47 protein-coding genes, 1 riboswitch and 1 other annotated feature (1 of these 49 running past the window's edge) are annotated in these 57,671 nt (G+C 48.8%); of the genes, 15 read left to right on the forward strand and 32 right to left on the reverse strand.

The window, feature by feature from the left end; genetic code table 11:
- Nucleotides 1-277, forward strand: a 277-nt coding sequence (locus IEW26_RS27135; RefSeq protein ID WP_188594661.1) for a L,D-transpeptidase, incomplete at its 5' end; no start/stop codon positions are given.
- Between the two features lie 381 nt (nt 278-658).
- Nucleotides 659-1,135: a L,D-transpeptidase gene (locus IEW26_RS27140; protein WP_188594662.1), complete on the forward strand. Its 477-nt coding sequence runs from the start codon at nt 659-661 to the stop codon at nt 1,133-1,135.
- Between the two features lie 50 nt (nt 1,136-1,185).
- Here the strand turns inward: IEW26_RS27140 and IEW26_RS27145 are convergent, their stop codons facing one another.
- Both IEW26_RS27145 and IEW26_RS27150 read right to left on the reverse strand, forming a co-directional pair.
- Nucleotides 1,186-1,995, reverse strand: coding sequence for a hypothetical protein (locus IEW26_RS27145; RefSeq protein WP_188594663.1), 810 nt, complete (start codon nt 1,993-1,995; stop codon nt 1,186-1,188).
- A 346-nt stretch (nt 1,996-2,341) separates the two neighbouring features.
- A complete protein-coding gene (locus IEW26_RS27150; protein WP_229730070.1) occupies nt 2,342-3,793 on the reverse strand; it encodes an aminotransferase-like domain-containing protein in 1,452 nt (483 codons plus the stop codon).
- 139 nt (nt 3,794-3,932) lie between these two features.
- Here IEW26_RS27150 and IEW26_RS27155 point away from each other — a divergent pair, with 139 nt between their 5' ends.
- The 5 genes from IEW26_RS27155 (at nt 3,933) to IEW26_RS27175 (ending at nt 10,249) form a co-directional block, all read left to right on the forward strand.
- Entirely contained in the window at nt 3,933-4,868 is a 936-nt protein-coding gene (locus IEW26_RS27155; protein WP_188594665.1) for a DMT family transporter, read from the forward strand.
- Nucleotides 4,869-4,895: 27 nt separating this feature from the next.
- Nucleotides 4,896-5,246: a binding site (T-box leader), on the forward strand.
- A gap of 138 nt (nt 5,247-5,384) precedes the next feature.
- The gene (trpS, locus tag IEW26_RS27160; RefSeq protein ID WP_188594666.1) at nt 5,385-6,380 is read left to right on the forward strand and encodes a tryptophan--tRNA ligase; all 996 of its coding nucleotides are present in this window, start codon (nt 5,385-5,387) and stop codon (nt 6,378-6,380) included.
- A gap of 155 nt (nt 6,381-6,535) precedes the next feature.
- Entirely contained in the window at nt 6,536-7,645 is a 1,110-nt protein-coding gene (locus tag IEW26_RS27165; protein ID WP_188594667.1) for a GerAB/ArcD/ProY family transporter, read from the forward strand.
- Nucleotides 7,626-9,095 (forward strand): spore germination protein, encoded by a 1,470-nt coding sequence (locus tag IEW26_RS27170; protein WP_188594668.1) that lies wholly within the window; start codon nt 7,626-7,628, stop codon nt 9,093-9,095. Before IEW26_RS27165 ends, IEW26_RS27170 begins: the two co-directional genes overlap by 20 nt.
- On the forward strand, nt 9,095-10,249 hold the full coding sequence (locus tag IEW26_RS27175; protein ID WP_188594669.1) for a Ger(x)C family spore germination protein: 1,155 nt from the start codon (nt 9,095-9,097) through the stop codon (nt 10,247-10,249). Before IEW26_RS27170 ends, IEW26_RS27175 begins: the two co-directional genes overlap by 1 nt.
- A 150-nt stretch (nt 10,250-10,399) precedes the next feature.
- Here the strand turns inward: IEW26_RS27175 and IEW26_RS27180 are convergent, their stop codons facing one another.
- The 14 genes from IEW26_RS27180 to IEW26_RS27245 all read right to left on the reverse strand — a co-directional run bounded on the left by IEW26_RS27180 (nt 10,400) and on the right by IEW26_RS27245 (nt 28,333).
- On the reverse strand, nt 10,400-10,798 hold the full coding sequence (locus IEW26_RS27180) for a sensory rhodopsin transducer (protein ID WP_188594670.1): 399 nt from the start codon (nt 10,796-10,798) through the stop codon (nt 10,400-10,402).
- 1,119 nt (nt 10,799-11,917) lie between these two features.
- The gene (locus IEW26_RS27185; RefSeq protein ID WP_373288589.1) at nt 11,918-13,111 is read right to left on the reverse strand and encodes a rhamnogalacturonan acetylesterase; all 1,194 of its coding nucleotides are present in this window, start codon (nt 13,109-13,111) and stop codon (nt 11,918-11,920) included.
- Nucleotides 13,112-13,530: 419 nt separating this feature from the next.
- Nucleotides 13,531-14,370, reverse strand: coding sequence for a carbohydrate ABC transporter permease (locus IEW26_RS27190; protein ID WP_145406309.1), 840 nt, complete (start codon nt 14,368-14,370; stop codon nt 13,531-13,533).
- 2 nt (nt 14,371-14,372) lie between these two features.
- Nucleotides 14,373-15,275, reverse strand: coding sequence for a carbohydrate ABC transporter permease (locus IEW26_RS27195; RefSeq protein WP_145406310.1), 903 nt, complete (start codon nt 15,273-15,275; stop codon nt 14,373-14,375).
- A 165-nt stretch (nt 15,276-15,440) separates the two neighbouring features.
- Nucleotides 15,441-16,730 (reverse strand): ABC transporter substrate-binding protein, encoded by a 1,290-nt coding sequence (locus IEW26_RS27200; protein ID WP_188594671.1) that lies wholly within the window; start codon nt 16,728-16,730, stop codon nt 15,441-15,443.
- Nucleotides 16,731-16,963: 233 nt separating this feature from the next.
- Nucleotides 16,964-18,517 carry a response regulator transcription factor gene (locus tag IEW26_RS27205; protein ID WP_188594672.1) on the reverse strand — a complete coding sequence of 518 codons (1,554 nt, stop codon included), beginning with the start codon at nt 18,515-18,517 and terminating at the stop codon, nt 16,964-16,966.
- Nucleotides 18,492-20,279 (reverse strand): cache domain-containing sensor histidine kinase, encoded by a 1,788-nt coding sequence (locus IEW26_RS27210; protein WP_505846342.1) that lies wholly within the window; start codon nt 20,277-20,279, stop codon nt 18,492-18,494. Before IEW26_RS27210 ends, IEW26_RS27205 begins: the two co-directional genes overlap by 26 nt.
- A 1,374-nt stretch (nt 20,280-21,653) precedes the next feature.
- A complete protein-coding gene (locus tag IEW26_RS27215) occupies nt 21,654-22,979 on the reverse strand; it encodes an SGNH/GDSL hydrolase family protein (RefSeq protein WP_188594673.1) in 1,326 nt (441 codons plus the stop codon).
- 206 nt (nt 22,980-23,185) lie between these two features.
- Nucleotides 23,186-23,452 (reverse strand): hypothetical protein, encoded by a 267-nt coding sequence (locus IEW26_RS27220; protein ID WP_111272122.1) that lies wholly within the window; start codon nt 23,450-23,452, stop codon nt 23,186-23,188.
- 23 nt (nt 23,453-23,475) lie between these two features.
- Entirely contained in the window at nt 23,476-24,339 is an 864-nt protein-coding gene (locus IEW26_RS27225; protein WP_221443974.1) for an inositol monophosphatase family protein, read from the reverse strand.
- 108 nt (nt 24,340-24,447) lie between these two features.
- Nucleotides 24,448-25,449, reverse strand: coding sequence for a UV DNA damage repair endonuclease UvsE (gene uvsE / locus IEW26_RS27230; protein ID WP_111272124.1), 1,002 nt, complete (start codon nt 25,447-25,449; stop codon nt 24,448-24,450).
- Between the two features lie 263 nt (nt 25,450-25,712).
- Nucleotides 25,713-26,036: a hypothetical protein gene (locus IEW26_RS27235; RefSeq protein ID WP_110899160.1), complete on the reverse strand. Its 324-nt coding sequence runs from the start codon at nt 26,034-26,036 to the stop codon at nt 25,713-25,715.
- Between the two features lie 59 nt (nt 26,037-26,095).
- Nucleotides 26,096-27,196, reverse strand: a complete 1,101-nt coding sequence (locus tag IEW26_RS27240; protein WP_145406314.1) for a D-alanine--D-alanine ligase — start codon at nt 27,194-27,196, stop codon at nt 26,096-26,098.
- A 138-nt stretch (nt 27,197-27,334) separates the two neighbouring features.
- A complete protein-coding gene (locus tag IEW26_RS27245; RefSeq protein ID WP_373288588.1) occupies nt 27,335-28,333 on the reverse strand; it encodes an amidase domain-containing protein in 999 nt (332 codons plus the stop codon).
- Between the two features lie 436 nt (nt 28,334-28,769).
- On the opposite strand from IEW26_RS27245, the gene acnA reads away from it, so the two are divergent.
- Nucleotides 28,770-31,484, forward strand: a complete 2,715-nt coding sequence (gene acnA / locus IEW26_RS27250) for an aconitate hydratase AcnA (protein ID WP_188594675.1) — start codon at nt 28,770-28,772, stop codon at nt 31,482-31,484.
- Nucleotides 31,485-31,738: 254 nt separating this feature from the next.
- Here acnA and IEW26_RS27255 read toward each other — a convergent pair whose 3' ends face one another.
- The 6 genes from IEW26_RS27255 to IEW26_RS27280 all read right to left on the reverse strand — a co-directional run bounded on the left by IEW26_RS27255 (nt 31,739) and on the right by IEW26_RS27280 (nt 36,979).
- Entirely contained in the window at nt 31,739-32,053 is a 315-nt protein-coding gene (locus tag IEW26_RS27255; protein ID WP_188594676.1) for a hypothetical protein, read from the reverse strand.
- A 92-nt stretch (nt 32,054-32,145) separates the two neighbouring features.
- Nucleotides 32,146-32,553 carry a hypothetical protein gene (locus IEW26_RS27260; protein WP_229730071.1) on the reverse strand — a complete coding sequence of 136 codons (408 nt, stop codon included), beginning with the start codon at nt 32,551-32,553 and terminating at the stop codon, nt 32,146-32,148.
- Nucleotides 32,554-33,154: 601 nt separating this feature from the next.
- Nucleotides 33,155-33,892, reverse strand: coding sequence for a VanZ family protein (locus tag IEW26_RS27265; RefSeq protein ID WP_229730072.1), 738 nt, complete (start codon nt 33,890-33,892; stop codon nt 33,155-33,157).
- A gap of 345 nt (nt 33,893-34,237) precedes the next feature.
- Nucleotides 34,238-35,101 (reverse strand): M15 family metallopeptidase, encoded by an 864-nt coding sequence (locus IEW26_RS27270; protein ID WP_188594678.1) that lies wholly within the window; start codon nt 35,099-35,101, stop codon nt 34,238-34,240.
- A gap of 80 nt (nt 35,102-35,181) precedes the next feature.
- A complete protein-coding gene (locus tag IEW26_RS27275) occupies nt 35,182-36,288 on the reverse strand; it encodes a HAMP domain-containing sensor histidine kinase (RefSeq protein ID WP_188594679.1) in 1,107 nt (368 codons plus the stop codon).
- Nucleotides 36,281-36,979, reverse strand: a complete 699-nt coding sequence (locus IEW26_RS27280; protein ID WP_188594680.1) for a response regulator transcription factor — start codon at nt 36,977-36,979, stop codon at nt 36,281-36,283. Before IEW26_RS27280 ends, IEW26_RS27275 begins: the two co-directional genes overlap by 8 nt.
- A gap of 304 nt (nt 36,980-37,283) precedes the next feature.
- Here IEW26_RS27280 and IEW26_RS27285 point away from each other — a divergent pair, with 304 nt between their 5' ends.
- The 5 genes from IEW26_RS27285 (at nt 37,284) to IEW26_RS27305 (ending at nt 41,632) form a co-directional block, all read left to right on the forward strand.
- Complete coding sequence (locus IEW26_RS27285; RefSeq protein ID WP_188594681.1) at nt 37,284-38,234, forward strand: helix-turn-helix transcriptional regulator; 951 nt, start codon at nt 37,284-37,286, stop codon at nt 38,232-38,234.
- Nucleotides 38,235-38,312: 78 nt separating this feature from the next.
- Nucleotides 38,313-39,137 carry a zinc ribbon domain-containing protein gene (locus tag IEW26_RS27290; protein WP_229730073.1) on the forward strand — a complete coding sequence of 275 codons (825 nt, stop codon included), beginning with the start codon at nt 38,313-38,315 and terminating at the stop codon, nt 39,135-39,137.
- A 563-nt stretch (nt 39,138-39,700) separates the two neighbouring features.
- Entirely contained in the window at nt 39,701-39,868 is a 168-nt protein-coding gene (locus tag IEW26_RS27295) for a hypothetical protein (protein ID WP_161557043.1), read from the forward strand.
- Nucleotides 39,869-40,003: 135 nt separating this feature from the next.
- Nucleotides 40,004-40,678: an aspartate/glutamate racemase family protein gene (locus IEW26_RS27300; protein ID WP_188594683.1), complete on the forward strand. Its 675-nt coding sequence runs from the start codon at nt 40,004-40,006 to the stop codon at nt 40,676-40,678.
- Nucleotides 40,679-41,188: 510 nt separating this feature from the next.
- The gene (locus IEW26_RS27305; protein ID WP_188594684.1) at nt 41,189-41,632 is read left to right on the forward strand and encodes a hypothetical protein; all 444 of its coding nucleotides are present in this window, start codon (nt 41,189-41,191) and stop codon (nt 41,630-41,632) included.
- Nucleotides 41,633-42,363: 731 nt separating this feature from the next.
- Here the strand turns inward: IEW26_RS27305 and thiC are convergent.
- Both thiC and IEW26_RS27320 read right to left on the reverse strand, forming a co-directional pair.
- On the reverse strand, nt 42,364-44,187 hold the full coding sequence (gene thiC / locus IEW26_RS27310; RefSeq protein WP_229730074.1) for a phosphomethylpyrimidine synthase ThiC: 1,824 nt from the start codon (nt 44,185-44,187) through the stop codon (nt 42,364-42,366).
- Nucleotides 44,188-44,636: 449 nt separating this feature from the next.
- Nucleotides 44,637-44,750: riboswitch (TPP riboswitch) on the reverse strand.
- 224 nt (nt 44,751-44,974) lie between these two features.
- Nucleotides 44,975-45,718: an IclR family transcriptional regulator gene (locus IEW26_RS27320; RefSeq protein WP_110899147.1), complete on the reverse strand. Its 744-nt coding sequence runs from the start codon at nt 45,716-45,718 to the stop codon at nt 44,975-44,977.
- Nucleotides 45,719-46,132: 414 nt separating this feature from the next.
- Here IEW26_RS27320 and IEW26_RS27325 point away from each other — a divergent pair, with 414 nt between their 5' ends.
- Together IEW26_RS27325 and IEW26_RS27330 are read left to right on the forward strand one after the other, a co-directional pair.
- The gene (locus IEW26_RS27325) at nt 46,133-47,164 is read left to right on the forward strand and encodes an alpha/beta hydrolase (protein ID WP_111272139.1); all 1,032 of its coding nucleotides are present in this window, start codon (nt 46,133-46,135) and stop codon (nt 47,162-47,164) included.
- A 496-nt stretch (nt 47,165-47,660) separates the two neighbouring features.
- Complete coding sequence (locus IEW26_RS27330; RefSeq protein WP_188594686.1) at nt 47,661-48,950, forward strand: Fe-Mn family superoxide dismutase; 1,290 nt, start codon at nt 47,661-47,663, stop codon at nt 48,948-48,950.
- A gap of 148 nt (nt 48,951-49,098) precedes the next feature.
- On the opposite strand, the gene IEW26_RS27335 is transcribed toward IEW26_RS27330, so the two are convergent.
- From IEW26_RS27335 to lepB, 8 genes are all read right to left on the reverse strand, one after another.
- Nucleotides 49,099-51,501 (reverse strand): S-layer homology domain-containing protein, encoded by a 2,403-nt coding sequence (locus tag IEW26_RS27335; RefSeq protein WP_188594687.1) that lies wholly within the window; start codon nt 51,499-51,501, stop codon nt 49,099-49,101.
- A gap of 203 nt (nt 51,502-51,704) precedes the next feature.
- Nucleotides 51,705-51,929 carry a hypothetical protein gene (locus tag IEW26_RS27340; protein ID WP_090924575.1) on the reverse strand — a complete coding sequence of 75 codons (225 nt, stop codon included), beginning with the start codon at nt 51,927-51,929 and terminating at the stop codon, nt 51,705-51,707.
- Between the two features lie 71 nt (nt 51,930-52,000).
- Complete coding sequence (locus IEW26_RS27345) at nt 52,001-52,873, reverse strand: lipoate--protein ligase family protein (protein ID WP_188594688.1); 873 nt, start codon at nt 52,871-52,873, stop codon at nt 52,001-52,003.
- A 118-nt stretch (nt 52,874-52,991) separates the two neighbouring features.
- On the reverse strand, nt 52,992-53,585 hold the full coding sequence (gene folE, locus IEW26_RS27350; protein WP_111272853.1) for a GTP cyclohydrolase I FolE: 594 nt from the start codon (nt 53,583-53,585) through the stop codon (nt 52,992-52,994).
- Nucleotides 53,586-53,641: 56 nt separating this feature from the next.
- Nucleotides 53,642-53,905 (reverse strand): YneF family protein, encoded by a 264-nt coding sequence (locus IEW26_RS27355; protein ID WP_111272854.1) that lies wholly within the window; start codon nt 53,903-53,905, stop codon nt 53,642-53,644.
- A gap of 171 nt (nt 53,906-54,076) precedes the next feature.
- A complete protein-coding gene (locus IEW26_RS27360) occupies nt 54,077-55,102 on the reverse strand; it encodes an HD-GYP domain-containing protein (RefSeq protein WP_145406326.1) in 1,026 nt (341 codons plus the stop codon).
- Between the two features lie 15 nt (nt 55,103-55,117).
- A complete protein-coding gene (gene queG, locus IEW26_RS27365) occupies nt 55,118-56,962 on the reverse strand; it encodes a tRNA epoxyqueuosine(34) reductase QueG (RefSeq protein WP_188594689.1) in 1,845 nt (614 codons plus the stop codon).
- Nucleotides 56,963-57,139: 177 nt separating this feature from the next.
- On the reverse strand, nt 57,140-57,671 hold the 3' portion of the coding sequence (gene lepB, locus IEW26_RS27370; RefSeq protein ID WP_111272861.1) for a signal peptidase I. 44 nt of this gene lie beyond the right edge of the window; only the last 532 of its 576 coding nucleotides appear in the window; its start codon lies off the right edge, out of view; its stop codon occupies nt 57,140-57,142.

Here is a 57,671-nt window from a genome sequence, read left to right on the forward strand (position 1 = left end):
CGTATATGACAAGGGAAGTTCTGAATCATCCTATGGCCCACATAAGCGAGTTTGGCTACATCAAGCTGTTAGTGGCAACTTCTTGATTGCTGAAAAAAATGGTCGTAGTGAAATCATGATACATGGGGGAGATCCTGCAACAAGTACATCCCTTTCTTGGTATCCACTTCGTCCAACTTATGGCTGCATCAGGCTTTCGAATGATAATCAGAAAAAGCTGATCGATGTTCTGGTTAAAAACGGAAGCTCTGGGAAGATCACTGTGAACGAAATTTAAGAAAACAGGGCGGGATATTCCCGCCCTGTTTTTAAATACGCTGCAGAGTATTATTTATCTAATTTCAATAATTGCTGAAACTCTTTCTGACTGATTTTTTTACATATTATCTTATTTGAGAGAATCATTTGTTCTGATGAGGTCATCATTATATTAGATAAATAGACAATATAAAATTACAGGTACAGACTGTTTATTTAGGGGGACTTTGGAAATGGGTAGTCTCTTTTTTGAACTAATTATGAAATACGGTTGTTATTCGATGTTACAAATTACCTTATAAGCGAGAGAGATGATACATACACCATTCGAATGTGGAGCCATTCAAGTGTTTGTAAACTCCATCATTTCAGCTCAATATACTAATGGAGGCGTTTAACAATGGGTTATCACATTATTGCAAATTTTCCATCCAATCGTGACTACAAAGGTACTTTGAAAGTATATTCTGACAATGGGGATTTGGTTTTCGGCCCTGTTGAGGCTCTAGGCCGTGGTTCAAATGACTCAAAGAACGGGAATGATCACACCAACTGGAAGCTTCAGAATGCTGACATTCCAACAGGTGTAGCTAAGACAGTTGTATATGACAAGGGAAGTTCTGAATCATCCTATGGCCCACATAAGCGAGTTTGGCTATATCAAGCTGTTAGTGGCAACTTCTTGATTGCTGAAAAAAATGGTCGTAGTGAAATCATGATACATGGGGGAGATCCTGCAACAAGTACATCCCTTTCTTGGTATCCACTTCGTCCAACTTATGGCTGCATCAGGCTTTCGAATGATAATCAAAAAAAGCTGATCGATGTTCTGGTTAAAAACGGGAGCTCTGGGAAGATCACTGTGAACGAAATTTAAGAAAACAGGGCGGGATATTCCCGCCCTGTTTTTAAATACGCTGCAGAGTATTATTTATCTAATTTCAATAATTGCTGAAACTCTTTCTGACTGATTTTTTTTACAGGTTTCACTTTTTTATTGGCAGAGTTGTATCTGTAAAGAATCATCTGGTTTGAAGGGTACTCACTAATGTAATCAAGGGTATTTCCGTTTTTGTGCCAAAGAAGAAGTCCCGTACTTATATAGTTCGTTTCGCGTGGCAAATATTCAACGGTATCTTTTACGGGATCATAAATTGCGAGAGAACTCTTTTCTGTGTCACCATAGGAAAAGGCAATTTTGTTTTCTTTAGGAGACCAATTATAAGAAGCAATGGTTTCTATGCCCTTCTTCCCTGCTTTAAGAAGACGGTCATTTATTAACGTAGCTTCGCCCGTTTTAAGGTTCACAAGAATAAGTACATTTCCGGCGCTTTTAGAAGCTTGAATAGCTACCCATTCTCCAGTATATGAGTCAACAACACTCGTCACATCAAGCAACTTTTCATCATAATCCCCTGTGTTTATAGTCCTGCTAATTTTCCCTTTTGATACAACAATAGACTTAATTATTTTGGATTCAAACGTAGCAGCTTTTTCTTGTCCTACGGTGTTTGCAGTAACTTTAATGGTTTTGCCAGTCCAAATAATTTTATTACCGTTCAATGTCTTTTTAAATTTTGGAATGCTTTGATACAGCGAAGAAGCCATGGATGTAGATTTTATAGTTATTGGTGAAACTGATGTGTTGGTGTTAAAAGCTGAGGCTTGAATTGATGATAGAGTGGCCATGCTACTTAACACTAAGACGCTGGATAAAAGAATTTTGGTAACCTTCATTGTGTATCTCTCCTTTTAATATTGGAGGCTGTATCATGATGTGTATCCTCCATAATCGCTGCCTGTATAATATAAACGAAAATAACTGTAAAATGTTCCTTTTTTTATTCCTTTTTTTTATAAAATTATCCTAAACTAACTTGAAATTTGAACTAAAGGTATACCAAGAAACGTTTGAACTTCATTTTGTATATATGATCAGACAAAAACTTAGTAATGTTCATTTTGAAATTCATATGGAGTTCTAAGCAATAAATTAACAGTAATCTAAAACGTTCATACGAGTGATTATTTGTAAGGAAGAAGGTTTCCAAGCCCTTTCTCCATGTACCTCAGCTTCCCCTGTTCACTCCATTCCTTCGCGCTGCGATTTGAGCTGCAGTCTCGAAATTTCCTCGCGAATCTTCTGCATCCCCTCTTCTATACGCTGCTTTGGCACGTTGGAGATATTCAGGCGCAGCATCGTTTCAATTCCCGGCTCTCGCCCACGTTCGACCATACCCGAAGGGTAATATCGTTCCGTTGTATCTGCCAGAATTCCCCGGTTCTCCAACCGGGAAATCAATGTACTAACCGGCATTCCCAATGGCAGGGGAAGAACGGTATGCTCACCACCTGTACGCGGTGCATCCCGGAACGGGGCAAAGTCTGGATGAGTCGCCAATTGCTCGTGTACAACCTGCATGCGCGAAGCATAGCGACTGCGGATTGTTTTACGATGGTGGGCAAACATTCCGCTGTGAATGTACACCTCAAGTGCAGCTTGAGACAGAACGGAGGTGTCGATATCAAGCATTCTTTTGTACAAGCCAAAGCCGGATACCAAGGCAGACGGCAGCACGGTAACCCCTATACGAAGTCCGGGAAACAGAATTTTGGAATAACTTTTCAAATAAATGACCCGCTCATGCGTATCATAGGACCACAACGGATCTTGTCTCGCGCTGTCCTCCAAATCTGCCAAATAATCATCCTCCACCAGATAAACGTCATATCGCTGCGCAAGCCGAAGAAGTCTTTTTTTCTCCACTGCTGTCATGGACGTCCCAATCGGGTTCTGAAACCGTGGCATCACATAAAAAAACTTGATATCCCCTTCCGCAAACTGGCGTTCCAGTGAATCCCAGTCCAGCCCTTCCACCAATGTTCTTCGCACACCTGCAATGGGCACCCTCAGACTCTCCAGCAGCGTCGGCATGTTGTGGTACGTTGGCAATTCCACCATCACTTTGGTTTTACCGCCCGGAAAAGTCATCAAAGCCAGCGCCGCAAGGGCCTGCTGCACACCCGATGTGATGAAAAACTGCTCCGCTCCCGCAAACACCTGATAATCGGCAAACTGCTTCTGTAAAAGTGCAATCAACGAAGGCAATCCTTGCTGGGTGCCATATAAAAACAGCTCGTCCTGCTTCTGTCGCATCGCCAGATCCATACAATGCCGAAAATCCGCATACGGAAACACCCTCGGATCGGGAGCCGCCGAAGCAAAATCCAGTGGTTCCTGCCAGTCCATATCCTGTGCTCCCGTACCATTCTGCACTGCGTAATAGCCGGATTGAGGAATGGCGTACACCAGATGTCTGTGCTCCAGCCATTCGTAAGCCCGAATAACTGTGCTGATACTGCATTGATACTGCTTCGCGACGGTCCGGACTGCGGGCAGCCTGATCCCTTTTTCATCCCAATTACGACGGTCCTGTCTTATCATCTGCTCTTGTATCCATTCTTGCAAAGCGAGAGCGATCTTCTCGTATTTTTTCAGCGTAACCACTCCCTTTCCAAAATTGTACCGGTACAATTGATTATTTTCTCTATTGTAGCATGTGGCTCGCAGAAGTATATTAAAAAAGGCTCATATGTTCCACCACTTGACAGGTATTAGCATAATGGAAGCCCACACATTCCAAGACTATATCGCATCACTGGAGGGAAAATGAATGAATACTGCACGCAACCGAACCTACGCTTACATCGCATCTGTCGCTTATGCTGCGATTATCGGGTTATCCTTTTTATTTGTAAAAATGACCGTTACCATCGCACATCCCATTGATGTGCTTGCCCATCGCTTCGCTCTGTCTCTTATCGTGGTCAGCATTCCTGTGTTATTCGGCTGGATCAAGATCAATCTGCGCATGGCTGATCTGTGGAGAATCATCCCGCTCGGACTGCTCTCGCCTGTACTGTTCTTTGCCTTTCAGGCTTTTGGACTGGTTACCTCCAATTCATCAGAAGCAGGCATTATTCAGGCCATGGTTCCCGTGTTCACACTCGTCCTGGCTTCCGTCTTCCTTAGAGAACGCACATCCATTGTACAGAAGATGTCTCTGCTGCTCTCTGTCGCTGGTGTCATCTTTATCTTCGCGATGAAAGGCGGCGGGATGTCGATGAGCAACATGCAGGGTATTGTGCTGCTGCTGTTCTCGGCCATCAGCTTTGCTGGATACGGGGTTCTGGCAAGACCGCTCACTCGAAAATACAAACCGCTGGAACTGACCTGGGTTACCCTGATGGTAGGCTGTATTGTATTTAATGCGGCTGCGCTGATACGTCATGCTTACATCGGGTCCATGGCAGACTATATCCAGCCGCTTGGAGATCTGTCCTATCTGGGTGCTCTTGCTTATCTGGCGATCCTGTCCACCATGGTATCTACCCTGCTGTCCAGCTATGCGCTCACACATCTGGAGGCTTCACGTGTCAGTGTATTCAGCAATCTGTCCACGCTTATATCCATTGCCGGCGGCGCGCTGATTCTGCACGAGCCTGTGCAGGGTTATCACTACATCGGGGCAGTTCTGATTATCGCCGGAGTGCTTGGTACTAATCTAAGTAACCATAAACAACGGCTGGTCAGTCATTCCAAAGCATGATACAATGTGAAAAATTGTAAACGAACGTTATCAACGATGATGAAGAGAAGTACACACGTCATGATACTTCAGAGAGCCGGCGGCAGGTGCGAGCCGGTGTATCGGACTTGTGGAAATGGGCTTCGGAGTTCCGAGTTGAACAAAGCACACTTGCATGTTACAGGCGAGTTGCTTCCAGTAGGCAAGGCGGCAGGTCCTGCCGTTATCCCATGGACAGGATATCGATCTGGCTCATCGTTGTACGATTTAGCTTAGGCATGCCTGAGCGTATAATGACGTGACCGCAATGATTCAATAATTGTTGATCCGTATCCGTGAAGTGGGCCGCAGACCAGCGGCCAATGAAGGTGGCACCGCGAGCACAGCCTCGTCCTTCTGTTCTGTTTCCTCAGGAAATGGACGGAAGGACGGGGCTTTTTTATTTGAAAGGCTGAAGGGAGGTGATGGTCGTGGAAGATGGCTGGTGGTGGCGACTCAGCAGAAGCAACAACATTTTTTATCAAAGGAGAATGAACAATGAATCCAAACAAGGAACGCATATTAACCGGGGATCGGACAACCGGGCAGCTTCATCTCGGCCATTACGTCGGCAGTCTGCGCAGCCGGGTGGAATTACAGGAAGTGCACGACACTTATATTTTGCTGGCTGATGTTCAGGCACTGACTACTCATTATGAGCAGCCTGAATTGATTGCAAACAGTGTGCATCAAGTGACACTGGACTACCTGGCTGTGGGTATCGATCCCGACAAGTCTACCCTTTTCATTCAATCAATGATTCCTGAAATTGCCGAGCTTACGGTAATTTTCTCCATGTTTGTTACGGTTAATGCACTTAGGCACAATCCAACAATCAAAACCGAAGCACGTGACCGGGGGTACACCGATCTCTATTATGGATTTTTGGGATATCCGGTCAGTCAGGCTGCCGATATCGCTTGCTGTAAAACCACACTGATACCTGCAGGTGAGGACCAGATCCCTCACGTGGAAACTGCCCGCAAGCTGGTTCGGCGCTTCAATGAGCTGTATGCACCTGTTTTTCCTGAACCCCGAATATTGACAGGAGCACGTTTGGGCGGCCTGGACGGTGTTGGCAAAATGAGCAAAAGCATGGGCAACGCCATCTCGTTAAATGCTGATCCGCAAGACGTGCAGGCTAAACTGACCAAAGCCAAAACCGATCCTGCACGCATTCGCCGCTCCGATCCGGGACACCCGGATATCTGTCCTGTGTATGCTTACCATCAGCTGTTCCGGTCTGCAGATACCGAGGAAATTCATACAGCATGTAGTCAGGGGAAGATCGGTTGTACTGATTGCAAACGGCTGGCGGGCGATGCAGTTAATGAATTACTTGCTCCTTTTCGCGAGCGGCGAGGTTATTATGAACAAAGGAAAAGTCAGGTGAAGGAACTACTGATGGAGGGCACAAGAAAAGCCAGACGTACCGCAAAAGAAACGATGCTTGAAGTACGTGAAGCGATGGGCATTCGTTATTTTGACCTCTGACAAAAACATGGTCTGAGATTCTATAGGTTCCGAGGAGTACAGCATAATCGAAGCTAGAAGAATTCTATCCAACTCTCTTTCCTGTATGAAGCTGCGCAAACACGTTAACACTGCTGAGGACACTTTTACTTTTACTCGGAAAGGGAGTCCTCGGCATGAAACGTTCACAACCTTCATTTTTGCAAGCCATGATGTTAATCATGTTATCGGTGGGTTTGATCAGCCACGTGTTAATTATCCCTGCCCTTCTGAGCGCAGCGAAAAGGGATTCGTGGATTTCCGTGCTGCTTTCTGCCGGGCCGTTGATCATCTTTGCAAGCATGCTCGCCTACGTTTCTAGATTTCTACAGCATCAAACGTTGCATGATTGGCTGTCTTCCCATCTTGGCAAGCCTGTAGGCTTGATACTGCGGGTGGGAAACAGTCTCTTTTTTCTATGCGCAATCTACTTCACATTACGTGACACAACCACCTGGGCCAAAACCAACTATCTCACCGAAACGCCTGTCATCGCAACAACGATCGCACTTATGGTGTTATGTGGATATGCAGCCTACAAAGGCATGCGTTCACTTGCCTTCACGGCTGGACTGATTCTGCCACTCGTTGTGCTGCTGGGCTTCTACGTTGCCATTGTCAATTCCCAGTACAAAGATTACAGCCGGATGCTGCCCGTGCTGGAGCAGGGATGGTCACCTGTATTTCATGGGATGGTGTTCAGCCTCGCCGGTATGTTTGAACTACTTTTCCTATGGTACATTCAGCCTCATCTCGCCAAACGTATAAAACTATGGCAGTATCTGATGCTTGCATTTATCATGATTGGTTTAACGGCCGGCCCCCTGATTGGAGCTATTGTAGAATTCAATCCCTATGAAGCCGCCAATATGAGATATCCCGCTTTTGAAGAATGGCGTATCGCTTCCTTGGGCAAATATATTGCTCAGACCGATTTCTTCTCGATCTATCAATGGCTGGCAGGTGCATTTACCCGAATCAGTCTGGCCATGTATATTGTGGTAGAAATTTGGAATATTAAACATGCCTCCAGAAGGATGATTACCTGTGCCTCAATATCTGTAGTCTTTATTCTATCCATGCTCTATCCTCTGGATGATATGACCTTCACAAAGATTCTGGTCCATTACATCTTTCCATTCAATCTCGTGTATCTGAGCGGATTTGCCGTTCTGGCAACCTTGGTTGCCTTCATTCATTCACGGCGTCAGAGGAGGAACTATCACCATGGAGAAACAGCCGATTGACACCACTTCCTATGAAACCCTGCTTGCATCCTTGAGAAAAAACTTTGAAGCCTGTGCAGATGTGGTAATCCAGACGTTTCCTGCGAAAGAGGAGACCGTTCATTCCGTCATTCTGCTCTACTGTGACGGCCTGGTGGACAGCAAGCAGATCAACCAATTCATCATCCCCCGACTGGAACAGCATACATTAATTATGGAAGAAGCTCTCCCCCATGAACTTGGCCTAACCCTGAAGCCCATAGATAACCCTTCTGATCTGCAAAATATAAATATACTTCTATTTAGCGGGCAACTGCTGCTTATTTTTGAAAATGGTTTACAAGCCTGCAGCCTGGATATTGCCGATATCCCTGGACGCTCACCGGAAGAATCCGCTATCGAGACATCTGTGAAGGGGCCGCGTGACGGTTTCACTGAAGAGTTGTCCACGAACATCGCTTTGGTGCGCAAACGTTTGAAAACTTCATCCATGTGTTATGAGAAAATAGTTAAAGGGGCACGGACACAGACAACCATTGGCCTGTTATACATCAAAGATGTGATCAACCCCGAAATTCTGAATACAGCTCGCAGCAACCTGGATCAGATTAACGTGGACGGCATCATGGGTACCTCCATCATGGAACGAGCAGTCATGGGGGGAGTACGTAGTATTTTCCCGCTCACAGATAACTCCGAACGGCCCGATTATGTGGCGGATTCCTTGCTTAACGGACGTTTCGCTGTACTCACAGAGGGCTCACCTGTAGCTGTCATTGCACCGACCACATTGTTTAATCAATTGAAGTCACCGGAGGACGAGAGCACTCCTTTTTTCATCGTGACTTTTGAGCGTATATTACGGATTGCCGGGCTGCTCATCGCCTGTTTTTTTCCGGCCTTCTACATCGGCTTGACCAGCTTTAATCTGGAACAGATTCCACTGCCACTGCTCGCAACTATTGCAGGAACGCGAATGGGACTGCCCATGCCAGTTACGCTGGAAGCGTTTCTGATGATTTTTATGTTTGAATTGTTCAATGAGGCGGGACGAAGGCTGCCGCGTGCGTTGGGACAGACCGTCAGTGTGGTTGGCGGCTTGATTATCGGGGATGCAGCTATTCGTGCCGGAATTACATCTCCCACCATTATTGTGACCGTAGCGATCTCCGTAATCTCCAGCTATATTCTGGTGAACACCGTTCTTGGGGGAGCCACATCTCAAGTACGCATCGGCATGTTAGTTGCTTCCTCCATTCTGGGACTATTTGGATTCATGGTTGCTCTGTTCGCGTTGCTGGTTCATCTCGTATCTCTGGAATGTTACGGTGTATCCTATCTGTCCCCTGTGTCACCATACATTCCGGGAGACTTCACACAGGCTGTGTCGATGCCGCCTTCCATGACCCGCACCAAGCGCCCAGCCGTATTACGTACGCAGGACTCTACCCGTCATAAGGAGAAACCTTGATGAAATGGGCTTACGTAAGTAGTATGCTTGCGGGTTGTGTCATACTTCTGACGGGATGCTGGGATTCCAAAGAGGTTCAGAGCATTAACTTTATTACTGCCATTGGCATAGATTACGCGGATAATCAATATATAACGTACGCCCAATTAATTGATTTCTCCAGCATTGCCAAACAGGAAGGGCCCACACCAAGAGAAGGGGGTCAAATCTGGATTGGCAAGGGGACTGGCACAACCTTGAATATGGCCATTAACGATCTGTATGAGACGTCGCAGCAGCAGACACTGTGGACTCATGTCAAAGCGATAGTGCTGTCCGAAAACGCGTTGAAAGGACGACTGGAAGATATTTTCAATACGCTACTGCATTCCGGTCAACTGAGGTACACACCATGGATCTATGGGACGGAACAGGATATGTCCACTCTGCTCGCTCCCTCCACCATCTTGAACCAGTCTGCACAAACCATTGAGTTGTTCGAGCCGATGAGACTCTATAAGCAGCACTCCGGTTATGAGCCCATTCGACTGCATCAGATGTTAGATAGTTTGAGAGAACCTGAATCCGTAGTGCTGGTGCCTTCAGTATCGAGCAAAAATCAGACGTGGCACAATGGCGAGAAGACCCCTCCGCTGATTCGAATGGATGGATTATACGTTGTGAGCAATGGCAAAAGTCAGGGAAAGATCACTGGAGCCGAAGCGGATGGCACACGTTATGTGAACTACGATCATGTGTATCAATATCCACTATATGTGTACGGGAAGAACCGTCAGACCCCTGACCTTTCGTTAACGCTCCATCATCCCAAGACACGAATAACTGCCAGAAAAACCAAGGAAGGCATTACGTTTGATCTGCATACCTCGGTTAAAGCAGCAATTGTTGAAAACCACGATGCCCCCCGATCTCCACGTACGATGGAACAGGAGGCTGAGAATCAGATTGAAGCCCGAATTCGTGATACGTTCACCAAAAATAAATCACGCCATATTGATTCCTTTGGTCTTGTGGAGCATCTATACCGCCACAATATGGACTGGTGGAAAGAAGTGGTTCCCCGGCATAATGATCCGCTTGAACACTTTCAACTTGGTAAGGTTGAAGTCCGGGTGGACATTTTGAACTCCAGTACGTATAAATATGGTGAATAAAGCTTTTGAAGCGGAAGACCTGTAAACTGCATCTGATCTGATGCGGAATACAGGTCTTTTAAGCATTTAGCCGCTAGTGTTGCTGATGATAAAAAGGTGGTGGTATTCGGGTTGGGTAGGGCGGGGGAGTATATAGCATGGTACTGTATATTAAGCCAAAGGGTATGCCATCACACTCATCAATGCAAGCTCTGGCTGCGTTGTATCCAAGCGGCTGTATTGTATGATGACCGGCACATTACTTGCTACGGTAATTGCATAAGGCACTCCGGGCGGGATTGCTTCTTCTCCGGATCGAAGTGATGCCGTACGTATATGTTTTGTCCTTCTGGCAGGGACAACGGCTTGCATGTTCTCCAAGGGTTCACGATCTTCAAAATAAATCGTAATCTCCAATGCAGCATCTGTGCCGCCGGTGTTCAAAACACAGATGCTTTCGTGACTCTCCAGCGTGCCGCAGCTATCTGGCGGAATATAGCCATCCGGGATAACCCAGTAGGTATGCCCGTTCGCTGACGGACCGCTTTGAATACGGTTATCGTTTGTCATAAATACCCTCCTTTTTTTCGCGATGCGCCATGTAACTTAAAACCCTTGCTGGAGTGCGGGCGGACGCTCGGCGGGTGGATCGGCTTTCGGGCCGCTGTTGGTCCGGGATTTCTTCTATCCCCCTTCTATGGGGAAAATCCCGGACCAAACGCGGACGCTTCGCTCCCTTTTTCCGCTTCCTCCCTCCTCGCTGCCTCGCTCTTCCTCTGGTGCTTTAAAAACAAGGCCCCTCCCTTCGCTGGGTAATTTTGTTCGCTCGTTGGCTTCGCTCGACACGCGTTTTAGTAAAACCCCTGCTGGAATGCGGGCAGACGCTCGGCGGGCGGATCGGTTTTCGGGCTGCTGTTGGTCCGGGATTTCTTCGATTCCCCTCTATGGGGGAAACCCCGTGCCAAACGCGGACGCTTCGCTCCCTTTTTCCGATTCCTCCCTCCTCGCTGCCTCGCTCTTCCTCTGCTGAGCGCCATTTTTGCGTGACGATATGCGCTAACGATTCAGAGAAGCCTTATTTGGGCGATTTGGAGCATGTTACTTTTCTAACGATTCACAGAGACGCTATTTAGCTCATTTTGCTGATATTGAGTGGATTTTTGGGTGTTTTGGATGGAATAAGGTTCCTACGATTCGTTAGAATTCTACATCAGCAAATTCGGGGCAAATAAGGTTTGTGGGAATCGTTAGAGTTCCGGCCGCCAGATTGATCTATGGAGTTCGTTAGAGCACCCGCCGCAAGATTGGTTGTAGGTATTAGTAGAGCTCCTACCACCAGTTTGATCTGTGGGGATCATTAGAGCACTCGCCGTCAGTTGGTTGTAGGCATGGTTGAGCACCAGCACTCAGTTTGATCTGCGAGGATCGTTAGAGCACTCTCACCAGATTGGTTGTAGGAATCCTGAGAATTCCTGCTTTCAGCTGTTCAACTGTTGTGCGGGATCGTTAAAGTTCCTCCGACCATCTCGTTTAGCGGGTTTTCCAATAACACCATCTGCCTGCTCTATATCTACATCTACATCTACTCTACTCTATATCTGCATCCACACCTACAACCTTCTGTACCTGTACCCTACCTTCCCCCAGCCTTTGCCACAACCTCTATCCTTTCACCTTGTGCCCACTCTTTTACCGCAGATACATCTGTAGCGGCTGCAGACGAAGCTCCCGGATCGCTTCAGCCACCTGCTGTGCCAAGCGGCGCGCACCTCGCTCCTGAAAATGTGTGTTATCCTCCACACCCGTCGGAAAGTTGATATACTCGCCAGGCAGTACCCACATAAAATCATCCTTGCTGCCTTCTTCACCCGCCTGTTCGAACAATCTGCGGCTGCGCTCAGCCAGATCAATCAGCGGTACATGCTCGGCTTCCGCCAGCTCCCGCATGGCGATAATATAATCGCCGTGTGTATCCGTTAGTGTACCGTCATCCGCAAAGTAACGCCGATGCACGGGAGTGATCAGCACCGGGCGAGCGTTGGCTTCGCGTGCGGCATCGATATATTTTTTCAAATATTGCTTGTATGTGGTGAATGGCTCTGTTCCCCGTTCAGGGTCCGGCTTCTCGTCGTTATGTCCGAATTGAATAAACAGAAAATCATCAGGCTTGATTCGCTGCATAATTGCATCCAATCGGCCTTCATGAATGAAGCTGCGTGAGCTTCGGCCCGACATTGCATGATTATCTACGGCTACGTCATGTTTGAATTTTGCAGGCAGCAGTTGCCCCCAGCCGCAATACGGATAACCACTCTCGGGCTGATCCGTTACCGTGGAGTCCCCGGCGAGAAATACGGTCATCGTCTGATTCGCAAGCGTAATCTCCAGTGCATTAATCCGCGGTGCAGGACCAGAGAAGCTCAGTCGAAGCCGCCCTCCGCGTGCAACAACAGCAAACCGCATCTCTGCACATTGTCCCGCCACCGTACGTATGACAGGCAGCATCATCCGACCTTCTCCGGCTTTGACACGAGTAACCGTATCCGCAAGCGGATCACCGGCAATAAGCAGCACCTGATACGTCCCATCCGGTACATCCACAATAAACGATGCCTTGAGCGGGATGCAGAAGCTGGAACGCAAGCGGACAGACATAGCTGCCTGCCCTTGCGAGGGTTGAACTCCTTTTGCCAAGATTGAATTGGAAGCTTCAGCTGCCCCATCCTCCTGCTCTCCATACCGCTGTTTCTCATATACCAATGAGCCGGGTTCAAAGCCATACCCTCTGCACTCATCATATATCGTTGTGGATGAAACGGACGTGTAGCCTCCAACATGTTCAACTGCATTCTCTGCTGTATGTTCCGCTGCTTTCTCCGCTATATGTTCAACTGCAAGTTCTCCTCTATGCTCTGCTGCATGTCTCGCAAGTTTAATCCCGTCATTGCTCTCTCGTTTCACGTTTTGCTCTGACATCCCGCTTCCTGAGTGCAGGGTTGATGTCATGTTTGCGTATGGACCAAAATTAAACTTCCATGAGTTTACCTTCGGCTCCGCTTGTTGTGATTGTTCTGATTGTTCTTCTCGGCCTGCTCCAGATGGCTCTGATGGTTCTGCCTGCCCTAATAGCTCTGCTTGCTCTGATTCCCCTAATTGCTCTAATTGATCTACCTTCTCTGCACTACTTACACTACCCGCACTTCCTGAACTTCCTGAACTTCCTACTCGTTCTGCCTTATTCAAGTCCGCTGAGTCCACTGGTTAAATTCCTCCATATGCTATTGGTTTAACCCCTCTGCCCGCTACCCCTTCAACCCGCTCGTACTCATGCCCTGCACAATTTGCTTCTGGAAAATAAAGAATACGGTAACTACCGGAATCAGGCTGACGATCGACATGGCAAACATGGCACCCCAGTTGGAGGCCGATTCGCTGTCCAGGAACATTTTGAGCGCCATCGAAACGGTATACTTATCAGGCGAGTTCAGATACAGCACCGGTCCGAGCAAGTCCTCCCATCTCCAGTAAAAGGAGAAGATTGCCGCTGTCGCCAGCGAAGATTTGATCAGTGGCATAATGATCTGAATATACAGCCTGAACTTGTTACAGCCGTCAATCGTTGCAGCCTCGTCCAGCTCTTTCGGAATGGTACGAATGAACTGCACCATCAGGAAGATAAAAAACGGCATTCCGAAAAATGTGGGTACAACAATCGGCAGAATCGTGTTCAGCCACCCAAGCTTGGTAAAGATAATATACTGCGGAACCAGCACTACATCATGCGGCAGCATTAGCGTTAGCATCATCAGTGAAAACCAGAAAGTTCGTCCTTTGAAATTCAGTCTGGCAAAGCCAAACGCGATCAGTGACGATGACAGCACAGCTCCTATGGTCGAGATCACTACGATCACCAGTGAATTGGTGATGTAATCCATGAAGGGTCTTCCGGCTGTTCCTTTCCAGCCATCCACATAGTTGGACCAGATCCACTCGGTCGGAAACAGGCTTTCTGCCGTGACAAAGATCGTGCGGCTTTCCTTGAATGAGCTGAACAGCATCCACAGCACCGGGTAAAGCATCAGGAGAGCAAGTGCGGCAACAAACAGATGATAGACAGGCCATTTGACATTTCTCCACACCATAATCATTTCCCTCCTTCAGATTCGTAAAATACCCAGAACTTGGATGTCAGGAACACAGCGGCGGTGAGCACACCGATCATAATCAGCATCACCCAGGCCATAGCCGAGGCATAACCCATGTTGTTAAACATAAACGCCTGACGGAACAGATACAGCGAGTAGAGCATCGTGCCGTCCATCGGACCGCCTTCGCCTTTAGAGATGATATATGCCGGTACAAAGGTCATAAATGCACCGATCGTCTGCATGATCAGATTGAACAGCACAATCGGACTGAGCAGCGGCAGCGTAATGCTGAAAAATTTGCGAACCGGATTTGCGCCGTCGACCCCGGCAGCTTCATACATCTCGGGAGAGATATTTTTGAGTCCTGCCAGGAAAATCAGCATGGATGATCCAAACTGCCATACCGACAGCGATATCAGCATAACCAGAGCCGCATCCGGGTCGCCGAACCAGCTGACTGGACCAATACCGATCGCGGTCATTGCACTGTTAATCACACCTTCATTGCTGAAGAGGTTACGCCACATGATGGATACAGCGACACTACCTCCAATGATAGAAGGCAGATAGTACAAGGTACGATACGTTCCGACCATACGAGAGCCCGTATTTAGAATCATCGCTACAAACAGGGCAAAGATCAGCCTTAACGGCACCCCGATGAATACATATAAAAATGTAACCTTAACCGAATTCCAATACTTCGGGTCATCAAAAAACATTTTGGTATAGTTGTCGAGTCCAATCCACCTTGGAGAAGTGAACAGATTATAACTCGTAAACGACATGTATAAGGAAACAAACATTGGAATGAGTGTAAATCCAAGAAATCCGATAATGAACGGGCTGATAAACGCATATCCGGTCAAGTTTCTGCGCAATGATGAATACTGCCTCATGGGGAACGTACCTCCTTCATGGATCAGCCTGCTTCGAGCCTTCATATTGCAAAAGGGACGGACAACCGGGAAGATAAACGGGACGGGCAAAGGCCCCCGCCATCAGCGAGCAGCCCCGGTCCCGACCATCCCTGCAAGCGGGACGAGCAAGCGATCATTCAACTGTTATTTATTGTTCGCCAGTACAGCCTCGGCGTTTTTGCGGAAGGTCTGTGCTGCTTGTTCAGGTGTGATTTTGCCAAAATTCAATTCTTCCACCACATCGGCCAGTGCGGAGATCACCTCTGGTGAGCCTACAGGCGGCGGAGGGCTCATTGGTGAAGCCTTAGGCTCCATGGAAGCTACAAATTCAAATACCTGTTTCGTTGCATCACTCAGCTCAGGGGCAATGGCCTCTTTGATTTTTCCGGAAATTGGCACACCGCGCTCCCCTTTGATCAGCTTGTTGGCTTCTTCATCGTTCACCCAGAAATCAATGAACTTTGCTGCTTCTTCCTTCACTTTGGAGTTGGACGTTACACCCCAGTACATACTTGGCTGCATATAAAGTCCTTTTTCCATATCCGGACCAGGCATTGGCGCGATGGCAAGTGGACGGTTAGCTACCTGCTGCAAGGCAACGAACTGGTTGGACCATTGCCATACACCGATCCCTTTTTCCTTCACCAGATCTGACTCTTCAATGATGCCTTTCGTTTGGTTCGCTACATCCGGTGAAGGTGCAGCCTTCTGCTCGATCATACGCTGCATGAGTCCGAAAAATTGGACAAACAATGAATCGTCATCATACCCAAGCCCGGTGCCTTCCGGGTTATAGAGTGATTTGCCTTTGGTACGCAGGAAGTAGTGGAAGAAAATATCCGGCGCTACGCCGCCATCCAGATACAGTCCCTTCTCTGCAACCTGTTTCCCCAGCGCTTCGTAGGATTCCCATGTCATATTTTCCGGCATGGCATCAACGCCAGCTTTCTTCAGCAGGGCCGGATCATATTGAAAGCCAAGCACGTTAACCCCGGCAGGAACACCATACTGTTTGCCATTGATTACACCTGTACTGATGACATTCTCGGCCACATCATCCACCTTGATCTGGTTGCCCAGATAAGGGGCGAGGTCCTCAAGCTGGCCGTTCTGTGCATATTGGCTGATGTAAGAAATATCCATCTGGATAATGTCAGGCAACTGGTTCGCTGCAGCTTGTGGAGCAAGCTTTTTCCAGTAATCGTCAAAAGAAGCATATTCCACGTCAATTTTGACGTTTGGATTTTTCGTTTTATACAGGTCGATGACCTTCTGTGTGTATTCATGCCGTGTATCGGAGCCCCACCAGGCGATACGCAGATTCACCGATTCATCCTTGCTGCCTGCCCCTTGCTCACTGCCTCCACCTGAGCTGCACGCTGCTGTAAAAACAAGTAGCGCAGCCATCATCAGGAATATTGCCTTTTTCACCATGCCAATCTCCCCTTTTATGTTGATATGGTTGTGTGATCGGGTTATCTCCATCCTGTTGATGATATGCTGATAACGCTTTCACAAACTTGATATTGTCATTTTCGCAAAAGTCCGCTTCAAGTTGAATACACAAAACCGTCTTGTTGGTTCAAAAAACAGAGGAGGACATCTCTGACGCTCCAGGCATCAGTTGTCCTCCTCCATAAACAGGCATCATCCTTGCCAGTTCTTTGTTATATGCCGAATTTCCGAAATTCGGTTGGTGTCATTCCAGTCCATTTTTTGAACACCTGACTGAAGTACTGCGAGTTGCCTCCAAACCCGAACAGCTCTGCCAGCTCAAACACCTTCACATCCCCGCCTCTGCGGATATGTTCACATGCCCGTTCAATCCGCATACGATTAACGTAATTCGAGAAGTTTTCACCCGTTACCTTTTTGAAAATTTTGCCGAGGTAGTCCGGGTTCATGTATAACATCTGATGGGCTACACCACTCAGAGACAGGTCTGCTTCTCCATAATGGCGGTCTACAATATCCATCATTTTCTCCACGGCTGATGACTGGCGGCTGATATGATTTTTGTAATAACCTGCCGTTAACCTTGCAGCGCTGTCGGCTACAAATGTTTTCAAGGCAGGCAATGTGTCCATATGCGTCAGCTCTGTCATCCGCTGTGTAAAATCGGTAGCCTCCTCGGGCGGGCACACCTGAATCATGGCCGAGTATAACTGCACGACGTAAGCACGTGTCACCTCGGTATCCAGCTTCAGTTCTTTCAGCTGCTCGAACAAACGCTCCACCTCGGCGGCGGCTTCCTCCGTGTTGCCGGATTTAATCAGCTGGCACAGCTGCTCGGCATCCCGCTCTATATGCACACCGCTGCACTCCCCTGCCAGCACGACGTCATTTTTCGTAATCAGCTGGCCCTCACCGATGAAAAAACGATGATTCAAATATTGTAGCGCCTCACGGTACAGTCGCCGGGACTGGATCATATGGTCCGCTTCACTCAGCGCAGCGGTAACCTCTAATTTGTATAAACGGATGAACGCCTGCCGAACCGTTTCAATACGTTCATGAAGCTCAGGCAGATCTGCCGAATCTGCCAGCACTATAAGGAGCTTCCCTTCAATCGTTGTGCTTAACAGTACACCTGGAAGCAGGTCGGCCGCTATATTTTTGATTGCAAACAAGTGACTGTAATCATGCTCTTCCACAATGCGAAGCAGCAGCAACCGTACGCTTTTCTGCTGCAGCTCCAGATTGAACAGCTCCTGATAGTATTCCAGATCCATCGGACCATAGGTGCGGTTGGTCATAAACTCCAGCAAAAACTGCTCCTTCACATGAGGCAGCACCCGCTGTAAACGCTGCTTGATCTCTCCTGCCGCATGCTCCTTCACCTGTGCATCCTGACGCTCCTGCAAGAGCTCGATCAAGGCGTCATGAATCTGGTTTTCGTTGCAGGGCTTGAGCAGATAATGCTTGACGCCATACTGCATTGCTTTGCGAGCATACTCAAATTCCTTGTAGCCGGACAGCATGATAAAACGTACCGCCGGATAGGCCTCGGATGCCTTCTCGATCAGTCCCAATCCATCCAGACCCGGCATGGAAATATCCGTAATGATGATATCCGGCTTGGCGCTTTCGATTTTCCCCAGAGCCTCCACACCGTTTCTTGCTGTATCCACCAGTTCCGTGCCCGCGGCCGCCCAGTCAACCACCTGGGAAATCCCCTCCAGTATGACACGTTCATCATCTACGAGCATTACTTTGTACATCGTCATCGTCCTCTCTGATCCAAGGTATGCTGATCGATACTACAGTTCCTGATCCGGGCGTGCTGTGTATGCTCATGATGCCCTTGTCGCCAAAGGTCAGCCTGAGACGCTCCTGAATATTGGCAAGTCCTATGCCCTGCCCTCTGGTCTGAATCTGCCCTTCCCGCAAGCGCTCTATGAATTCGGAGGTCATGCCCGGTCCGTTATCCTCGACCTCGATGCAGACGTGATTCCCCTCAGCTCTGGCGCGAATTTGAATCTGACAGGGCTCGATGCTGGGCTCAAGTGCATAATGAATAGCATTTTCCACAAGCGGCTGCAGAGTTAATTTGGGAATGCGGGCCGTCCCGACCTCTGGGGCAATCTGCATATCAAAATCCAGCCTCTCCTCGAACCGGGTACGCTGAATGGTCACATAGCTGCGCACAATCTCCAGCTCCCTCTCCAGCGTAATCCACTTCTCGGACATATTGACCGAGCTGCGCAGCAGGAACCCAAGAGCCTCGACCATCTCCGAGATTTGATGCTGCTTCTGCACTTTGGCAAGCCAGTTAATCGACTCAAGGGTATTGTATAAAAAGTGCGGATTAATTTGCGCCTGAAGCGCTTTCAATTCCGTTTCTCTTATGACGAGCTGCTTCGCATAATTCTCATCAATCAGCTCTCGTATCCGCTGCAGCATCATCTTGAAGGTGCGATGCAGCAGTCCGACTTCATTTTGCGGAGAGACGGGAATGTTGCCAAGGGCCGCCGCCTCCAGCTTATCGAGGTCTCCCTTTTCAATATTACGCATCTTCTTGATTAATTGGGCAATCGGATGGGTGATACTGCGAGAAAATTTGGCTCCGAACACCAGAGCCGCCAAAAAGATCATAATAAAAATAACGATCACCAGCTGTTTTACAAACTGGATCTGCTTAAACATCTGATCAAACGGCGTGGTATATAAATAATTCCAGCTCGTGTAGGAAGAATGTGCTCTTGCCACAAAATACTTCCCCTGCTCTAACGTGGCAATTCCATAAGGCTGCGTCCGCTTCAGCTCCGATGCGATCTCGGCCTTGCTAACAGTTGATTCGGTGGGATAGATCACCTCCGTGCCGTCAACGATCAGCAGTTGGGAATCCTCGGCCGGCTCCTGCATCTGATCCTGAACGATGCGGTCCAGCCGCACACGGATAATCAGCGTGCCGAGCTTCTCCAGTGTAAACGCCCCGCCAGTGAAGGATTTCACCTGCCTGACGGACAGCAGCCTCGCCTGCTGATCACCACTGGCCTGCCATACGTTGGAGCCGGCATACTGCTCGCCCAGCGAGATCAGTTCCTTTTGCTTCGCAGCTGAAATGCCTTCCCGGTTGCCAGCCGCCATCACATTGTTATCGTTGTCGATAAAAATCATGGAGTACACGTATTTCTCGGAACCGGCGTAGGCGACGAGGCGATTTGTTATCTTTTTGCGCAGACCATTTCGCTCGTATCCACTTTCGGCCTTCTCCAGTTGCAGCAAATACTGCTGCAGCGGCTCATCCGACATCACCTTGAAGGACAGATTGGATAACTCACGCAGCTTGTTTTCGATGCCGACAGATGACATATTCAGCACCTGTGACGACTTTTCATAAATCTGACGGTCATAAATATTCAGTACGTACTGCATGACAGAGAGGTAAAAAGCAAGGCTGATCAGCATCAAAAAACCGATGAGCAGCATCGTTTTGTGATGAATGGGCATTGTCGTGAAAGCGTTTTTAATTTTGTTCACTCAGGAGCGCTCCTTTGCTTGGCGAAGGGTGCGGTTATAGCATGGGTGGATGTGCTGGGCGATGACTACAGATATTATTAGTGTGATTATGATTCTACCGTGCCTCTAACTGTATTTGTGCCTTCAGTCAGGATAAGATTGTAGATTGGAGTATGAATGCAACTTCAGCGGCAATTGTGCTTCAATTCCGTTTGAGAACGCAACAGTGAATTGACTTCAGTCTGGATGCGACTGTGCCATAATTTAATGGACTCCGATCGTACTTTATACTTTGATTGTGACTGTGACTGCGACTATAACTATAACTGCAACTATAACTTTAGCTACAACTATAACTGCAACTACAGTAGTTCCATGAGTCTGTCTTCACTGTAACTACGATTACAACCTTGATCCTGAACACTATTGTTTTGTCACCATGATGAAGTTCACGATGCTGACCATAGCTTCATATTCACTGTAAGTTATTTTCATATTTACACAACCATGGGCAGATGACAAGTCATAATTATGCAACATAATGAGTCATTGGAGAAGGTAGACTGCTTGAATACAGGATGCCAGAAAGTTTCCCGCAGGCATGCTGGGGGCACGTCAAGAAAAAGTGAGGATCAGGGGGCGAAAAGGCGGTAAAGAGGCACTTCAGTGGGTTTCAAGATATGCCCTGATATGCAACGCTCTTCTATCAGAAGAGTTACAAAGCTTTAGTGCAGCCTCGCTTGGTGCTGAGATAGTTATTTGCTTGGAACAGCGCCGTATGTAAGTTACTTGTGAAACAAGTAGTCTCGAAATCTGGCTGGTGTACACTCCCTTTCTTGATTATGCATCAATTACATGAGGCTTATAGGAATTCAGGAGGAACATCAACGACCAACCAGTATCCCAGCAACGCTAACGATCCCCACAGACCTTATTCTGCTGTTTAGTCGAGGTTACACATTCTAACGATTCCTAGCGACGCTATTTCACCCAAATACAGCTAAAAAAAGGGGAAATTGAGGAATTTCACATCAATAGCGTTACTACGATTCGTTAGAATTTCAAAAGGCCCATTTGGGGCGAAATAAGGCTTCTGGGAATCGTTAGCGACATCCACCGCATTGAACTCCCTATTTCCGATGACAACGTTACGACGGCAAAAAAAAGTGACGAGGCAGGAGCGATTCCTGCTTCGTCACTTGGATAACACTTTCGGTGAAGGAGTCCCCTTTCGCGGCTTCGTTCTATACCTCTCCGCTCACAAGGTCACCCTGTACATTTACAGTACATTCACCTTACATTTACTATACATTTACTATACATCCACGGTCCATTTTCCTGCTCTTAGTTATACATTTCAAGCAATGCTCTCGCAGCACTGCTTAAATAACTTTGTTACGGATTCACAAATACCGTTTTGAGCTTTGCCACATACTGCACGTCAAAGCCCAGGCCCTCGGCTACCATTGCTACGGGCACATAGGTTTTGGATTCCTTGCCAACTTTGTTCAGGAAGGCAGGTGTATCCACTGCAACAGATGCTCCGTTCACGATCACGGACTTGGCGCCCATCTTCACAGCTACCTTGCGGTCACCGTAGGTAATGGTTGCTGTAGACGTTTTGTTATCCCATACCGTTTTCGCACCTACCGCGTTTACAATGTCTTGAATAGCTACGAAGTTTTTGCCGTTACGGATAATCGGCTTGTATGGAGTGTTCAGCATTTTACCGCTCACAATAATGTTCATCGGTTCACCTGCGGCTGGCGCAGCCAGTTTCGTGTATTCGCCCCAGATCGTTTTGGCAAAGACTTCAGCGATAGCAGCATATCCGTATTGATTTGGATGAAAGTCACGGTCTTTGATCATATGTGTCATCGTGCCTTCACCGCCCACAAACTCCTTGGCTACATGAGCGACTTTTACGTCTACGTCTTGTGCCGCAAACTTAGCTGCAATGCCGTCAATCGTTTGTGTGAAGCTCTCGGAAGTCTGCATAAGCTTGGTATACAGCTCTTTACCCGCTACCTCCGGCATCGGCTGATACTGATCGGCAATAACAATTCGGGCGGATGGATTGATAGCATGAATATCTTTCATAATTGCAGTCACATTGGTTGTATATGTGGACAGCAGTTCCTCCACTTTCTCTTGAAGCTCCTGGTCACTCATGGTATTCGCTGTACCAAGCAGTTCAGAAACGTCATTGCCACCAATCGTCATCGCAACGAGATTGGCCTGTGCTATGCTTTCACGGATGGCAGCTGTGTTTGTACCAAACTGTCCAGCTCTCGGATCGGGCAGGTTAGGCTGAATTTCATCAGCAGCAAGTGTTCTGCCTGCGTTAATAGCATCCGTAAAGTTTTTCAACCCACTGGTTTTAAGTCCGGCGATGCCGAAGTTATCAACCTGTGTACGTCCATGAAGCAAACCCTGCTCCTGCAGCCGCTCCACATAACCGTACGGCAGTGTTGTCATCTTAGGCTCGTAGCCTACAGTAATGGAGTCACCCAATGTAACAATGCGGAACTCTTTCGTCGCGGCCACCGAATCTTTCTTTGGTGCTGTATTCGATGTTTCGTTTGAGGCGACAGGTAATACAGCCGTTTCAGCATCAGCAGCATGTGCCGGCAATGCGGACGATGTGAACAGCAGCATGCCTGCCAGCATACTGGCAGACAGACCTGCAGCTGTGTTTTTCCAAATCCGTTTACGCTTCATTCTTGTGAACACTCCTTATAATTAAATCTATCATTTACACGATAATATAGTACATCCATCACTCCGATGACATATGCCTGTGTTCCTCTATTCTATCACCTTGATTACGGCCCTGTCTTCTCTCCACTATGCTTGCACCAAAAAACAGACTCCCCTTTGCCGGGAAGCCTGCCTTTGATCAAAGATACTTCATGTAAGAGAGCATATTACTGCGATTGGTCGTCTGTCTCTGCCTCTGCTTTCTGCTTGGCAGCACGGTCCAGATACCGATCATAACGGTTATCCAGTTCACGAGCCATCGTACGGAACTTTAACGTTTCTTCAACGATCGGGTCCCGTTCTGTCTGAATGCGGACCTCGTATTTCGGAGGAATCAGCTGACGTTCCCGCTCTTCAGCATCGCCGGAAGCTTCCATGTCTCCTTCTGTCAGCATATCGCTAAGCCGCCGTTCCAGTTCTTTGGATTCATCCATCGTTATTCGCTCCTTCAATCAATTTACTCCAGGCCTGTAGCCTTGGCTTCCTTCAGCACACCCGTCAACGCATCATGAACCTTGCCATTGCTGGCAACGATATGGTTCACCGCCAGTGTATAAGGTGTTCCAACAGTATCCGTAACCTTACCACCGGATTCCGACACCAGCAGTGCTCCCGCGGCAATATCCCACGGCTTGAGGCCAACTTCCGTATAGGCACTCAGACGTCCTGCGGCAACATAAGCCAGATGAATTGCAGCAGAGCCCCCTGCACGCAGATTACGAACCTGCGGAGCCAGAGCCTGTACAGCAGCCATATTGAGCGGCAGCGCAAAGGTGGTATCTGCCGGGAAGCCTACCGCCACGAGGCTCTGTGCCAGTGTTTCTTCGCCCGATACCGTCATCCGGTTCCCGTGCACGTACGCTCCTTTTCCTTTTTCCGCAACAAATAATTCATCACGGGAAGGGTCATAGATGACACCAACAATGACTTCGCCCTTATGAGCGAGCGCAATGGATACCGAATAGAATGGGAATCCGTGCACAAAGTTGGTCGTGCCATCTACCGGATCAACAATCCAGAGGTACTCTGCCTCTGCTGCTTCGTTCAGTGCTCTTGCTGAAGCTTCAGGCCCTGGTTCAACGCCCTCTTCCCCCAGAATCGTGTGCTCTGGAAAATGGGTCAGAATCAAGCGGCGAATCATCTGCTCTGCCCCTTTATCCACTTCGGTCACCAGATCCTGCGGAGAATACTTGGTTCCCAGCTCACTTACCGTGCCCAGACGGCTCTTGATCCATTCGCCTGCCTTGGACGCGGCATTAATAGCAACGGCAGTATAGCTTTTGCTTGTCACGACATAAGGTACCTTTTCCTTTTCATTCAAAGCGTTCACTCTACTTTCTATATCAATCTACGAAAAAGTTAAAATACTTGTTAAAAGTATACGCCTGAGCCATCGTAAAGTTTCTTGCTGCCCAGGCCCCTTTTGGCTTCATGGCTGGATGCGAACGGTAGACTCGTCCACCCACTCCACACCTTCATTCTGATAGAACGCCAGCTTCTGCATCAGCTGCACCAGAGCTTCATCCTTGCGTTTCGCCTCAATCATCACATCAAGGGCTGGAGTATACGCTGCAATATGACGGAGAAAATCAAGCACTGGCTCCACCTCGACTCCGTCCGCATGACCCCGCAGGTCCTTCTCGCTCTTCGGGCTGGAGACATGAATTTTCGGGGCTAACGGCTGGTCAGCAGATGCGTCGGCCTGTGCAAGCGGTGATTGCCAGGTATGCAAAATATCGGGCCACAGCTCCCATGGCTGCTCGCCTTCGTTATTTACCCACTGGTGGTGAATATCCAGCACCATCGGCAAGCCGAGGTTCTGGCATACGGCCAGCGTCTCGGGTGCATTAAACGTTTTATCATCGTTCTCCAGTGTCATCCGTTCCTGAATATCCCGGTCCAGCTTCATAAAGTTTTCTTCAAAACGCTGCGCAGCCGAAGGCTTGTCTCCGTACGCACCGCCAATATGGATGTTGTTCTTCGCAGTTGCATTCAGCCCCATAGCATCCAGCATGCGAACGTGATGACGCAGATCCTTCATGGAGTTGCGCAGCACCTCTTCGCGAGGGGTACTCAGTACGGTAAAATGATCCGGGTGAAAGGACACGCGCATTTGATTTTCCTTCACAAAGTCACCAATCGCTTCGAAATCCGGCTTCAGTGCCGGGAACGGGTCCCAATCACTCAGGTCCTCATGGGTTGCGAGTGGAATTAATTTGGACGAGAAACGATATACATGAATATGACTGCCTTTATTATGCCTGAGCAAACGTAACGTATTGTGCAGGTTCTCAGCTGCAATGCGCTCCAGCTTGCGAATCGCTGCTTCCCTGTCTCCGATCTTGTTAAAGCTGGCCATCGTCATCGTCCGGGAAGGCGAAGCATTCTCCACCAGCACCGACATTGCCACGTAACCGAAACGTACAAGCATGGATTTCTTCCTCTCTGTTTAGAGCAGACAGACCTCACGGATATAGACAGCCGCAGAGATAAGCCGACTCGGTATATAACCAAGTTTTACCCTAAACAAGGGACCATAATCGTATGTTTGAAAATCCATCCAGTCGTTCTGTTTGAGTGACTACTTTCATATAGACGGGCTATGTTCGATAGATGAGCTGTGTTCCCTGGGCTGTAACGTTCTCCTGGAGATGGCTCTATTGGCAGCACCGCTCGGTACGTTCTGTGATCAGACTACTCCTGAGCTTGCTCTCCGAAAAACATTTCGTCCGCAAGTGCGGTCTGGATACGTGATTCTTCCTCGGTAAGCTTGCGAATGAGCTGCATCTCCACTTCCGTCACTTCCTGGTTCTGAAAATTGATCTCCGCAATGGAAGCCACAATCTTCACAATCGCCACCGCTACGTTATCCGGGGTGTATGCAATGACTTTCTGCCCGGTTGGAAACACCCGGAAGCCTTGTTTGACCATTTTGCCGCGGCCGTATTCCAGCAGTTCGAAGAGTTCTTGCTCGCTTTTGAATTTGCATACTGAATTAAACTCTGTCTGAAAACCCATGCTCATTCCTCCTGATATGCTGATATTGGACTCTTGCCTGGATATTCGGATCGTGCAGGCTATGCCTGAACACCGTTCTCGTAATTCAGCGCCTGCTTGCGGTTATACCGCTCCAGACCCAGCTCGATCATGCGATCCAGCAGTTCTGCATACGACACACCTGTCTCGCGCCACAAGAGAGGGTACATGCTGTACGGTGTAAAGCCCGGCATCGTGTTCACTTCATTGATTAGCAGTGCTCCATCCGATTTGCGAATGAAGAAATCTGCACGGGAAATGCCGTTACCCTCGATGGCACGGAACGCCTGCAAGGCCGCTTCACGAATACGATCGGCTGCTTCAGGGTCCAGCGGTGCAGGAATCAGCATCTGTGACTGTCCATCAATATACTTGGCTGCATAGTCGTAATACTCACCCGAGGATACAATCTCGCCCGGAACCGATGCCATCGGTTCATCATTTCCGAGAACGCTGACCTCAACCTCGCGTGCTTCCACAAATTCCTCAATGACAACTTTGGTATCATACCGGAGTGCAAACTCGATCGCTGTTTTCAGTTCATCGCGGTTACGCGCTTTGGAAATGCCCACACTGGAGCCAAGGTTGGCCGGTTTAATGAAACATGGATAACCCAGCTGATCCTCGACCTGTACGATCATTTCATGTTCGGTCTGCTTCCATTGTGTGGCGTTAAAATACGTGAAGGCACACTGGTCAATACCAGCCTGGGCGAACAGCTTTTTCATGACCACTTTGTCCATGCCGCCTGCCGAAGCCAGCACGCCTGCACCCACATACGGCATATCCGCCATCTCAAACATGCCCTGGATCGTGCCGTCTTCACCAAACGTGCCGTGCAGCAGCGGGAACATGATGTCCAGCGCTTCCGCTCCACCGTATAAACGTGCGAATAATGCATTCAGCGCGTCCTGTGTGCCCCCTGCCGAGCTTTCCAGCTTCAGATCTTCAATGCGTGCAAAGGGTGCATGCATTACCGCTCCTTTTTTCCACGTCCCCTGCTTGGAGATATAAAAAGGAACCAGTTCATACTTGTCATAATCAAATGCATTTGTTACAGCAAACGCCGTTTGCAGCGACACCTCATGTTCGCCCGATTTTCCGCCGTATACGACGCCTACTTTTAATTTATCCATACTCATGCGTAACCTCCGATTATATCTGTACCTGATGCTGTCTGCGCAGCCAATACGGGCAATTGCCCTGCTGCTTCCGGTCTCTGTTCTTATTTTACACGGAACGGGCTGTCTGCGTCACCGCATCCCGCAAATCTTTCACTCTCAGAACTCGTCTGCAATATGAAAAAGCCGATACACCGTGCGTTCTGTCCAGGCATACGAATCCCGGTAATCCCAAAAACGGTGGCGGCTGCTCACGGTATGTGCGTTCACCAGCGGCATGCCACCCGCATCAAAAGCGGTAACCACCGTGCTGTGCTGAAATCTCCCGTCGCCATCCCAGTCATAGAAAATGACATCACCGAGCATAAGCTGCTCGGGTCGATTCACTTCGGTCGCTGTCAGCCCCCAGCTGCTGCCGGACAAATATCTGGCCAGACTGTTGGACACAGCCCAGCTGTAACTCCACATTTCCGAGCCACCCACGTACCCTTTATACCACCAGCCCGCTTCTCTTCTACCAGTATAGTGGATGGGTGCTTCCCCTGCAAAGAGACACTGGGACACGTAATTCGTGCAATCCACGTCGAATTCTTCAAAGGCCGGATTGCCCGCATTCCACCACCGATCCGCATAAGCTACAGCCAGATCCCGGCGATAGATCTGTCGTCTCGCACTTCGGCCCTGACCCAGCACCTCGCGGTTCAAGAGCGGACGGTTCACCGCCTGTACAAAATCGGCCTGCTGGTACGGCTGCCCTTCCCCAGCAGGTCTGCGTTCAGGAACCTCACGCTCCACACGAGCAATGCTCCATTGTCCATTTTCACGCAAAAAGGTTAAACGCTCCCGCTCGATTCGATCCTCCCGGTGAGTGATGCCGCTCTTCTCATAGAACAGCCTGCTGTACAGCTGCACCTCCGCTACCGCTTCGTCAGGCCCATCGATCAGTGTGCGCACAAGCTTGGCACTGGTCTCGCTGCGAAGTGGCACGGCGCGCCGTTTGCGATACCATTCATCCAGCCTTGCCATGCGTTCCCCCCGTTCAACCACAAATTCGGGATCGGTCACGATTCGTTCACTCGTCTGTGGACGGTAATCGATCTCACAGCGGTTATACTGGTTGACGTACGTATACAAGGCACTCTTCCATTCGCGTTCCAAGCTTGTGTCCCCCTTTGACATGAGTTCGGATCTGGATTACCCGTATTTTGGATAAATGCAATTCGCTAATCCGACGAACACTCTCACTGCTCAATCGATACAGTAAGCTCCTATTATTCATATGAAGGGGACCTAGTTTGTATGTACACAGTCAGATGACGTACCTAAAATATGTGACCTGAAAAGATCAATATCACCCGCATTCACACCAGAATCCAGAAAACGCCTTCATCTGTTGAAACGCTTGCTTGATCAGGCAAAAAGCCCTTTACGTACGGATGTGAAAACGGTATACTTAAAACTAAAGTTATGATTTTGAAATTATGTTTCATCTGATGAAACCATTGAACAAGAACACGGAACGGTGAAGGCCTGTTCTTCATTATGAAATGAACGTTTTCTTCATCTCACCGACACATTTTAAGGAGGTACATGTATGTCAGCCAAGAACCATTTCTCCGCTGCTCGTTCGCTTGAGGTCGGAGGCAAGTCTTACCGCTACTACAGTCTCGATGCTCTTCAGGAAGGCGGCCATGGCGACCTTTCCAAGCTTCCCTTCTCCATTAAAGTGCTGCTTGAAGCAGCCATTCGTCAATTCGACGGACGTGCCATTACCGAAGAACACGTTAAACAACTGACCGGCTGGGCAGATGGCCGTGACAATAATAAGGAAATTCCGTTCATCCCTGCGCGGATCGTACTGCAGGATTTCACAGGTGTACCTGTCGTTGTTGACCTTGCAGCAATGCGTGACACTGTGAAAAAAGCTGGCGGCGATCCAAAACAGATCAATCCGCTCGTTCCCGTTGATCTCGTTATTGACCACTCCGTTATGGTTGATGCCTTCGGAACCAGTGATGCACTGGATTACAACATCAAGGTTGAATTCGAGCGTAACGAAGAGCGTTACCGCTTCCTCCGTTGGGCACAAACGGCATTCAATAACTTCCGTGCTGTTCCACCATCCACAGGGATCGTTCACCAGGTTAACCTGGAGTATCTCGCTTCCGTGGCTGCAACCAAAACGGTTGATGGCGAAACCGTTGTATTCCCGGATTCCCTCGTAGGTACGGACTCCCACACTACCATGATCAACGGTCTCGGCGTTGTTGGCTGGGGTGTAGGTGGTATCGAGGCCGAAGCAGGGATGCTGGGCCAACCGCTTTATTTTGTAACACCGGACGTTATCGGTTTCAAATTGACAGGCAGCCTGAGCGAAGGCGCAACAGCAACTGACCTCGCGCTCACCGTTACTCAAATGCTTCGTAAAAAAGGCGTTGTCGGCAAATTCGTTGAGTTCTATGGACCAGGCCTTGCCAACATCGGCCTTGCTGACCGTGCAACGGTAGCCAACATGGCACCTGAATACGGCGCAACCATCGGTTTCTTCCCGGTAGACAGCGAAACGCTGAACTACCTGCGCAGCACTGGACGTTCCGACGAGCAAGTAGAACTGGTTGAAGCTTATTACAAAGCTCAAGGTATGTTCCGTACAGCGGACACGGTTGATCCGGAATTCACGGATGTTATTGAGCTTGATCTCGGCTCCGTGGTACCAAGCCTTGCAGGACCTAAACGTCCGCAAGACCGCATCGAGCTGACTCAGATGAAAGAAAGCTTCAACAGCATCATCCGTACACCTGTCGACAAAGGCGGATATGGACTGAGCGATGAGAAGATTGAACAAAAAGTGCCAGTGACACACCCTGACGGTTCCACAAGTGAGCTGAAAGCGGGCGCTGTTGTAATCGCGGCAATCACAAGCTGCACGAATACATCCAACCCGAGCGTTATGGTCGGTGCAGGTTTGCTGGCGAAAAAAGCGGTTGAACTCGGCCTGACCAAGCCAGGATATGTGAAAAGCAGCTTGACTCCAGGTTCCCTCGTTGTTACCGAGTATCTGGAAAAAGCAGGTCTGATCCCGTATCTCGACCAACTCGGATTCAACGTTGCCGGTTACGGCTGTGCAACTTGTATCGGTAACTCCGGCCCACTGCCGGATGAAGTTAGCGAGGCGATTGCTGCCAACGATATGACGGTAGCGGCAGTGTTGTCCGGTAACCGTAACTTCGAAGGCCGTGTACACGCTCAGGTTAAAGCCAACTACCTGGCATCTCCGCCACTCGTTGTTGCTTACGCACTTGCAGGTACAGTTGATATCGACTTCGAAACCGATCCAATCGGTCACGACCAAAATAATAAACCTGTATTCCTGAAAGACATCTGGCCGAGCTCCGAAGAGATCAAGGATGCCATCGCAAGCTCCCTGAATGCTCAGATGTTTCGTAATAAATATGAGAATGTATTTACTGCCAACGAGCGTTGGAACAAAATTGCCGTACCGGAAGGCGAGCTGTATGAGTGGGACCCGAACTCCACATACATCCAGAACCCGCCATTCTTCCAAGAGCTTGGCGACAAGCTGAACGATATCTCCGATATCCGCGCTGCACGTGTAATGGCATTGCTGGGTGACTCCGTAACAACGGACCACATCTCACCAGCAGGTAACATTGCTCCGTCCAGTCCGGCTGGAGTATACCTGAAAGAGCATGGCGTTGAGCGCAAAGACTTCAACTCCTACGGTTCACGCCGTGGTAATCATGAAGTGATGATGCGTGGTACGTTCGCCAACATCCGTATCCGTAACCAGGTAGCGCCGGGTACCGAAGGCGGTATTACCAAATACTTGCCAACGGATGAAGAGATGTCCATCTATGATGCTTCCATGAAGTATCAGGCTGAAGGACAGAACCTTATCGTTATCGCAGGTAAAGAATATGGTACAGGAAGCTCCCGTGACTGGGCGGCAAAAGGAACGTTCCTGCTCGGCGTCAAAGCCGTTATCGCAGAAAGCTTCGAGCGGATTCACCGCAGTAACCTGGTGGGCATGGGCGTTATGCCATTGCAATTCCAGGAAGGTCATGGCTGGTCCAGCCTCGGTCTGAACGGACGCGAGACTTTTGACATTACAGGTCTGAGCAATGATGTGAAACCGGGTCAAGAGTTGAAAGTCACTGTAACCCGTGAAGACGGTACACAGTTTGACTTCCCTGTCATCGCTCGTCTGGACAGCATGGTGGACGTAGATTACTATCACAACGGTGGTATCCTGCAAACTGTATTGCGTCAAATGATGAAAAAAGCTTAATACACTTTATCTTTCATGAGATAAAATGACATAGCAAAGCCCCGCTTCATGTGCAGCATGCACGAGGAAGCGGGGCTTTTGTTTGTATTTAGGGGTTAGAGTTTAGGTTGTAAATCTGTGTTTTGGGGGTGTTGGGTTGGGTTGTTTGCTTATCTGCCTGTCGAAGTAGGTTGTGGTTGGTTGTTGGGGAGAAATTTGAGCTTCTCATTGGAATCCGGCTTTCGTTTGTGTAAATCGATGCCGTAGGATTTGCATCAAAAATCGATTCTGATGCCTACCTCTGTATCATCCGGCGGTTCAGGAATGCGATAAATTCCCCTGCATTTTAACTTTTCCACGTTGATCCAGTCCATGAAGTCATCCCCGCCGTAACTGCGAACAAACACCCCATACTCCAGTTCACCATCGAAATTAACGGATTCCATATATTGAGTAAATGGATGTTTCCCTTCAATGCTCTGCAAAAAATCAGAGAATTCGTTTCTCCACTCTTCGATCTGCGCTGCATACTCGTCAGGGACATAATAATAGAAGCCTTCAGGGGTGTAATGCGAAATTTTCATGATCATCTAATATGCCTCCTAGAGTATGATCGTGATTTAATTGCAAACTCATTCTTTAAAAGAATCTCCGAGCATCTCCGATTTTTTTGAATAAGAGGTTAGAGTTTCAAAATAGCCATACCTTCCTTCAGTTGTTCAGAAACAGCAGTATAATATTCAATGGCATCTGCAAGTTCTCGTTCCGTTTTATGTACCAAATAATATGAATACTTCTCCATCAACTCACGCTCGTTAAGCTCAATGGGTAGTCGAATGATCTCATAATAATCTGAACGCTCTGAGTTGGCAAAGAAACGATAACCTCTTTCGGATCGGCCAATATTCATAACCGTTTTGATGACTATTAATTCATCGCGCGTGAAGCTGCGAATCATCGCAGATCTTTTCTTATCCAACTCCAGTATGGCCTGTTCTTTTTCATGCTTATGTTTTGCGTCTACGATCTTACTTTCAATAGCGATGAGTGCTCTCATTCTTCCGGCAAGCTGGTTAGCTAACAAAACCAATATGAAAATCCCCCCTTTCTCTTCTAATGAACAAAAAGATAACTCGCATTCATTAGTTGATGGTGCAGGCGATCTTCTAACGATTCCCAGAAGCCTTATTTAGCCCCAAATGAGCTTTTTAGAATTCTAACGAATCGTAGTAACGCTATTTAAACAAACCAGCCCAATTCCACCCTGTTTCAGCCGGATTTTGGCCAAATAACGTCGCTGTGATTCGTTAGAATTTATAAACCGGCAAAAACAACCAAATAAGCTCTCTCCGATTCGTTAGCAAACGGATCACGCATCCACCATATCGTATCAAGCGCGGGCACTCACCACGCATCCACCACGTCGCATCAAGCACAACATGAGCAGCGCCTCTACCAAGCCGCTCAAGTCTTTCACAACACATAACCTGTACAATCTACCTGCATGATTCAAGTTGCGTTGCTGTTCCATCGCTGTTCCGCTGCACCTCTCCGTTCCTTCGGCAATTCCTGCTGTGCTGCTACGCTGGTCTAATGCACTTGTCGTCCGGTCCTCTGCGGACCTACGAGCAGCATCAGTACCGCGAGCTTATGCACAACACAGTCCATAACAATCCAACCGATGCTCTCCCTCAGACATGACGCTCTTTTACATAGCGCTTTGCTGCCACTCGTGCTTTTCCTCCCGTGAGCATTCTGTACAAGACAAGCGGCACAGTATACACCAGATACCCGATCATTCCACCGAGTGTATTCAGCATCAGATCATCGACGTCAAAGATGCCTATCCCGGTCAGCAGCTGTGTCGCTTCATAACCCAAACTGAGCAGAAATGACAGAAACAGCACGTTGAGCCCAGTAAAAATAGAAGCACGAACCATGCCCGCAATCAAGATGCCAAACGGTATAAAGGCCACAATATTGCCCGCCAGATGGATGGCAGTCCCTGGTCGATGCAGCGAAAGACTGTGCCAGTCTCGTTTGATCTCCTGAAACGGTGTCAGATTGACCGTCCGTGTATGAATCAGGTCGGGTTGATGCAGAAATGCTGTCAGTCTGTCCCATACCCAACCCACATCAACCGCTCCTCCTTTGAACAAAATCAGTTTGGTCAGCAGGTAAAGATAGATCAGCAGGATGACGACCCAACCGATTCGGAACGAATTCGATGGGCTCTTATGCTCCGCCTTATTCCTGCGCTGCTTGTATAGCTTACTTGGGTTATTTGGGTTGCTTGGGTTATTTGGGTTACTTGAATTGATCTGGTTACTTTGTCTGGTTTGTTTGCTCTCACCATATTCATCTTCATACGCATACCCATATTCCCACTCTCGGTGTTTGTACTTGTCGCTCGGCTTGCTCTGTCTCATGCTGTCTCTCCCTCCTCTACCCGGGCTTACGAGCACCGTACATACTATATAAGTTGAACTAAACAAATCACAGTCCACTCCGATAAAAGAATAAGTTTCCAATCGCTGTCATTCCAGATTTCTTTAATTCCCCTTTTAAGGGGAAAATACGATGATAAGCGTATGCTTCCAATGCAGCTTCTTTGCAGTAAATTTTCAGGCACGACCGCTTCACTTATTCAGTTTTTTCTGTCCTCTCCTCTGGCACATTGCTCTACTGATTGTGGCCCTGCAACGGTGATATTGTTTGTAACTCCTGTTACAACCTGCGTTGCCATCGCAGGCGCTGCACAGAACTTATTACAATCACTTCTTAACGGTAACAATAACGCCTTCCATATTGTCACCAGATATATCGTAAGGCTCATTCACTGGCAGATATACCGGGGTATCCTTCGACACCCGATAATAATGGATATGATACGTTTCGCCGTTCAGATCAACGGTGACGTTTTTCTTTTCTTTTAACATCTCCAGATACTCTTCTAACACCATATCATTCTTCGCCATCACTGCACTGTGCGGCATGCCAACATATCTGAAATGCCAGGGCTCATACTGAATCCCCGTCACTTTCACTTTATCCTTGGGATATCGCAAAATAAAACCGTATTTCCACGCATTCTTCTCCAGCCATGCGCCTTCAGGAGCTTCACTCATCGCGGCCAGGCTGGAGCCTACGTCCAGAGACAATCCCAGATTATGCTCGCTGTAGCCAGCAGGCAGTGCGTAGTCCGAACCTTTTTCCCGATACAGCTCGTCCTGCTTCTCAAAATCTCTGTACCCGCTGCTCATCAGAAAATATCGTACATCCTCTGCTCCGGCCGCTTCCACCATCTTCCGAAATCGTTCCGCCACCTCACGGGATAACATCAGTCTCTGATCCATCAATCCGTAACCTTGAACAAGCGCTGCCTCTTCAGCCACATTTACAATATCGGAGCGAACACCCTCCGGCCGAATGGCATGTTTCGAATTCACAAGCACGAGATTACCTTTATGTATTTGCTCTTTCATATCCTCACCCGACACTGCCTTGTAACCAGCATGCTTCTCGTCGTTGTTCAAAATGATAACCGGCTTCTCCTTTTTCTCGCCCAAGACTGCCGGCGCTTGCGCTATGATATATCCAATCAGGATGATACATATCAGAAAGCCCCACTTTTTCATCACTTGCTCCTCCTTCCCATCATACTTCAAGGGTAGACGAAACAATTTAAAGAAAACGCAGGGCAATTATAAAGTTTTTCTTAAATTTCACGAACGGTCTGCTGGAAAGCAGGCAAACGAACCTCAAATCTGGTGCGTACCACATCACTAACAACCGATATGACACCTTCATGCTGTTCCACAATGTTACGCGCAATGAATAATCCGAGACCCGTGCCCCCATCTTGAGATGACCGCGCCCGATCCCCTGTATAATACATGTCAAAAATACGCGGAAGATCGTCAGGATGAATATGCCCGCCATAGTTCGTCACCTGAATAACGACCTGGCCCTCTTCCAGATATCCGTTGATGTCCACATACATGCCGTCCTTGCCATGCCGCGCAGCGTTAATCAGCAAATTCTCGAACACGCGGGCGAGCAGCTCTCCGTCTCCGAATACGGTAAGATCGTTCTCCATATGTAAACGGGTAACCAGATGATTTTTTTCGAAAACAGGATAGAGCTCCTCATTCAGCTGCTTTAACAGCTCGCTCAGGTCCAGCCGCGTTTGATGCACAGGCAGCCTGCCGTAGTTCATACGTGTAATCTCAAACAGATCATCAATCAGCTTCTCCAGCCTCTGGGACTTCGCAAACGCAATCGCGGTAAAGTGCCTTACCTGCTCCTCCGTCAACTGATCATCCTTCATTAGCAGATCCAGATAACCCAGCACGGAGGTCAGCGGTGTCCGCAAATCATGTGCCAGATTCACAACGAGTTGATCCTTGCTGCTCTCTGCAAAATCACCACGTTCCACCGCTTCGCGCAGTTTCTGACTCGCCAGATTTACACTCTCCGCAAGTGCACCCAATTCGTCTTTGGCTACAATCTGCACCTGATGATCAAAATCTCCGTTAGCCATATGATTAATGCCGACAGAAATCTCTTTGAAATAGGTTACGTACGGCTTCGTAAACAAGTAGAAAAATAAAATCGCAAGCGGGATAAACAGGATCATAAACACATAAATATCCCCGATGCTTCTCATGATATGACGATACTCCGCTAGCTGATCCTCTGCCCTCACACCCATATAGTACATCTGCAGCAGCTTATACACGATAAACGTTACCACGCCAGAAGCGAGCATGCTCAGACCAAGCAGCATAATCATCGTTGTGCGAAAGCTTCTCCGTTTAGTCATTGAACGTGTACCCCACGCCCCAGATCGTTTTGATAAACTTGTTCTTGTCTATGTCTTCTCCCAGCTTCCTGCGCAGTGTGCGAATATGCACCATGACGGTATTGCCGCTTTCGAAATAAGCCTCGCCCCACACCTTTTCAAAAATACTCTCTGCGCTGAACACCTGTTTCGGATTGCTTGCAAGCAGCACCAGAATATCAAATTCCTTCGGTGTTAATTCCAGCGGTTTACCGTAAAGCGTCACGCTATGCTGGTCTGGCACAATGACAAGACCGCCTTTTTCAAGTATGGGGCGCTGCGCCGCCGCTGTGGACTGGCTGAATTGCAGGAAACGCCGCAATTGAGAATTCACGCGAGCGACAAGCTCCATCGGATTAAACGGTTTGGTCATATAATCATCGGCACCCATCACGAGCCCCGTAATTTTATCCATATCCGAAGTTTTGGCACTCAGAAAAATGATTGGAAAATGATGCTGCTCCCGTATTTTACGTGTCAATTCATACCCGTCCATGCCCGGCATCATAATGTCCAGAACAGCCAGATCAATCGCCTGTGTCTGAACTGCTTGCAACGCAGACTGTCCGTCTGATGCCGTGACGGTGTGATATCCTTCTTTTTCCAAATGCAAAGCAACGAGATCCGCAATCTCTATTTCATCGTCCGCAATCAGAATCGTAATTCGCTTCATTGCTTATTTCACTCCTATATGGGATGCTGGGCATATAATACCTATGAATCTAACAGATAACGACCAGATAAACAATTAAAGCAAGGCTATTTAAGTTAGACAAATGTTTTACACAGTCCACTCCGATGACAGAATAACCTTCCGATCGCTGTTATCCCCAGATTTTTTTGATTCCCTTCTCTAATGGGGAAAATCCGGTGATAAAGGCGAACGCTTTGCTTCTCCAGGTTTTTTCTGTCCTCTCCGTTCAAGTGTAAAAAATAGTTCAACACATATAGACCCATATATGAAAGGAAACCAAACTATGAAACTGGAGCGTTTGTTAGCCATCGTGGTGCTGCTCATTAACCGCGGGCGTTTGCAGGCGAAAGAACTGGCCGACATGTTTGAAGTATCCGTTCGCACGATCTATCGGGACATCGACACACTGGGCCAAGCCGGCATCCCGGTCGTGACGTATCAGGGAGCAAGCGGCGGAATCGGACTTACCGAAGGTTATCGTCTGGATCGCAACCTGTTGACGGATAAAGACCTCGTGTCCATCGTCACCGCGCTGCGCAGTATCTCCACCTCGCACACGAATACTGCAAGAGAGTTACTGGTTGAGAAGCTGAGCAGTATCGTACCCGAAGCTAAAAATGAAGATTTTCAAGCCAGCACTCACCGCTTCATCGTGGATTATTCCACATGGACACATCCCGAAGCGCTGCAGCAGAAATTAAAGGTTATTGATCAGGGCATAGATCAGCTGCAGTGTATTCGTTTTGCCTATTGCAGTGCCGAAGGAGCACAGACCTGCCGGACGGTTGAGCCTCACACCCTTGTACTGAAAAGGCACGCGTGGTACCTGTATGCCTTCTGTCATGAGCGAAATGAATTTCGCATGTTCAAGCTGGTGCGGATGAAGGAGGTCACTCTGGATACACAGCATTTTGAACGGAAGGCCGTTAACCTTCAGGACAGACCTTGGCAGCAGGAATGGAGCCGCCCGGACAATCAGATCGGCATAACGCTGAAATTCCATTCCCGTGTCCGGCATCTGGCGGAAGAATGGTTTGGCATTGAAAATGTACTGCCTGACGGGAACGGGTATTATATCAGTCAGGTTGCTTTCCCGGAAGATAACTGGCTGTATGGCTTTATTCTAGGCTTTGGCGCAGACGTGGAGGTGCTGGAGCCTCTGCATATTCGGGATAACGTCTGCCGCATTGCAGAGCAAATCGTGCAAAATTATAAACTCTCTGTTCAAACCTGACAGACAGCTGTCCAGTTCCTCCCCGTATACTTCAACTATGATCAGATTGAAGCTGTACCTAAACCCGAGGAGGAATGAATGATGAACGTTACGGTATGTCAAAGCTGTGGAATGCCGCTCACCAGTGCCGAACAATTCGGTACGGAGATGGATGGAAGCCCGACCCGTGAATACTGCATTTATTGTTACAAGGATGGCAAGTTTGAGCAGCCAGGTATGTCACTTGAGGGCATGATTGAGATGTGCACCACTATTCTCAAGCAGGAAGGCTTGGACGAAGAATCCGCCCGCTCGATGCTGCGCAACCAGCTGCCTTATCTGAAACGCTGGCAGTCTGCAGGAAGCATAACCCCTACAGATAAAACAGGTTCAGACGCCCCGGCATCTTCGTCAGATGCAGCTGATGCAGCAAACAATGCCTCGTTCTCCAGAGAGCCTGTTCGCTATGTAACCCTGCCTGGCAAAAGACTTGCCGGACTGTCAGCACGTACGACCAACGCAATTGAGATGAGCGGCGAAGGCAGCATCGGTGCGCTTTGGGCGCGTTACTTTGCCTCAGAACATATTCCGGCTCCCGAGGCTGCACGTTATGGCTGTTACTCCGATTACACAGACGGTATTGCCGGTGAATATACCATCCTGGTCGGACATGAGATCGGTGCGGAAGACTCGCTGCCCGAAGGCTTTGATGAGGTCCTGCTGCCTCCTGCGACTTATGCGGTGTTTACATCGAGAACCGGGCCGATGGTTGAGGTGGTCAGTGAATTATGGGGCGCGGTCTGGGCCTGGGAACACCAAAGTGATCGCACGTTTACGGGAGATTTTGAATATTACGATGAACGCAGCCTGGACCCGGGGAATATGCAGGTGGATGTATATATCGCGGTCAAAGAACGCAGATAACACTTGGTTCAGCCTGGAGAAGATCGAACAGAAACGCGGGAAACCATCAAAGCGAATAACAGAATTAAAGAATTGAAGACGTTAAGAGAAGGAACAACAGCTGCCAAGAGGTCTTGGCAGTTTTTTTTACATTTTCCGAGCAGTGTACCCCGACCATAGTACCAAGTTAGTTAGCATATACCATACCTAGTTACTTGGACATATGCCTTAAAAGCAAGCACCATTGACTTCTTTAAAATTAGGACCATTCGCATAACACCTGTTTCCCTGCTCCCATCTTCGCTCTCTCATATCAGGTTCTTTATTCCTGAATTCCCTTAAAACCGTTTACATCCTGCGAATACCGGGTAAAATCACTACATCCGAGTCGGAATTGGTTGTCCATTCCCGCTCTTTCATGTAACAAGTCATATGTACCTATGCGTGAACAAGGTGAATATATTTTATTTTGAAATGACACAACTCACTTCTCAAATACATATGAAATATACAACTCAACATAAATAAATGAATTAAACCAATACAATGATGCATGTCCATCATGCATGTAAGGAGGAACCAAGATGATCCGCATGCCTATTCAGCAAATGATCCCGTATCACCACCAATATCCACGCAACACGGCGACCGCTGCTCCGAAGAAAGAAAATGAGAACACTCAAGGCCTATCCTTCCATGAAATTTTACAGCAAAAAATGGCGAAAAAGAACGTATCCATGAATATGAGATAACGCTTTACATCTGTTCCCCCACTCCCTATACTACGGTAAAAGTGACATTTCAGGCGTGGCTGTGTTTACCTGTGACTCATTCATTGTGTGTTCTGGGCGCGCCTTATCGTCACCTCTACATAAAGGGGATGGCCTATGACCACAATTGCCTGTTTCCACGCACACCACTCCAACATCAGACTGATCGAGCAAGCACTGGCTTCTTATGCTGTAGAACTGGTTCACTATGTGGACCCGGGTCTTGATCGACTCAAGCATGATGAGGACTTCAACAACACTCTTGTTCGGGAAAAAGTAAACCAGACACTGCAATGGATGAGCCGTTGTCATGCCGATGTCATTCTTGTGACGTGCACCTTGTTTGCAGCTGTACTGGAACAAACGCAACCGTTGCCGATTCCGGTAACGGGCATTGATGATTCACTTCTCGCCATGATGAGAAGGCAGCCGAAACGATATTTGCTGGCGTTTACGAATCCTGCGACAGTTGAGCCGACAATGGCCCGGTATCGTGAACATCTGGATCGGCATGGAGCAGAAAAAGACAAGCCCGAGCTTGAATCCGTGCTGCTGCCAGGCCTGTTTGATATGGTCATGCGGGGGGACCAGGACGGCTATCTTGCGGCTTTGGAAGAAGCATTGCACCAGCTAGCCCTTGAACGCAAGGACACCTGCCTGGTAGCCGCCCAGCTCTCCATGGCCCCTGCTGCTGAGCAAGCATCCCTGAGTGCAGGTGTGGCCATCTATACACCACTATCAACGTTGAGCCCGACTCTGGAGCGAGATATCGGCATTAAACAGAAGGTATAAGTGACTATGTAACGCGTTGGTCACGTTGTCATGTGTCATGTGTACCACACCTGTTCCCCTCGTACACACAAACATCTACGTTGCTACACCGTTGCACTAAACAACTGGATTTAGCTAACGTTGTCGATCTATTGTTCAAAAGTAACTTGTTTATGGTGCATATATGGTGCTGCACGTACTCTAAAAAAAGAGCACGCTGCACCATGTGGTGCTTCCAGTACTCATAGTTAACCCACATAGCACACTGGAGCTCCATGTACCCATAAGTAACCTTTACAACGCATGACGTGCTCCATGCTCCATCAGTAACCTTTACAACGCATGACGTGCTCTATGCTCATCAGTAACCTTTATACCGCATGACGTGCTCTATGCTCCATCAGTAACCTTTACACCGCATGCTGCGCTCCATGCAGCCATAATTGACTTAACCTGTCCATGCGGTTCGTCTTTTACATAAATCACCACAGCTACATACATGTACACTTTAAATTTTGGAGGAATGAAATCATGAAACAGCTCGCTGTAGAACCTGGTCAATCCATCGGGGATATCCGGCTTGGCATGACACAGAAGGAAGTTGAACAGACAGACGCCTTCACCTTTGATCCCAAAGTGGAGTATGATGCTCAAGGCAAAGCGCAATTTATTGAGTTTTATGAAAGCGACGAGTTCAAGTGTATACTGGGTGAGCTGGATCTGCTGGGCACGGAAGCCGATACTCTTATTCCGCAGTTGGACAAGATTGCTCCCTATGACCGCGAAGACCCCGAGCTTGGATGCAGTTACCAGTTTGATGAGATAGGCCTGATTCTATGGCGCCCAGTGCCAATGACTCGAGCAGATATGCAGGAGCCCTGGTTTCAGGAGATGCCTCCCGAAAATCAGCAGGACGAGATAAAACATCTCTGCTTCTCCACAGTAGCCGTTTATACTAAAGGATATTATGACTAAATCGCTGGAGTGTCGGCAAGATGGACTGCTGTTGAGTAGAGTTGATGGACAAGACGAACAGATAGTGCAGCAGGTATGTTGGATAGATGTTTGACAGGTAGTTGGCACGGGAGTTAACGGTTGGTAGTTGATACGTAGGAAAGTAGTAGGCCAGTAGCCGAAGTAATTGGTTGGCGATTGATCGGTGGTCACGGTAGGCTAGTAGCTGAAGTAGTTGTTGGACCGTTGATCGGTGGACATGGTAAGTTAGTAGCTGATGTAGTTAGTGGGGCGATTGATCGGTGGACGGAGTAGGCCAGTACCGAAGGCATTGACGGGCCGTTGATCGGTGGACGGAGTAGGCCAGTAAAAGTACGGCTAACGATTCCAGATGACGCTATTTGGTGCTTTTTAGTCCCGTTGGAAATGTAACGATTCCTAGAAACGCTATTTCAGGTTTTCAGGTGTATATTTCTCGTTTTGCGGCGATTTTGGGTGAAATAACGTCGCTGTGATTCGTTAGAAATTTCACAGTGGCAAAAACGGCCAAATAAGGTTTGTAGGATTCGTTAGAATTGGGAGACGAGATTTGGAACCTTACATCGGATATAAAAAGTGACCCGGAGACTCGAGCCTACAGGCCTGAGTCCGGGTCACTTTTTATATTACTGAAACTGCCTTTCGTCCACTCCCACTTCCACTTCTACGATACTATCATGCGACGATACCACGATACTACGCTACCTTCTCGCCTACGAACGCGTCCGGTACTCCTCGGCTTTCGCCTGCATCCCGGCGGCTACAGCCTGCTCTTCGCTCAAGCCACGGTCTGCGGCAAAGGCACGGATGTCCTGCGTGATGCGCATGCTGCAGAACTTCGGCCCGCACATGGAGCAGAAATGTGCCTCTTTCGCCCCTTCTGCGGGCAGCGTCTCGTCGTGATAGGACAGTGCCCGTTCCGGGTCTAGTGACAGGTTAAACTGATCCCGCCAGCGGAACTCGAAGCGTGCCTTCGACAACGCATCATCCCGGCGCTGGGCGCGTGGGTGGCCTTTGGCCAAATCCGCGGCATGGGCAGCTATTTTATAAGCGATAACCCCTTCACGCACATCGTCCTTGTTGGGAAGCCCCAGATGCTCCTTAGGCGTTACGTAGCAGAGCATGGACGTACCGAACCAGCCAATCATCGCCGCTCCGATGGCAGACGTAATGTGATCGTAGCCTGGCGCGATGTCGGTGGTCAGCGGGCCGAGAGTATAGAACGGCGCTTCCTGACAGATTTCCATCTGCAAATCGACGTTTTCCTTGATCTTGTGCATCGGCACATGCCCCGGTCCTTCGATCATCACCTGCACATCATGCTTCCATGCAATCTGCGTTAATTCACCGAGCGTTGCCAGCTCCGCCATCTGTGCCTCGTCATTGGCATCGTAGATACTGCCTGGACGCAGTCCATCCCCCAGAGAGAAGGCCACGTCATACCTTTTCATAATCTCGCAGATTTCCTCAAAATGGGTGTACAAAAAGTTCTCCTGATGATGTGCCAGACACCACGCTGCCATAATCGACCCGCCCCGGGACACGATGCCAGTCATCCGCTTCGCGGTCATCGGAATATAACGCAGCAGCACGCCGGCATGAATCGTAAAGTAATCCACGCCCTGCTCCGCCTGCTCGATCAGTGTGTCCCGGTACAGCTCCCACGTTAGAGCCTCAGCCTCTCCGTTCACCTTCTCCAGCGCCTGATAGAGCGGCACCGTACCAATCGGCACGGGAGAGTTGCGGATAATCCATTCCCGGGTCGTATGAATGTCCTTGCCTGTAGAGAGGTCCATCACCGTATCCGAGCCCCAGCGCACCGCCCAGGTCATCTTCTCCACCTCCTCCTCGATGGAGGAAGATACAGCCGAGTTGCCGATATTCGCATTGATTTTAACGTGAAAATGTCGACCAATCAGCATCGGCTCACTCTCCGGGTGATTGATGTTGGATGGCAGAATTGCCCGCCCGCTTGCCAGCTCCTGCCGTACAAATTCAGGCTCTACGCCTTCACGGATCGCGGCATATTCCATCTCTGGCGTAATGATGCCCTGCCGCGCATAATGCATCTGTGTAACGCAGCGCCCAGCCTGAGCGCGCAGCGGCTGCCCCCGGAATCCGGGGTATTCCTCCGCCCCGGCTCTCCGTCCGCCAGGCTTCAAGCCGTTATCCTCGGGCTTCACCGCCCGGCCTTCATATGCCTCTACATCACCGCGCTCCATAATCCAGTGATTCCGGAGCGCTGGCAGCCCCTTCCGAATATCCATCTGGAAATCGGGATCGGTCATCGGGCCGCTCGTATCGTAGACACGCAGCGGCTCATTATGCTCCACCCCTTGGGGAGTATTCGTGTCATGAAGGGCAATTTCACGCTCCGGTACAGCAATATCCGGCCGTGAGCCCTGAATGTATACTTTGCGGCTGCCGGGGAAGGGCTGAACCCCTTCCGCCGCTCCGGTTTTCTTTTCCACCGGATGACCATCGCGCCCCAATTCCTCTGTTCCGATCTGCTTCCCCGTTTCGTTACCTGTATTCATGTCTCCTGTCTCCTCCTCCGTGATTTTGGCTCCGTGTCGTTTGTACACGAATGTGTCAGCTTTGCATGGCTCACCCACCTGTCCAGAACATCCAGAGCACAGAAGCACAACAGGAATGACCCTGCGCACACAGCCGCATTGATCCAGGAGACATCTTATTATGTACAGGCAGCGTCGAATTCGGGATTGGCTTCACGATGAGTTCAGGTGATTTCACCGCTTTTGTTGTTCGTTGCTCCACCCTGTCGTCTAACCCTGCCTGCATAATCTGCGATCAGATCAAGGATATCACGAAGGCGGACGCTCAACATACGAGGCTCGACTTGCCGCTGTATATAAAAAAGCCGGTTCCGAGGGAACCGACTCATGTCCATCACCATACACGTAAACATAGGCATCTCGCTGCAAAAACAGCATCTGCGCCAGGTTAACGTCTATAGTGTTTGTGGTCAAAAGGCCGATTACTTCCCTACGCTGGTATGATCCAGATCAGGTGCAAAGGGTCCGGAATCTCGTGCGATCCCGTCTCAGTCCGGACAATTCGGACTCCCCCAGTAACGTAAACATATTGCGGCATACACACCGCTGTTCAACTTAAACGATGATGCTCAAACTGGCCCCGCCGGGCCGTCCATTACAGAGTAGCTTAATCTGGTTAGAAATACAACCTTTATATTCCAGAGAATTTGTTTGTTCGGATGGAACTGGAGCAAAAGTCCATTAGCACAAATTCGGTTGGAACAAATATCGAAGTCAACTTCACTCCAACAAAAGTACGCCACCGAATTTACGACAACATAAGTCCCATCTGCGCTGCCGCTTCCTTCAGCACGGGTGCATACTCATGCAGTGTCTCCTGTGAGAGCCGGCTGACCGGGCCGGACACAGAAAGCGCTGCCGCGATGCTGCCCCTGCGATCCATAATCGGTACGGACACCGCAGCCGCTCCAGGCTCACGCTCTTCATAGCTCGTTGCATACCCGCTCTCCCGGATGTCTTCCATCTGCGAAAGATACACGGCCGGGTCGATAAATACGGGCCATTCCGGGCCGTTCATCAGCTCTTCGCGGTCCTCTTCCGTGGCAAATGCCATCAGAACTTTACTGGAGGCTCCTACGGAAAGCGGCAATCTGGCCCCTACAGGCGCAACCCGGCGAATGGCCTGATCACTCTGTACCGCCTGAATCCGAATCCGCTCGCTGCCGTCTCGAAGGTAGAGACTCACCGTTTCACCCAAACGATCCCGAAGCCTCTCCATCGCAGGCAGCAGCAGAATCGCAGGATCATCACTGCGTGACATATGGGCAGACAGCTCCCAGATGCGAATGCCCAGTCGGTACTTCTCCGTGGCCGCATCACGAATGACAAAGCCTTTATCCTCCAGCGTAGCCATCAAGCGATGCACCGTGCTTTTGTGCAGACCGATCTGGCTGGCAATTTCGGTGAGTCCAAGATCGCTGCGCGTGGTAAAACATAGTAATATATCCAGCGCCCGTTCTACAGCCCGGACGGTTAACTTGCGGTCTTCCATGGCATGATGCCCTCCTCATGTTTCATCACATGAAACTTGGTTACATAAATTATATGAGAAACAGTCTCATCTGTAAACCGGAAAGAGTGATAAAGCTGGCGAAAACTTGAAAATAACATGCCATTTTACGCATCTCTCATGCAACTTAATCTCCTGTAAATTTCACACTATGGAAATGTTATCTATACAACTAAAGAACTATATAACAATTGCGTAACAAATGGCGCTAATCAATTGACTTTAACTATATCGGAACATACGATAAAGATAGGAACACATTTAATTAAATCCATGCTAAAGCATGACTTTAGCATCAGGATGTATGCTTGATTTTAAGTAAATAAATAGCTGTTGTTTGCCCGTTGTAATCGTATACTGAATTTCGCTTAACTGAATTGTAAAGGAGGGGCGTGCATGTATTCGACATCCCAGAGCGAAGCCCCGCTGCATACCAAAGTGTCCGATCTGCCCTCTTCGTTGTCACCAAGGCTGATTCGGTTTAAACATATTGTCGTAGCGTTGCTGCTCTCCGTTGTATTTTTCCTGTTGTTTTGTTTTATTGCCTTACACGGTTATATTGCATGGGTGCTTTCGAACCCTACAGTCGCACCTGTTTTCTCGAATCCCATGCAGGCTAAAAACATGAAATACGAGGATATCACCTTCCCGGCAGCAGACGGCAGCCGCACAATGCAGGGCTGGTATATTCCCGCTAGTAATGACTCGGGTAAAACGATTATTTTCAGTCACGGATATGGTGCCAACCGCGAGGAAACCTGGGTGCCGATGTATGATCTGGCCCACTACGCACACCAGCTCGGGTTCAATGTTGTGATGTTTGATTACGGCTTTGCCTCTCAAATCAACAGAGCTGTAGCGACTGGCGGCAAAGCCGAGTCACAGCAGCTGCTTGGTGCTATTCAATTCGCGAAGCAGCGCGGAGCGCAGGAACTGGTCGTATGGGGATTCTCCATGGGAGCAGGCACCGCTTTGCAGACCGGATTGCTGACGAATGAAGTAGATGCCATGATTCTGGACAGCACGTTCCTGCTGGAGCCGGACACGCTCTACCATAACATTCATAATCAGATCAATCTGCCGCGCCAGCCTACACTGGAGATTATGAAGCTGCTCTTCCCTGTGCTGAACGGGACAGGTCTGCAACAGATTCCGTATCAGGAAGTGAAGAAAAAGGACTATTCGTTCCCGATCTTCTTTATCCACGGTACGGAGGATGAGAAGGCTCCTTATCCAATTGCTGAACAGCTTGCCGCCAATCAGACCAATCCATATTCGGAGGAATGGATCGTGAAGGACGCGCATCACGAATTGATTTTCAGGGAGCATCCGAAGGAATATTTACGCCGTGTTTCGACTTTCCTGAGTCATGTGACCAAGACCAGCAGTGACGATGTGCAGCAAACCGCAAGTAATAATGTGCGTTGAGCTACTAATTTATAGATGAACTTTGTTAGCGTGGTCCACGCTGCAAAGCTCAGTGAACGTGTTCAGAGCCCCGAAGGGGCTCTTTTTTGTATACACATAGGACAACACACCCCCGGAATATACTGCCTGAGACAGAGCTATATAAGCTGAACTATTTATTTACACGTAAACGGAGAGGACAGAAAAAACCTGAAAAAGCGAAGCGGTCGCCTGAAAGCTTTCTGAAAGAAAGCTGCATCGGAAGCATACACTTATCACCGGATTTTCCCCTTTGTAAAAGGGAATTCAAAAAAAATCTGGGGATAACCGCTACTCTCCAGGTTGTTCTGTCATCGGAGTGGATGGTGTAAAATCCTTAGTTCAACTTATATAGCATAAATGAACGTAGACTGCGTGGAATGATGAAAGGTTACTTGAGGATCGCTTCATGATTGCTCGATGAAAGCTTGTACGATGAATTAAGAATAAAAAATGCAGGATTGGAGGTCCGCTGAATATGAACTGCGACGAATATGGCCGTCTGCTGCCTTTGCGGACACTGGAGGAAATCCGTTTCTGGAAGGAGCAGGAGAAAGAACATACTCTCCTTATTCGGGCACTGGTTCCTGACCTGGAGCCTGCTTATGTGAAGATGCTGGAGGAATGGGAGGCAGCCTTTGCGAGCAGCGAACGAGCAGCGAATCAGCTGATCAAGCAGCTGCTGCCCGCAACCCAGCCGCCGGCTCCGTATATCATGCGCTGCATTGATCAGCTCGTCTCGGCAGCACAGGAGCAGTCCAGAGCGTTTATTAAGCAGCTGTATGTCATGCTGGAGCAAAGTGCCGCTGTACGTGCGCTTCCACTTGCTCAAACTGTAATTCTGCATATCATCCGTGAATCAGAGTATTTCCTGGGGGTACTCGAAACCTTGAGCCAGCCTGGCCTCCTGCGCGAAGCACCATCATCATCCATACTGCTGGAGAACGCATTGCACAGCACCCGTTCAGAAGACAACAAAGCCGTTTGGCGTGAAGCCAAAGAGACTCAATCCAATTCTACTACCCAAACAAATGCAGTTCCCACTTCTACTGTAAAGGCACAATCTGCATCCCCCCAGCCTTCTGCTGGCGGCAGTGCTTCAACTGAGCCTTCAACGAGTGCTTCCACGGTTAAAGAAAAGCCGGTTCCCATTGGCGGGCATACGCTGCCTCCCCTGCCTTACGCGTACAATGCACTGGAGCCGCATATTGACGAACTGACGATGCGTATCCACCACGACAAACACCATCAATCCTATGTAGACGGTCTGAATACGGCCGAGAAGAAGCTTGCTGAATCTCGTAAAAAGAACAATTTTGAGCTCGTCAAGCATTGGGAGCGTGAGCTTGCTTTTAACGGCGCAGGGCACTACCTGCATACGATCTTCTGGACCATTATGAATCCCGCAGGTGGCGGCAAGCCTGAAGGCATGCTTGCTGAGCAGATCAAACGTGATTTTGGCAGCTACGAGGCATTCAAAAATCAATTTACCGAAGCGGCCAACAAGGTCGAGGGCAGCGGCTGGGCGATGCTTGTATGGAGTCCGCGAGCGCATCGCTTGGAGATTTTACAGGCAGAGAAACATCAGAACCTCTCCCAATCCGACATCGTACCGCTCCTGCCGCTGGATGTATGGGAGCACGCCTACTATCTCAAACATCAGAACGAGCGCAAAAAGTATATCGAGGACTGGTGGAATGTCGTCTACTGGCCTGCTGTAGCTGAGCGTTACGAAGCCGCACGCAAGCTGTTGTGGCCGCCTTATTAAGCGCGAGCGGGGCATATGTAGTATAAGAATACGATAACAAACTATTTTAAATTTAAAAGAGATATCCCCAGTCGAAAGACTAAACGATATCTCTTTTTTAAATGCAATGCGCATCTCCCACCACATGCACGCGCACAATCCGTATGTTTTATTCTTTAATGGATGCGGCCTCGATGGTTTGATAAGCCCAATGCGTATCAGGAACATCAGACCATGCTTTTATCGCTGCTGAAGCCGGCTGAAGACCGATTAATTTGTTGATCATGGTCACAGCTTCAGCACGTGTTACAGGTTGTTCTGGACGGAAGGTGCCATCCGTATAACCTGTAAGCACACCTGCTGCATTCAGTCGATTAATAGCTTCCTGTGCCCAATGCTGCTGTACATCCTTGAATGCCGCTGCTGCCTCGGAAGCTGCTGTCTGCTCTCCCTTCAGCAAATGCTGCAGCACATTTGCCAGCTCCGCCCGGGTGATTGCCTGCTCCGGTTTGAAGCTGCCATCTGGATATCCTTTGACATAACCAGCCTGGACCGCAGCCATGATGCTGCTCTCTGCCCAGTGATTTGCTTTTACATCCGCAAACGATGCTTCGCTCTCCGCTTCTGCAGTACCTGTTACTCGAATCATGAGTGCAGCCATCTCTGCACGTGTTACGAAACGCTCTGGTTGGAAACGTCCGTCCGCATATCCGCGAATGTAAGGCTGTGCTTGTGTGGTCTGACCTGCCCAGTCTTTAACCCGAACGACAGAGAATGTACTGAACTGATCCACATGAATCTCAATGCCTTGCTGATTGTTATCTCTGTTAAGTGTCACAAGTTTACCATGCACCAATTCCTTGGTGCCGCTGCTATGTTCAATGTACACACCCAGGTCCGCAGGGTTCACACCTGCAAGCTGTTTGCTGTCCACTGGCAGTACAAGCGTGACTGGACGGCTTTGCAGATTGGTTTCAATCGTCATAGGCCGGCCCAGCACCTGAATATTTTTCGTTCCTGCGGATTGAATAAGGGTCTCGTTCGCCAGCAATCTTTGTTCAATTGCCTCACGTGACTCCTGTTTCTTTACCGGAACCAAACGGAAATACACATCGTCCGTTCTGTCTTTCAAAGAAGCAGCCGGAATGCTTACTTTCACGTTCGGATTAGAGATGACCAGCTCAATTCCTTGCTCTGCAAATAATATCACCGATTCACGCGCCAGCTTCACATCCCACTGAGAGACTTCATCCTTCACATCCGGAATTCGGATAACTGCCGTATGCGAGCCTGTTTTTTTCAATTGATCAATAACGGATTGCGCTTTGCTTTGGTTCAAAATAAGCTCGTCTTTAATCGTGCCATCTGTTCCACGAGTCCGGCTGAGTTCCAAGGAATCAATGGTGGAAGCCTGTTCGCCATTCGCCACATCCACCTTGATGATCTCCTTCTGCGGAGCAGTGGATGGAGCTGTTGAAGAAGATGTTGATGGAGAAGGTGATGGGGTGACAACCACTTCACCACCGCCGCTGCTTGGAGCTTGAGGAGTTACGGACACCGACACTTTAAAATCTGATGCACCCGAACCGTTTGAAGTTCGAACAGCAAATACGTAAGGCAGACCATTCGTTAGATTCGTAACGGTGTACTGCAATGCATCCATCGGCCCTGCCACTTTAACCCAACTCTCTGGATTCTGCGGCGCACCACTACCCTGATACATATAAACAACGTACCCTTCTATTTCGGGTACACTGCTCCAATCCAGCTTGACTTGTCCATTGCCAGCCTGCGGGGTAAGTGTTGCGGGTGCTTCTGGCAAACCAGGTGTAACTACATTGGAGACGACATAGTCGGACTCCGTATGAGTATCATTAGACGTAGATTTAACTGCAAAAATATAAGGCAACCCATTCGTCAAGCTATTGATTACCCTTTCACTGTTCAACATGTTTGTAATGTCAATCCAGTTATCAGGGTCTACTGGTTCTTTAGAACCCTGATACATATAAACAGCATCAGTAACTGAAAGATCCGAGTTCCAGCTAATTTTCGCCTGAGCATTACCCGCAACAGCTTTTACATTGGTAGGAGTAAACGGGGAGCCTTCAAGGGTTTGGAATTGCTGATACCCCAGATCAACCAAATCGACTGAATTGTTACCGGGATCATCAGCTGTAAAATATACAGCATAATCAGTCAAGGGAGATAAGTGATTGAAAAACAGGTCCTTCTCTTCCTCTGCCTGTAAATCAATATAAGTTCCTGCAAGTGTTGCATTTGCCTTGATTGTATCCAGTTCAGGCCTTGGGCTAAGCCAGTCTACTATACGAATCTCATAATATAGACGTGCACTCTCCGTTAGCTTTACACTTGATTTAAATGTTGATGCAGTAACCTTTACATCTATAGGAAAATTAGGAGCACCACGAACAAAGTCTATTGCAGCAGCTGCACCTGCTTTCCCCACAAAATAAGAATGATCTGTCATACCAAGTGCCAAAACAAAAATGAATAATAGTTTCATTGGACGATTTATCCATACCAGCTTATCGGATATTAATCTTCTCATCTCTTAACCTTCCCTTCGCTGTGGTTTTTGAATGAGTATACTAGTGGATTCTGAACATTTTCTGAACAAAATTCGACAAAACACGCATTAAACCATTGTTATTCGCAGCAGGTTCAATTTGTACAACAAAAAAGGCGAATCTCTTAATAGAGATTCACCTCATAATCCACTTCATATTACACTTCATACATAAGATACCTATGTTAAGAAGCGCAGCCCTCACATGCTACATAGTTGTCGCCAACCTGTTTGCTAATCGCAATCAGATCACCGAGCTTGATATCGGACTCCTCTGTAAACTCCAGATCGGCAATACGTGCCACAATCAGGGCAGCAGCCTCTTCTTTGCTGGTTGCCATTTGGCTGAACTCTGACTTTTCACCTGTTGAAATGACTTCATACAGGTATGTATATCTCAATGTTTCCACTCTAATCCTCTCCTTCCGAAATCACATCATACCATCTCTGTTACCCAATTCCAAGCCTGATGAAAAAGAACTCAGTCATATCGCGATTTCATCTGCTCTGCCGTCACTTGCACTTCATCGAGCCCAACAGAAAGCACCCGCTCCGTCCCGGCATGCGGATACCTGCTGCGCAGCGTGCGCACCAGAGATGCCGTATACGCCGTGGTCGAAGGAATGCCTGCCAGCTCCTGCAAACTTGCCATCGTGCCGGGTTTCACCTTCGGATATCCTTCTGCCGCTCCGCCCGAGGCTTCATCATAAAATCTGCGAACTGCTGCCGCAAGCTTATCTCCCTGACCCTCCACAATGATAAACGCAGTAATAATGTAAGCTTTTGCCTGCCGCCGCTGAGCGATACCGCAAAATTTCAATCCACCCACGCTGACATCATAATCACCGGGACAGAAGGCTCCCTGTACTTCTCCCGTCTGCGCCTGAGCTGACCAAGGGGTTAATGATTCGGCAATGATTGAAGCCATCTCGCGAAAATCATCATGGATATTGATGGCATGCCCCGGATTAGGCAGAATTAGCGACACATTCACAACTCCCGGATTCAAAGGAACGGCCGCTCCACCTGAAGGCCGCACACATACAGCAGCCCCCTCACCTCGAATACGCTCCATCGCTTCAACTGCAAGAGGCAGTCTACGGTCACGCAGCCCGGCTACAAAGGCATCCGGGTGACGCCATATATGAGCCACAGGCAAATGTCCTGACCCCACTCGTCTGCACATGACTTCTTCCCATGCAAACGCATCAAGCACACTGCTTCCACGGCGCATCAGCGGCGTTTCCCATATCTGCAAGCGCAGCGACGAATGCTTGGCAGCAGCTATTCTGTGTGCAGCGGTACTACTCTTCCCCGGTTCAGGACGTTGATCGGATTGGGAAGGTATACTCATCATCCATAACCTCCGACTGTTGAATTCATGCTTCATTACAACGTAACAGGCACGTTATGCCAGGCATAACGTTATATATAAATAAGCCGGTTCCCCAAGGAACTCGGCTTATCCAACCTTACTCTTTTATCAAAGACAGAAACTCCGCACGTTGTGCAGGGTTATCACGGAAAGATCCACGTACAGCCGAAGTTACGGTCTTGCTGCCAGGTTTCTTCACGCCACGTGCGCACATGCACAAGTGCTCGCCCTCAACCACGACCATCACACCATGCGGCTCTACAGCCTCTGTCAGGATGTCGGCAATCTGAGAGGTGATGCGCTCCTGTACCTGAAGACGGCGTGTTACCGCTTCGACCAGACGTGCCATCTTGCTCAGACCAACAATCTTGCCGCTCGGTACATATCCAATATGTACTTTGCCGAAGAACGGTGCCATATGATGCTCACATTGGCTGTAGTACACGATATCTTTAACGATGACCAGCTCTTCGTGATTCTCGTCAAAGGTGACACCCAGCACGTCACGGGGATCAACCTCATATCCGCCAAAAATCTCTTCGTACATCCGGGTTACCCGTGCAGGCGTTTCCAAAAGCCCTTCACGTGTACTGTCTTCGCCAATCAATTTGAGAATCTGTTCGACATGATATTCGATCTTCTCCCGATTGTCGGATACTTTGGAATTCAAATAATCTTTAACGCCAGCCATTGCCAAGCGCCTCCTTTCGAACCACATCATGCAAGCGGTTTAACCGCCTGAAGCTATTATTTTCGGCGGCCCGAGCTTTTACGCGCAGGATGTTGACTCGGCTGAGGCATTTTCGCACCTGGCTGCTGATTCTTCATCATCTGCTGGGCACGCTGCATTTGCTTGCCGTTCAGGTTATAGCCCATCTGCTTCGCCATCTTCTGCAGCATCTCAGGGTCGCTTTGCATTTTCTCGAGCTGTTTACGCAGGTAGAACACCCCGATGAAAAATCCACCGACCAGACCCACAATCAATGTAATAATCGGTATTACAATATCCATCTCTTAGACACCTCTGTATGCAATCTAAAAAACCTGCTGATCTGTGCCAGTAAACATCATAATTCATGATCATTTATCTCGATAATGCATACATGACACTGACCGGATTTCCTGAGAGTTATCATAGCATTTCCACAAGCCTTGAGCAAACGCATTTTCCAGATAAATGGCTTAGGTCAGTACACCTTCAATAAAGACCGTCGTCTGCTTCGCCAAATCTACCTCTACGACATCCAGGGAAAAACGTGTGCTGCCCCGTGCTATTCGAATAACTGGCCTGCCCGGCAGTCCTCGATGTTGACGAACAATAACACCCGTTTCCTTGGTAGACAGCCGGACAGCCGTTCCGTTGGGATACACGGATACACTTTTGTTAAACTCGATCAGAATATCCCGATCCAGCTTTGTTCCCGACATGGCCATCATCTCTTCGCACGCTTCGTGTGGAAGCAGACTGTTACCCGACAGACCGTTGATCAGATTATCATAGATGTTGGCTGCACTGACGATTTTGGCAAACAAATGTATGTCCTTACCTGTGATGCCTCTAGGTATTCCACTGCCGTCTACATGCTCATGATGCTGCAGTGCAGTATGTGCGACAAGCAGGCTGAACTCCCGCTTGTTCTTGATTACTTCGAAGCCGCGCCAGGTGTGGTGCAGCTTGGAAGTAGCACTGCTGCCAGACGGCTCGCCTACTTTTCCAATATCATGCAGAAGTGCACCTACAGCCAAATCCTTGAGCTGATTATAATTGAGCCCCATATTCAGTCCGATCACCGATGACAACAGACATACATTCATGGCATGAACATACTGTGCATTATCCTTGGTACGGATATCCGTTAACTGAACGAGCAGCTCACGCCCGTTCAGCACATCATTCAGCAGCTTGTCGATGCTGAGTGAAACTTTTTTCGGACTCCAATCTTTTCCGGACCTCACCGCTTCAAGCGTTACGCTCATATCATTGATAATGGCCCGTTTCGTAGCTTCATCCAGAATATCTTCTATCTCTACATCTTTATATGCTTCATCCTGGATGTACAGCGTGGTAACCCCGATACGCTTCAGCGTATTGACCATAAACACGGTGAGCTGGACTCCGGCAGACAGCAAAACCGTACCGTTGCTGGAATATACCGTCTTGCCCAGAATCTCTCCCGCCTCCACGCTTTCCACGTTTACATACTTCATGAACGTCCCCCGCTCTTACGTTTGCTGCTCCAATGTGAGCAATTGCTCCTTGGTTTGCAGACCGCCTACGTAACCCACCAGGGTGCCATCTTTACCGCTCATGCGATGACAGGGAATAACAATCGGAATAGGGTTCTTGCTAATGGCATCCAAAACTGCGCGTACAGCCTTGGGCCGGCCGATCTTTTCCGCAACCTCTTGGTGAGTTAAGGCTTCTCCATAAGATATATCGGTCAGAACCTGCCAAACCTGTAGCTGGAATGCAGTCCCATACCGCTCAAGCTGCAAGTCGAACGTCTTTCTTTCCCCTGCAAAATATTCCCGCAGCTGCTTAGCAGCTTCCCTCAGCTTCTCTTCATTTTTCTCGTATCGGTATTCACCGATCCAGGTACGTGCCCACTGCTGCAGGTGCGCTTCCCGTACATGGAAAGCCCCAAAATCAATATGGCACAGTCCCTCATCGGTTGCGCACAACGTAAGTGTACCGATTGGTGTGAGCAGCTCATCATAATATACAGGCTTGCCGTGAAGTCCGGTCACCGGGGACGGCTTCCATGCAGCGGCTTCCCCCGACTTGTCTGTAGATGCAGGCTGCTCACCATTTGTTTCCGTTGTACGCTCAAGCTCGCCTTCGCTCTTGCTATCCAGCTTGCTTGCATTACCAGCCTGCGGCTGTTCGGGTAAGGCAGTGGACGACATCAGTCGCTCCTTGGCCTTCTGCAGCATACTTAGCACGTTACCATCTTGTTCGATCGCGGCAGCTTCCCCTATAGCTCTCATGGCGTCTTCTCCTCCAATTCTGCTCAGCGCCCAGGCGGCGGTTCCCCGCAGCTCTGGACGCGGATCACGCTTCAGTACCTGTGTTAATTTGGGTACAGCGCTTTTGTCTTTGAAATTGCCCAGTGCAATGACCGCATTACGCTGAATCGGCTTTTTGCCCCGCCATGAGGCGGAGCTTTGACCGAAGCGTTCTTTGAACTCACGGTTGCCAATATCCAGCAGCGGCAGCAGCAAAGGCTTTACAATCTCCGGATCGGGATGAAACTCGGGATGGTGATCCCAGTTTTTGCCCCGATTTTTCGGACAAACAATCTGACATGTATCACAACCGTACAGACGGTTGCCTATTTTCAGCATAAACTCCTCATCCAGAAACCCTTTAGTCTGGGTCAGAAAAGAAATGCAGCGCTGCGCATTCAATTGGCCCGGGCCAACCAGCGCACCTGTAGGACAGGCATCAATGCATTTCGTGCATTCCCCGCAATCCTCAGTCACAGGCGTATCTGGCGGGAACGGAATATTCGTCACAAGCTCACCGAGAAATATCCATGAACCGAATTTCGGCGATATAATCGAGCAGTTCTTGGCACTGAACCCGATCCCTGCCCGCTGCGAGACCGCACGATCTACAAGTGCTCCCGTGTCCACCATGCTTTCGATCATCGCTTCCGGCACACGCTCGCGGATAAAGTTGACCAGCTTGTCCATCGCCGTGCGCAGCACCTGATGATAGTCCTGTCCCCACGCCGAACGGGCAAAAATGCCGCGGTACGCGCCTGGCTCCGACTTCGGCGGATTTATCATTTTGGACGGATATGCCACGGCTATGGCAATCAGGGAAGCAGGCTCGCCGCCTTGAAGGGCGGGATGCACTCTTTTTTCAATATCCGGCTCCTCAAAGCCTGACGCATACCCCTTATCGCGAGACTGCTCCAGCAGTGATTTCAGTGACACAAACGGATCAGCTGAAGCAAATCCAATATCATCTATGCCCAGTTCCGGGCCTGCCGCCTTGATCTCCTGCTTTAACGTCTCCCATACGGAGGCGGCCTGTGCTGCCCCGGTCCGTACGCTCGTCATTTCCTCTTCCCTCTCTTCTCTCAGGCACGTAATCGGTAAACAAGGAACGCCCGTCTCACGGAGGGAGATCAGGCGCTTCGCTATATACCTATATATCTTGCATAAAGTGCATTTACAGCCTACGTGCCCGTATAGTTAAACGCAAAAAGCGCTCTGAAGTTGTTGTGCTCCAACATTTTACAGCTTTTTCATCTCCGAGAATGGCCAGAAAATAAATTCGGCTTTGCCGACAATTTCACTGGAAGTGATGCTTCCGAACATGCGGCTGTCCTTGCTTTTGCCCTCATGACGATTATCTCCCATCACGAAGTAATGATCCGGCTCCAGTGTGATCGGCCCGAAATCCGGGTCCTGCACCTCAATGTCGGTATAACTCTCCGCCTGCTTCACGCCATTTACATATAAAAGGTGGTCCTTGACCTCAATCGTATCTCCCGGCAGACCCACAATTCGTTTCACCAGATAATCCTTCCTGCCCACATCTTCGCTTGGATCACGCAGCACAATGACATCCGACCGGGCCGGCTCGTCGAAATGATACACCATCTTGTTCACAAACAGACGATCGCGCTCCACCAACGTTGGCTGCATGGACTGCCCTTTGACCATTGACAGATTAAACACAAACAGGTTCAGCAGCATCATGATTACAAACGCAACCACTATCGTCTTCACCCAATCCCACAGCTCGGCTGTCCACGACTTTCCT

Source organism: Paenibacillus silvae (assembly GCF_014639235.1).
Taxonomy (GTDB): domain Bacteria; phylum Bacillota; class Bacilli; order Paenibacillales; family Paenibacillaceae; genus Paenibacillus; species Paenibacillus silvae.

What these genes read in the sequence shown, in the direction of transcription:
- IEW26_RS27140 (WP_188594662.1), top strand. Translation starts at nt 659, where the DNA reads ATGGGTTATCACATTATTGCAAATTTTCCATCCAATCGTGACTACAAA.
- IEW26_RS27145 (WP_188594663.1), bottom strand. Translation starts at nt 1,995, where the DNA reads ATGAAGGTTACCAAAATTCTTTTATCCAGCGTCTTAGTGTTAAGTAGC.
- IEW26_RS27155 (WP_188594665.1), top strand. Translation starts at nt 3,933, where the DNA reads ATGAATACTGCACGCAACCGAACCTACGCTTACATCGCATCTGTCGCT.
- trpS (WP_188594666.1), top strand. Translation starts at nt 5,385, where the DNA reads ATGAATCCAAACAAGGAACGCATATTAACCGGGGATCGGACAACCGGG.
- IEW26_RS27165 (WP_188594667.1), top strand. Translation starts at nt 6,536, where the DNA reads ATGAAACGTTCACAACCTTCATTTTTGCAAGCCATGATGTTAATCATG.
- IEW26_RS27170 (WP_188594668.1), top strand. Translation starts at nt 7,626, where the DNA reads ATGGAGAAACAGCCGATTGACACCACTTCCTATGAAACCCTGCTTGCA.
- IEW26_RS27175 (WP_188594669.1), top strand. Translation starts at nt 9,095, where the DNA reads ATGAAATGGGCTTACGTAAGTAGTATGCTTGCGGGTTGTGTCATACTT.
- IEW26_RS27180 (WP_188594670.1), bottom strand. Translation starts at nt 10,798, where the DNA reads ATGACAAACGATAACCGTATTCAAAGCGGTCCGTCAGCGAACGGGCAT.
- IEW26_RS27190 (WP_145406309.1), bottom strand. Translation starts at nt 14,370, where the DNA reads ATGGTGTGGAGAAATGTCAAATGGCCTGTCTATCATCTGTTTGTTGCC.
- IEW26_RS27195 (WP_145406310.1), bottom strand. Translation starts at nt 15,275, where the DNA reads ATGAGGCAGTATTCATCATTGCGCAGAAACTTGACCGGATATGCGTTT.
- IEW26_RS27200 (WP_188594671.1), bottom strand. Translation starts at nt 16,730, where the DNA reads ATGGTGAAAAAGGCAATATTCCTGATGATGGCTGCGCTACTTGTTTTT.
- IEW26_RS27205 (WP_188594672.1), bottom strand. Translation starts at nt 18,517, where the DNA reads ATGTACAAAGTAATGCTCGTAGATGATGAACGTGTCATACTGGAGGGG.
- IEW26_RS27215 (WP_188594673.1), bottom strand. Translation starts at nt 22,979, where the DNA reads ATGAAGCGTAAACGGATTTGGAAAAACACAGCTGCAGGTCTGTCTGCC.
- IEW26_RS27220 (WP_111272122.1), bottom strand. Translation starts at nt 23,452, where the DNA reads ATGGATGAATCCAAAGAACTGGAACGGCGGCTTAGCGATATGCTGACA.
- uvsE (WP_111272124.1), bottom strand. Translation starts at nt 25,449, where the DNA reads ATGCTTGTACGTTTCGGTTACGTGGCAATGTCGGTGCTGGTGGAGAAT.
- IEW26_RS27235 (WP_110899160.1), bottom strand. Translation starts at nt 26,036, where the DNA reads ATGGGTTTTCAGACAGAGTTTAATTCAGTATGCAAATTCAAAAGCGAG.
- IEW26_RS27240 (WP_145406314.1), bottom strand. Translation starts at nt 27,196, where the DNA reads ATGAGTATGGATAAATTAAAAGTAGGCGTCGTATACGGCGGAAAATCG.
- acnA (WP_188594675.1), top strand. Translation starts at nt 28,770, where the DNA reads ATGTCAGCCAAGAACCATTTCTCCGCTGCTCGTTCGCTTGAGGTCGGA.
- IEW26_RS27255 (WP_188594676.1), bottom strand. Translation starts at nt 32,053, where the DNA reads ATGATCATGAAAATTTCGCATTACACCCCTGAAGGCTTCTATTATTAT.
- IEW26_RS27265 (WP_229730072.1), bottom strand. Translation starts at nt 33,892, where the DNA reads ATGAGACAGAGCAAGCCGAGCGACAAGTACAAACACCGAGAGTGGGAA.
- IEW26_RS27270 (WP_188594678.1), bottom strand. Translation starts at nt 35,101, where the DNA reads ATGAAAAAGTGGGGCTTTCTGATATGTATCATCCTGATTGGATATATC.
- IEW26_RS27275 (WP_188594679.1), bottom strand. Translation starts at nt 36,288, where the DNA reads ATGACTAAACGGAGAAGCTTTCGCACAACGATGATTATGCTGCTTGGT.
- IEW26_RS27280 (WP_188594680.1), bottom strand. Translation starts at nt 36,979, where the DNA reads ATGAAGCGAATTACGATTCTGATTGCGGACGATGAAATAGAGATTGCG.
- IEW26_RS27285 (WP_188594681.1), top strand. Translation starts at nt 37,284, where the DNA reads ATGAAACTGGAGCGTTTGTTAGCCATCGTGGTGCTGCTCATTAACCGC.
- IEW26_RS27290 (WP_229730073.1), top strand. Translation starts at nt 38,313, where the DNA reads ATGATGAACGTTACGGTATGTCAAAGCTGTGGAATGCCGCTCACCAGT.
- IEW26_RS27295 (WP_161557043.1), top strand. Translation starts at nt 39,701, where the DNA reads ATGATCCGCATGCCTATTCAGCAAATGATCCCGTATCACCACCAATAT.
- IEW26_RS27300 (WP_188594683.1), top strand. Translation starts at nt 40,004, where the DNA reads ATGACCACAATTGCCTGTTTCCACGCACACCACTCCAACATCAGACTG.
- IEW26_RS27305 (WP_188594684.1), top strand. Translation starts at nt 41,189, where the DNA reads ATGAAACAGCTCGCTGTAGAACCTGGTCAATCCATCGGGGATATCCGG.
- thiC (WP_229730074.1), bottom strand. Translation starts at nt 44,187, where the DNA reads ATGAATACAGGTAACGAAACGGGGAAGCAGATCGGAACAGAGGAATTG.
- IEW26_RS27320 (WP_110899147.1), bottom strand. Translation starts at nt 45,718, where the DNA reads ATGGAAGACCGCAAGTTAACCGTCCGGGCTGTAGAACGGGCGCTGGAT.
- IEW26_RS27325 (WP_111272139.1), top strand. Translation starts at nt 46,133, where the DNA reads ATGTATTCGACATCCCAGAGCGAAGCCCCGCTGCATACCAAAGTGTCC.
- IEW26_RS27330 (WP_188594686.1), top strand. Translation starts at nt 47,661, where the DNA reads ATGAACTGCGACGAATATGGCCGTCTGCTGCCTTTGCGGACACTGGAG.
- IEW26_RS27335 (WP_188594687.1), bottom strand. Translation starts at nt 51,501, where the DNA reads ATGAGAAGATTAATATCCGATAAGCTGGTATGGATAAATCGTCCAATG.
- IEW26_RS27345 (WP_188594688.1), bottom strand. Translation starts at nt 52,873, where the DNA reads ATGAGTATACCTTCCCAATCCGATCAACGTCCTGAACCGGGGAAGAGT.
- folE (WP_111272853.1), bottom strand. Translation starts at nt 53,585, where the DNA reads ATGGCTGGCGTTAAAGATTATTTGAATTCCAAAGTATCCGACAATCGG.
- IEW26_RS27355 (WP_111272854.1), bottom strand. Translation starts at nt 53,905, where the DNA reads ATGGATATTGTAATACCGATTATTACATTGATTGTGGGTCTGGTCGGT.
- IEW26_RS27360 (WP_145406326.1), bottom strand. Translation starts at nt 55,102, where the DNA reads ATGAAGTATGTAAACGTGGAAAGCGTGGAGGCGGGAGAGATTCTGGGC.
- queG (WP_188594689.1), bottom strand. Translation starts at nt 56,962, where the DNA reads ATGACGAGCGTACGGACCGGGGCAGCACAGGCCGCCTCCGTATGGGAG.